This is a genomic window from Pseudomonas urethralis (assembly GCF_021602465.1).
Taxonomy (GTDB): Bacteria; Pseudomonadota; Gammaproteobacteria; order Pseudomonadales; family Pseudomonadaceae; genus Aquipseudomonas; species Aquipseudomonas vlassakiae.
This window is the reverse complement of the sequence record NZ_BQIJ01000003.1, coordinates 281,451-336,701: the sequence shown is the minus strand read 5'-3', so window position 1 is coordinate 336,701 and position 55,251 is coordinate 281,451. Positions and strand designations below refer to the sequence as shown.

At 63.2% G+C, this 55,251-nt stretch carries 55 protein-coding genes, 1 tRNA gene and 1 pseudogene (2 of these 57 running past the window's edge); 32 read left to right on the top strand and 25 right to left on the bottom strand.

What is annotated here, in order from left to right:
• From L6D64_RS07110 to cmoB, 5 genes are all read left to right on the top strand, one after another.
• Nucleotides 1-779, top strand: partial view of a glucose/quinate/shikimate family membrane-bound PQQ-dependent dehydrogenase gene (locus L6D64_RS07110; RefSeq protein ID WP_176506002.1) — the final stretch only. The gene continues 1,633 nt to the left of window position 1, outside the view; 779 of the gene's 2,412 nt are visible here — the last part of the coding sequence; its start codon lies beyond the left edge, outside the window; the stop codon is at nucleotides 777-779.
• 145 nt (nucleotides 780-924) lie between these two features.
• Nucleotides 925-3,345: an endopeptidase La gene (gene lon, locus L6D64_RS07105; protein ID WP_176506001.1), complete on the top strand. Its 2,421-nt coding sequence runs from the start codon at nucleotides 925-927 to the stop codon at nucleotides 3,343-3,345.
• Nucleotides 3,346-3,515: 170 nt separating this feature from the next.
• The gene (locus tag L6D64_RS07100) at nucleotides 3,516-3,908 is read left to right on the top strand and encodes a protease inhibitor I42 family protein (RefSeq protein ID WP_099815623.1); all 393 of its coding nucleotides are present in this window, start codon (nucleotides 3,516-3,518) and stop codon (nucleotides 3,906-3,908) included.
• Between the two features lie 89 nt (nucleotides 3,909-3,997).
• Complete coding sequence (cmoA, locus tag L6D64_RS07095) at nucleotides 3,998-4,741, top strand: carboxy-S-adenosyl-L-methionine synthase CmoA (protein WP_176506000.1); 744 nt, start codon at nucleotides 3,998-4,000, stop codon at nucleotides 4,739-4,741.
• Nucleotides 4,738-5,694, top strand: coding sequence for a tRNA 5-methoxyuridine(34)/uridine 5-oxyacetic acid(34) synthase CmoB (gene cmoB, locus L6D64_RS07090; RefSeq protein WP_176505999.1), 957 nt, complete (start codon nucleotides 4,738-4,740; stop codon nucleotides 5,692-5,694). The genes cmoA and cmoB overlap by 4 nt, the downstream gene beginning before the upstream one ends.
• A gap of 70 nt (nucleotides 5,695-5,764) precedes the next feature.
• On the opposite strand, the gene L6D64_RS07085 is transcribed toward cmoB, so the two are convergent.
• Entirely contained in the window at nucleotides 5,765-5,968 is a 204-nt protein-coding gene (locus L6D64_RS07085; protein ID WP_176506046.1) for a hypothetical protein, read from the bottom strand.
• Nucleotides 5,969-6,210: 242 nt separating this feature from the next.
• Here L6D64_RS07085 and L6D64_RS07080 point away from each other — a divergent pair, with 242 nt between their 5' ends.
• Entirely contained in the window at nucleotides 6,211-6,885 is a 675-nt protein-coding gene (locus L6D64_RS07080) for a heavy metal response regulator transcription factor (protein WP_176505998.1), read from the top strand.
• Nucleotides 6,882-8,264, top strand: coding sequence for a heavy metal sensor histidine kinase (locus L6D64_RS07075; RefSeq protein WP_176505997.1), 1,383 nt, complete (start codon nucleotides 6,882-6,884; stop codon nucleotides 8,262-8,264). The genes L6D64_RS07080 and L6D64_RS07075 overlap by 4 nt, the downstream gene beginning before the upstream one ends.
• Before the next feature lie 66 nt (nucleotides 8,265-8,330).
• Here L6D64_RS07075 and pdxJ read toward each other — a convergent pair whose 3' ends face one another.
• From pdxJ to rpoE, 10 genes are all read right to left on the bottom strand, one after another.
• A complete protein-coding gene (gene pdxJ / locus L6D64_RS07070; protein ID WP_189660492.1) occupies nucleotides 8,331-9,053 on the bottom strand; it encodes a pyridoxine 5'-phosphate synthase in 723 nt (240 codons plus the stop codon).
• Between the two features lie 61 nt (nucleotides 9,054-9,114).
• Nucleotides 9,115-9,798, bottom strand: a complete 684-nt coding sequence (gene recO / locus L6D64_RS07065) for a DNA repair protein RecO (protein WP_176505996.1) — start codon at nucleotides 9,796-9,798, stop codon at nucleotides 9,115-9,117.
• Nucleotides 9,799-9,891: 93 nt separating this feature from the next.
• Nucleotides 9,892-10,794 (bottom strand): GTPase Era, encoded by a 903-nt coding sequence (era, locus tag L6D64_RS07060; protein WP_012273926.1) that lies wholly within the window; start codon nucleotides 10,792-10,794, stop codon nucleotides 9,892-9,894.
• Complete coding sequence (gene rnc, locus L6D64_RS07055; RefSeq protein ID WP_027917873.1) at nucleotides 10,787-11,476, bottom strand: ribonuclease III; 690 nt, start codon at nucleotides 11,474-11,476, stop codon at nucleotides 10,787-10,789. The genes era and rnc overlap by 8 nt, the downstream gene beginning before the upstream one ends.
• 161 nt (nucleotides 11,477-11,637) lie before the next feature.
• Nucleotides 11,638-12,492, bottom strand: coding sequence for a signal peptidase I (gene lepB, locus L6D64_RS07050; protein WP_152954572.1), 855 nt, complete (start codon nucleotides 12,490-12,492; stop codon nucleotides 11,638-11,640).
• Between the two features lie 5 nt (nucleotides 12,493-12,497).
• Nucleotides 12,498-14,297: a translation elongation factor 4 gene (gene lepA, locus L6D64_RS07045; RefSeq protein WP_176505995.1), complete on the bottom strand. Its 1,800-nt coding sequence runs from the start codon at nucleotides 14,295-14,297 to the stop codon at nucleotides 12,498-12,500.
• 182 nt (nucleotides 14,298-14,479) lie between these two features.
• The gene (locus tag L6D64_RS07040; RefSeq protein WP_371870286.1) at nucleotides 14,480-15,883 is read right to left on the bottom strand and encodes a DegQ family serine endoprotease; all 1,404 of its coding nucleotides are present in this window, start codon (nucleotides 15,881-15,883) and stop codon (nucleotides 14,480-14,482) included.
• 220 nt (nucleotides 15,884-16,103) lie between these two features.
• A complete protein-coding gene (locus L6D64_RS07035; RefSeq protein ID WP_176505993.1) occupies nucleotides 16,104-17,069 on the bottom strand; it encodes a MucB/RseB C-terminal domain-containing protein in 966 nt (321 codons plus the stop codon).
• 12 nt (nucleotides 17,070-17,081) lie between these two features.
• Nucleotides 17,082-17,672: a sigma-E factor negative regulatory protein gene (locus tag L6D64_RS07030; RefSeq protein ID WP_176505992.1), complete on the bottom strand. Its 591-nt coding sequence runs from the start codon at nucleotides 17,670-17,672 to the stop codon at nucleotides 17,082-17,084.
• 31 nt (nucleotides 17,673-17,703) lie between these two features.
• On the bottom strand, nucleotides 17,704-18,285 hold the full coding sequence (gene rpoE, locus L6D64_RS07025; RefSeq protein WP_003252049.1) for an RNA polymerase sigma factor RpoE/AlgU: 582 nt from the start codon (nucleotides 18,283-18,285) through the stop codon (nucleotides 17,704-17,706).
• A 435-nt stretch (nucleotides 18,286-18,720) separates the two neighbouring features.
• Here rpoE and nadB point away from each other — a divergent pair, with 435 nt between their 5' ends.
• The gene (gene nadB / locus L6D64_RS07020) at nucleotides 18,721-20,325 is read left to right on the top strand and encodes an L-aspartate oxidase (RefSeq protein ID WP_176505991.1); all 1,605 of its coding nucleotides are present in this window, start codon (nucleotides 18,721-18,723) and stop codon (nucleotides 20,323-20,325) included.
• Here the strand turns inward: nadB and L6D64_RS07015 are convergent.
• Together L6D64_RS07015 and L6D64_RS07010 are read right to left on the bottom strand one after the other, a co-directional pair.
• Entirely contained in the window at nucleotides 20,312-20,773 is a 462-nt protein-coding gene (locus tag L6D64_RS07015; protein WP_176505990.1) for a protein YgfX, read from the bottom strand. The genes nadB and L6D64_RS07015 overlap by 14 nt on opposite strands.
• The gene (locus L6D64_RS07010) at nucleotides 20,757-21,011 is read right to left on the bottom strand and encodes an FAD assembly factor SdhE (protein WP_008094993.1); all 255 of its coding nucleotides are present in this window, start codon (nucleotides 21,009-21,011) and stop codon (nucleotides 20,757-20,759) included. The genes L6D64_RS07015 and L6D64_RS07010 overlap by 17 nt, the downstream gene beginning before the upstream one ends.
• Before the next feature lie 133 nt (nucleotides 21,012-21,144).
• Here L6D64_RS07010 and ygfZ point away from each other — a divergent pair, with 133 nt between their 5' ends.
• Complete coding sequence (gene ygfZ / locus L6D64_RS07005; RefSeq protein WP_176505989.1) at nucleotides 21,145-22,086, top strand: CAF17-like 4Fe-4S cluster assembly/insertion protein YgfZ; 942 nt, start codon at nucleotides 21,145-21,147, stop codon at nucleotides 22,084-22,086.
• Nucleotides 22,087-22,117: 31 nt separating this feature from the next.
• On the top strand, nucleotides 22,118-22,924 hold the full coding sequence (locus L6D64_RS07000) for an HDOD domain-containing protein (protein ID WP_054885011.1): 807 nt from the start codon (nucleotides 22,118-22,120) through the stop codon (nucleotides 22,922-22,924).
• Between the two features lie 65 nt (nucleotides 22,925-22,989).
• On the opposite strand, the gene L6D64_RS06995 is transcribed toward L6D64_RS07000, so the two are convergent.
• Nucleotides 22,990-24,369: a sensor histidine kinase gene (locus L6D64_RS06995; protein WP_176505988.1), complete on the bottom strand. Its 1,380-nt coding sequence runs from the start codon at nucleotides 24,367-24,369 to the stop codon at nucleotides 22,990-22,992.
• Nucleotides 24,362-25,033 carry a response regulator gene (locus tag L6D64_RS06990; RefSeq protein WP_054885013.1) on the bottom strand — a complete coding sequence of 224 codons (672 nt, stop codon included), beginning with the start codon at nucleotides 25,031-25,033 and terminating at the stop codon, nucleotides 24,362-24,364. The genes L6D64_RS06995 and L6D64_RS06990 overlap by 8 nt, the downstream gene beginning before the upstream one ends.
• 200 nt (nucleotides 25,034-25,233) lie before the next feature.
• Here L6D64_RS06990 and L6D64_RS06985 point away from each other — a divergent pair, with 200 nt between their 5' ends.
• From L6D64_RS06985 to L6D64_RS06965, 5 genes are all read left to right on the top strand, one after another.
• On the top strand, nucleotides 25,234-26,523 hold the full coding sequence (locus L6D64_RS06985) for an OprD family porin (RefSeq protein WP_176505987.1): 1,290 nt from the start codon (nucleotides 25,234-25,236) through the stop codon (nucleotides 26,521-26,523).
• A gap of 43 nt (nucleotides 26,524-26,566) precedes the next feature.
• Entirely contained in the window at nucleotides 26,567-27,547 is a 981-nt protein-coding gene (locus tag L6D64_RS06980) for a Bug family tripartite tricarboxylate transporter substrate binding protein (RefSeq protein WP_176505986.1), read from the top strand.
• An 89-nt stretch (nucleotides 27,548-27,636) separates the two neighbouring features.
• Nucleotides 27,637-28,095, top strand: coding sequence for a tripartite tricarboxylate transporter TctB family protein (locus L6D64_RS06975; RefSeq protein ID WP_176505985.1), 459 nt, complete (start codon nucleotides 27,637-27,639; stop codon nucleotides 28,093-28,095).
• A gap of 3 nt (nucleotides 28,096-28,098) precedes the next feature.
• Nucleotides 28,099-29,613 carry a tripartite tricarboxylate transporter permease gene (locus L6D64_RS06970; RefSeq protein WP_176505984.1) on the top strand — a complete coding sequence of 505 codons (1,515 nt, stop codon included), beginning with the start codon at nucleotides 28,099-28,101 and terminating at the stop codon, nucleotides 29,611-29,613.
• Nucleotides 29,606-30,646 carry an AbrB family transcriptional regulator gene (locus L6D64_RS06965; protein WP_176505983.1) on the top strand — a complete coding sequence of 347 codons (1,041 nt, stop codon included), beginning with the start codon at nucleotides 29,606-29,608 and terminating at the stop codon, nucleotides 30,644-30,646. Before L6D64_RS06970 ends, L6D64_RS06965 begins: the two co-directional genes overlap by 8 nt.
• 17 nt (nucleotides 30,647-30,663) lie before the next feature.
• On the opposite strand, the gene ung is transcribed toward L6D64_RS06965, so the two are convergent.
• Nucleotides 30,664-31,356: a uracil-DNA glycosylase gene (ung, locus tag L6D64_RS06960; RefSeq protein ID WP_176505982.1), complete on the bottom strand. Its 693-nt coding sequence runs from the start codon at nucleotides 31,354-31,356 to the stop codon at nucleotides 30,664-30,666.
• 126 nt (nucleotides 31,357-31,482) lie between these two features.
• Between ung and L6D64_RS06955 the strand changes: the two genes are divergently transcribed.
• Complete coding sequence (locus tag L6D64_RS06955) at nucleotides 31,483-32,592, top strand: enoyl-CoA hydratase/isomerase family protein (protein ID WP_176505981.1); 1,110 nt, start codon at nucleotides 31,483-31,485, stop codon at nucleotides 32,590-32,592.
• Nucleotides 32,593-32,597: 5 nt separating this feature from the next.
• Here the strand turns inward: L6D64_RS06955 and L6D64_RS06950 are convergent, their stop codons facing one another.
• Entirely contained in the window at nucleotides 32,598-33,038 is a 441-nt protein-coding gene (locus L6D64_RS06950) for a hypothetical protein (RefSeq protein ID WP_054885021.1), read from the bottom strand.
• 212 nt (nucleotides 33,039-33,250) lie between these two features.
• Here L6D64_RS06950 and L6D64_RS06945 point away from each other — a divergent pair, with 212 nt between their 5' ends.
• The 8 genes from L6D64_RS06945 (at nucleotide 33,251) to nadS (ending at nucleotide 39,769) form a co-directional block, all read left to right on the top strand.
• Nucleotides 33,251-34,741: a sensor domain-containing diguanylate cyclase gene (locus tag L6D64_RS06945; protein ID WP_176505980.1), complete on the top strand. Its 1,491-nt coding sequence runs from the start codon at nucleotides 33,251-33,253 to the stop codon at nucleotides 34,739-34,741.
• Complete coding sequence (locus L6D64_RS06940; protein ID WP_176505979.1) at nucleotides 34,734-34,967, top strand: cysteine-rich CWC family protein; 234 nt, start codon at nucleotides 34,734-34,736, stop codon at nucleotides 34,965-34,967. Before L6D64_RS06945 ends, L6D64_RS06940 begins: the two co-directional genes overlap by 8 nt.
• A gap of 45 nt (nucleotides 34,968-35,012) precedes the next feature.
• Complete coding sequence (locus tag L6D64_RS06935) at nucleotides 35,013-35,714, top strand: pseudouridine synthase (protein ID WP_176505978.1); 702 nt, start codon at nucleotides 35,013-35,015, stop codon at nucleotides 35,712-35,714.
• 324 nt (nucleotides 35,715-36,038) lie between these two features.
• On the top strand, nucleotides 36,039-36,929 hold the full coding sequence (locus tag L6D64_RS06930) for an alpha/beta fold hydrolase (protein WP_176505977.1): 891 nt from the start codon (nucleotides 36,039-36,041) through the stop codon (nucleotides 36,927-36,929).
• 111 nt (nucleotides 36,930-37,040) lie between these two features.
• Nucleotides 37,041-37,114: transfer RNA gene (locus L6D64_RS06925), tRNA-Gly, on the top strand.
• A 198-nt stretch (nucleotides 37,115-37,312) separates the two neighbouring features.
• Nucleotides 37,313-39,013, top strand: a complete 1,701-nt coding sequence (locus L6D64_RS06920; RefSeq protein ID WP_176505976.1) for a SulP family inorganic anion transporter — start codon at nucleotides 37,313-37,315, stop codon at nucleotides 39,011-39,013.
• A 151-nt stretch (nucleotides 39,014-39,164) separates the two neighbouring features.
• Nucleotides 39,165-39,485, top strand: a complete 321-nt coding sequence (locus L6D64_RS06915) for a type II toxin-antitoxin system RelE/ParE family toxin (protein WP_176505975.1) — start codon at nucleotides 39,165-39,167, stop codon at nucleotides 39,483-39,485.
• Nucleotides 39,482-39,769, top strand: coding sequence for a NadS family protein (gene nadS / locus L6D64_RS06910; RefSeq protein WP_176505974.1), 288 nt, complete (start codon nucleotides 39,482-39,484; stop codon nucleotides 39,767-39,769). The genes L6D64_RS06915 and nadS overlap by 4 nt, the downstream gene beginning before the upstream one ends.
• Before the next feature lie 53 nt (nucleotides 39,770-39,822).
• On the opposite strand, the pseudogene L6D64_RS06905 reads toward nadS, so the two are convergent.
• Nucleotides 39,823-40,268: pseudogene (locus tag L6D64_RS06905) on the bottom strand (glycerophosphodiester phosphodiesterase family protein); the annotation flags it as partial.
• Complete coding sequence (locus L6D64_RS06900; RefSeq protein ID WP_225923466.1) at nucleotides 40,259-40,507, bottom strand: hypothetical protein; 249 nt, start codon at nucleotides 40,505-40,507, stop codon at nucleotides 40,259-40,261. The pseudogene L6D64_RS06905 and the gene L6D64_RS06900, both read right to left, overlap by 10 nt.
• A 48-nt stretch (nucleotides 40,508-40,555) precedes the next feature.
• Between L6D64_RS06900 and L6D64_RS06895 the strand changes: the two genes are divergently transcribed.
• Complete coding sequence (locus L6D64_RS06895) at nucleotides 40,556-41,566, top strand: DUF4917 family protein (protein WP_176505973.1); 1,011 nt, start codon at nucleotides 40,556-40,558, stop codon at nucleotides 41,564-41,566.
• A 16-nt stretch (nucleotides 41,567-41,582) separates the two neighbouring features.
• Here the strand turns inward: L6D64_RS06895 and L6D64_RS06890 are convergent, their stop codons facing one another.
• Nucleotides 41,583-42,797: a class I SAM-dependent methyltransferase gene (locus L6D64_RS06890; RefSeq protein WP_176505972.1), complete on the bottom strand. Its 1,215-nt coding sequence runs from the start codon at nucleotides 42,795-42,797 to the stop codon at nucleotides 41,583-41,585.
• Nucleotides 42,798-42,870: 73 nt separating this feature from the next.
• A complete protein-coding gene (locus L6D64_RS06885) occupies nucleotides 42,871-43,488 on the bottom strand; it encodes a TPM domain-containing protein (RefSeq protein ID WP_176505971.1) in 618 nt (205 codons plus the stop codon).
• A gap of 186 nt (nucleotides 43,489-43,674) precedes the next feature.
• On the opposite strand from L6D64_RS06885, the gene bglX reads away from it, so the two are divergent.
• From bglX to L6D64_RS06865, 4 genes are all read left to right on the top strand, one after another.
• Nucleotides 43,675-45,966, top strand: coding sequence for a beta-glucosidase BglX (gene bglX, locus L6D64_RS06880; RefSeq protein ID WP_176506045.1), 2,292 nt, complete (start codon nucleotides 43,675-43,677; stop codon nucleotides 45,964-45,966).
• A gap of 103 nt (nucleotides 45,967-46,069) precedes the next feature.
• Entirely contained in the window at nucleotides 46,070-47,827 is a 1,758-nt protein-coding gene (locus tag L6D64_RS06875; RefSeq protein WP_176505970.1) for an ATP-binding protein, read from the top strand.
• Entirely contained in the window at nucleotides 47,821-49,149 is a 1,329-nt protein-coding gene (locus tag L6D64_RS06870; protein WP_176505969.1) for a sigma-54-dependent transcriptional regulator, read from the top strand. The genes L6D64_RS06875 and L6D64_RS06870 overlap by 7 nt, the downstream gene beginning before the upstream one ends.
• A gap of 220 nt (nucleotides 49,150-49,369) precedes the next feature.
• Nucleotides 49,370-50,689 carry an MFS transporter gene (locus L6D64_RS06865; RefSeq protein WP_176505968.1) on the top strand — a complete coding sequence of 440 codons (1,320 nt, stop codon included), beginning with the start codon at nucleotides 49,370-49,372 and terminating at the stop codon, nucleotides 50,687-50,689.
• Nucleotides 50,690-50,760: 71 nt separating this feature from the next.
• Here the strand turns inward: L6D64_RS06865 and L6D64_RS06860 are convergent, their stop codons facing one another.
• On the bottom strand, nucleotides 50,761-51,513 hold the full coding sequence (locus tag L6D64_RS06860; protein ID WP_176505967.1) for a COG4705 family protein: 753 nt from the start codon (nucleotides 51,511-51,513) through the stop codon (nucleotides 50,761-50,763).
• A gap of 354 nt (nucleotides 51,514-51,867) precedes the next feature.
• Between L6D64_RS06860 and L6D64_RS06855 the strand changes: the two genes are divergently transcribed.
• Both L6D64_RS06855 and L6D64_RS06850 read left to right on the top strand, forming a co-directional pair.
• Complete coding sequence (locus L6D64_RS06855) at nucleotides 51,868-52,155, top strand: hypothetical protein (protein ID WP_176505966.1); 288 nt, start codon at nucleotides 51,868-51,870, stop codon at nucleotides 52,153-52,155.
• A gap of 100 nt (nucleotides 52,156-52,255) precedes the next feature.
• Nucleotides 52,256-52,861 carry a flavin reductase family protein gene (locus L6D64_RS06850; RefSeq protein ID WP_176505965.1) on the top strand — a complete coding sequence of 202 codons (606 nt, stop codon included), beginning with the start codon at nucleotides 52,256-52,258 and terminating at the stop codon, nucleotides 52,859-52,861.
• On the opposite strand, the gene L6D64_RS06845 is transcribed toward L6D64_RS06850, so the two are convergent.
• Nucleotides 52,862-53,095, bottom strand: a complete 234-nt coding sequence (locus L6D64_RS06845) for a hypothetical protein (RefSeq protein ID WP_236192360.1) — start codon at nucleotides 53,093-53,095, stop codon at nucleotides 52,862-52,864.
• 45 nt (nucleotides 53,096-53,140) lie between these two features.
• Entirely contained in the window at nucleotides 53,141-53,434 is a 294-nt protein-coding gene (locus L6D64_RS06840) for a putative quinol monooxygenase (RefSeq protein WP_176505963.1), read from the bottom strand.
• Nucleotides 53,435-53,636: 202 nt separating this feature from the next.
• Here L6D64_RS06840 and L6D64_RS06835 point away from each other — a divergent pair, with 202 nt between their 5' ends.
• A complete protein-coding gene (locus L6D64_RS06835; protein ID WP_176505962.1) occupies nucleotides 53,637-54,557 on the top strand; it encodes an AraC family transcriptional regulator in 921 nt (306 codons plus the stop codon).
• A 1-nt stretch (nucleotide 54,558) separates the two neighbouring features.
• On the opposite strand, the gene L6D64_RS06830 is transcribed toward L6D64_RS06835, so the two are convergent.
• On the bottom strand, nucleotides 54,559-55,251 hold the 3' end of the coding sequence (locus L6D64_RS06830) for a 5-guanidino-2-oxopentanoate decarboxylase (RefSeq protein WP_176505961.1). Its footprint extends 945 nt past the window's final position; only the last 693 of its 1,638 coding nucleotides appear in the window; its start codon lies beyond the right edge, outside the window; its stop codon occupies nucleotides 54,559-54,561.

Sequence of the window (55,251 nt, the reverse complement as noted above, 5' to 3'; positions counted from 1 at the left end):
CCGCACCGACCCAGGCCCGCTCTGACCTCAACCTGCTTGGCCCTGAGCTGACCGAGCAGGCCATGTGGGGCGCCACCCCGTTCGACCAGATGCTGTGCCGCATCCAGTTCCGCGAGCTGCGCTACGAGGGCCAGTACACCCCGCCGTCCGAACAGGGCAGCCTGGTCTACCCAGGCAACGTCGGCGTGTTCAACTGGGGCAGCGTGTCGGTCGACCCGGTACGCCAGCTGCTGTTCACCTCGCCCAACTACATGGCCTTCGTGTCGAAGATGGTGCCGCGTGAGCAGGTGGCTGCCGGGAGCAAGCGCGAAAGCGAGACCAGCGGTGTGCAGCCGAATACCGGCGCGCCCTACGCAGTGACCATGCACCCGTTCATGTCGCCAATCGGCATCCCTTGCCAGGCGCCGGCCTGGGGCTACGTGGCGGCCATCGACCTGTTCACCAACAAGGTGGTATGGAAGCGCAAGAACGGCACTACCCGTGACAGCACCCCGGTGCCGATCGGCATGCCGGTTGGCGTACCCAGCATGGGCGGTTCGATCGTCACCGCAGGTGGCGTCGGCTTCCTCAGTGGCACCCTCGACCAGTACCTGCGCGCCTATGACGTGAACAACGGCAAGGAACTGTGGAAGGCGCGCCTGCCAGCGGGTGGCCAGGCCACACCAATGACCTATACCGGCAAGGACGGCAAGCAGTACGTACTGATTGTCGCCGGCGGCCATGGCTCGCTGGGCACCAAGATGGGCGATTACATCATCGCTTACAAATTGGCTGACTAAGCTTCAAGCGACAGCTGCAAGCAACAAGAGAAAGCGGGGCCTGCACGGCCCCGCTTTTTTTGCCGCCTGCCGCTTGAAGCTTCAAGCTTGAAACCCATTCCCCCCCGCCCCATCTAAGCACCATAGTCATTCACGCAGGTGCCCCATGAGCGACCAGCAGGATTTCCCGGAACAACCCGACGAACACAGCGCAATCGAACAGCCTGACACCAAGGCCGGTATCGGCCACGCCCTCGCCCTGCCCGGCCAGCAGTTGCCGGACAAGGTCTACGTGATCCCGATCCACAACCGCCCGTTCTTCCCCGCACAAGTGCTGCCGGTGATCGTCAATGAAGAACCCTGGGCCGAAACCCTCGACCTGGTGGCCAAGACCGAACACCATTCGCTGGCACTGTTCTTCATGGACACCCCGCCGGAAGACCACCGCCATTTCGACACCTCGGCCCTGCCGGAGTATGGCACCCTGGTCAAGGTGCATCACGCCAGCCGCGAAAACGGCAAGTTACAGTTCGTCGCCCAGGGGCTGACCCGGGTGCGCATCCGCACCTGGCTCAAGCATCATCGCCCGCCTTACCTGGTCGAGCTCGAATACCCGCGCCAGCCAGCCGAACCGACCGACGAGGTCAAGGCCTACGGCATGGCACTGATCAACGCGATCAAGGAGCTGCTGCCGCTCAACCCGCTGTACAGCGAAGAGCTCAAGAACTACCTCAATCGTTTCAGCCCCAACGACCCGTCGCCACTCACCGACTTTGCCGCTGCACTCACCTCCGCCACTGGCAACCAGCTGCAGGAAGTGCTCGACTGCGTGCCCATGCTCAAGCGCATGGAAAAAGTCTTGCCGATGTTGCGCAAGGAAGTGGAAGTCGCGCGCCTGCAAAACGAGATTTCTGCCGAGGTCAACCGGCAGATCGGCGAGCACCAGCGTGAGTTCTTCCTCAAGGAACAGCTCAAGGTCATCCAGCAGGAGCTGGGCCTGACCAAGGACGATCGCAGCGCCGACCTCGAGCAGTTCGAGCAGCGGCTTGCCGGCAAGACCCTGCCCGAGCAGGCGAAAAAGCGCATCGATGAAGAAATGGGCAAGCTGGCCATCCTCGAGACCGGTTCGCCCGAATACGCGGTCACCCGCAATTATCTGGAATGGGCCACCGCCCTGCCCTGGGGGCTGTACGGCAAGGACAAACTCGACCTCAGGCATGCGCGCAAAGTGCTCGACCAGCACCATGCTGGCCTGGACGATATCAAGGAGCGCATCCTCGAATTCCTCGCCGTTGGCGCCTGGAAGGGCGAGATCAGCGGCTCGATCGTGCTGCTGGTGGGCCCGCCCGGGGTGGGCAAGACCAGCATCGGCAAGTCCATCGCCGAATCCCTCGGCCGGCCGTTCTACCGCTTCAGCGTCGGCGGCATGCGCGACGAGGCCGAGATCAAGGGCCATCGCCGCACCTACATCGGCGCCCAGCCGGGCAAGCTGGTGCAGGCGCTGAAGGAAGTCGAGGTGATGAACCCGGTGATCATGCTCGACGAGATCGACAAGATGGGCCAGAGCTACCAAGGCGACCCAGCCTCGGCGTTGCTGGAAACCCTCGACCCGGAGCAGAACGTCGATTTCCTCGACCACTACCTCGACCTGCGCCTGGACCTGTCCAAGGTGCTGTTCGTGTGCACCGCCAACACCCTCGACTCGATCCCCGGGCCACTGCTCGACCGCATGGAAGTGATCCGCCTGTCCGGCTACATCACCGAAGAGAAGATGGCCATTGCCAAGCGCCACCTGTGGCCCAAGCAGCTGGAAAAGGCCGGCGTGGCCAAGACCAGCCTGAGCATCAGCGACAGCGCCCTGCGCACGGTGATCGAGGGCTATGCCCGGGAAGCTGGCGTGCGCCAGCTGGAGAAACAGCTGGGCAAGCTGGTGCGCAAGGCCGTGGTCAAGCTGCTGGACGACCCGGACGCCAAGCTCAAGATCGGCAACAAGGACCTCGAGGCCGCCCTGGGCATGCCGGTGTTCCGCAGCGAGCAGGTATTGGCAGGCAAAGGTGTGATCACCGGCCTTGCCTGGACCAGCATGGGCGGTGCGACCCTGCCGATCGAGGCGACGCGCATCCACACCCTGAACCGCGGCTTCAAGCTCACCGGCAAGCTGGGTGATGTGATGAAAGAATCCGCTGAAATCGCCTACAGCTATGTCAGTTCCAACCTTAAACAGTTTGGCGGTGACCCCGGCTTCTTCAACGAAGCGTTCATTCACCTGCATGTGCCCGAAGGTGCGACGCCCAAGGATGGCCCGAGCGCCGGCATCACCATGGCCAGCGCGCTGTTGTCGCTGGCCCGCGACCAGGCGCCGAAGAAAGGCGTGGCCATGACTGGCGAGCTCACCCTTACCGGCCAGGTGCTGCCGATCGGTGGCGTGCGCGAGAAGGTGATCGCGGCGCGGCGGCAGAAAATCTTCGAGCTGATCCTGCCGGAACCGAACCGCGGCGACTTCGAAGAACTGCCGGACTACCTGCGCGAAGGCCTGACCGTGCATTTCGCCAAGCGCTTCTCCGACGTGGCCAAAGTCCTGTTCTGACCTGCACCGGCCTGTTCGCGGGCAAGCCCGCTCCTACAGGTGCAGCACAGCTTTCAAGCCCTGTGCTGTACCTGCAGGAGCGGCTTTAGCCGCGAAGAGGCCGGCTCTGGCAACACAAAATCGCTCGATCATCAGGTATCCTCAGGCCATCGCCAGCCTCCGGAGCCACCATGACCGCCCCTCGTCTGCTCGTTCCCCTGAGCCTCGCCCTGCTCGCCGCCTGCGCCCAACAGCCGAAGCAAACCGTCGAACTGGACGCCGAAAGCGAATGCCCCAAGCGCCTGCAGGTCGGCCAGAACCTCACCCTGACGCTGCCCAGCAACCCCACCACCGGCTACCGCTGGCTGGTACAGAATCCGGCCTCCAACGTGCTGCACAGCCTGGGCCCCGAGGTCTACAGTGCCCCCGAGGACGCCGGTATCGTCGGCAGCTCGGGCATTTCGACCTGGCGTTACCAGGCCCGCGCCGCCGGTGAAGGCCACCTGGTGCTGGTCTACCAGCAGCCCTGGGCGCCGGAAGTGCGCCCGGTACAGACCTTCGATTGCGCCATCCGGGTCAACTAAACGCAAAGCGCTGGTCAGCCAACCATGCATCCACGTCGCGGTTTGGCTAGAATGCCGGCCCTGCATATCGCCAGCCGCCTGGATTCACCGTGAGCAAACAACCCGACCGCCTTTTCGCCCAACCCCTGGAGCAAGTCCCCGACTTCGTGTTCAACGAAGATGTGGTGCGTGTGTTCCCGGACATGATCAAGCGTTCGGTGCCCGGTTACCCGACCATCGTCGAAAACCTCGGCGTGCTGGCCGCGCGCTTCGCCCAGCCGAACACTGCACTGTACGATCTGGGCGCCTCGCTGGGTGCCGTCAGCCAGTCGCTGCGCCGCCATGTGCGCAGCGACGGTTGCCGGGTGATCGCGGTGGACAATTCCGCCGCCATGGTCGAACGTTGCCGCCAGTACCTCACCGCCCAGGACTCGATGTTCCAGGAACTGCTGCCGGTCGACGTGCTGGAAGCCGATATCCTCACCCTGCCCTTGGAACCGGCTTCGGTGGTGGCAATGAACTTCACCCTGCAGTTCATCGCCCCTGAACAACGCCTGGCGCTGCTCAGCCGGATCCGCCAGGCGCTGCTGCCCGGCGGTGCGCTGATCCTCTCGGAGAAACTGCGATTCGCCGATGACCAAGAGCACACCCTGCTCAACGAACTGCACCTGGACTTCAAGCGGGCCAATGGCTACAGCGAACTGGAAATCGCCCAGAAGCGCAGCGCCATCGAGAACGTGATGAAGCCCGACACCCTGCAAGCGCATCAGGAACGCCTGCACGCGGCCGGTTTCACCAAGGTGGTGCCGTGGTTCCAATGCCTCAATTTTGCCTCGCTGATAGCCCTGCCATGATCGATCTGTCCCCCCTCGTCCGCCGCCTGGCGGGCACGCCCCTGGCTTCCTGGTCCCAGGGCCTGCAAACACAATTGCAAGCCAAGCTGGAAAAAGGCCACGGCGACCTCGACCGCTGGCGCGGCGCGCTGGATGCGCTGCCGGCCCTGCAGCCCAGCGAAATCGACCTGGCTGATGGCCTGCGCCTGGATTGCGAGTGCGATGACGCCACCCGTGCGCAGATGCGCCAGGCGCTGATGGGCCTGTCGCCCTGGCGCAAGGGGCCGTTCGACCTGTTCGGCGTGCATGTCGACACCGAGTGGCGCTCGGACTGGAAGTGGTCGCGGGTCGGCCCGCACCTCGACCTCAAGGGCAAGCGCGTGCTCGACGTTGGCTGCGGCAACGGCTATTACCAGTGGCGCATGCTCGGTGCTGGTGCCGACATGGTCATCGGCGTCGACCCCAACTGGCTGTTCTTCTGCCAGTTCCAGGCCGTGCAGCGATACCTGCCCGACCTGCCCGCCTGGCACCTGCCGTTCGCCCTGGAAGAGCTGCCGGCCAACCTCGAAGGCTTCGACACCGTGTTCTCCATGGGCGTGTTCTACCACCGCCGCTCGCCCATCGAGCACCTGCTGGCGCTCAAGGACTGCCTGGTCAAAGGCGGCGAACTGGTGCTGGAAACCCTGGTGATCGAGGGCGACGAGAACCAGGTACTGGTGCCCGAAGACCGTTACGCGCAGATGCGCAACGTCTGGTACCTGCCATCGGTACCGGCCCTGGCGCGCTGGTTGCGCCGCGCCGGATTCAGCGAGGTGCGCTGCGTGGACGTGAGCGTTACCAGCATCGAGGAGCAGCGCAGCACCGAATGGATGCGCTACCAGTCGCTGGGCGATTTCCTCGAACCCAACGACCACAGCAAGACCATCGAAGGCCTGCCCGCCCCACGCCGCGCCACCCTGTTGGCGCGCAAATAAAAAAGACGTCCAGGTGGACGCCCGAATCACAGCCGTGCCGGGGAGCAGCGCCGGCGCAGCTGCCGTTGCCTCAGTCCTTGGCGACCTCGCGGGCCTTCTCCTGCGCCTTGCGCTCGCGCTCGGCGATGGTCTGTTGCGTGTCGCCGTGCAGGCGCTCCTGGTCCTGGCGGAACGCTTGCCAGAACTGCCTGGAACGTTCGCCGCCGCCTTCGGCGTAGGCGCTGGCAGCGCCCAGGGCGAGGGTCGCCAGCAACAGGTATCGGGTCAGGTTCATCATGCTTGCCTCGTTGATAAGCGATCAGACGGGGCCATCGTATCCTCGGGCAGCTAACGGCAAGGTGAGGCGCGCATTACAGTCTTGCAATGTGGCCTTGGCAGACAGGCAGATAACACCAGGATTACAAATCCGTTATCTACGCCGCTGGGCCATTTGCATGCCGTAACATCCAGCGGCTTGACCCTGAAGCCCCTACAGGCTTGAGAATCCTGCCCTTTCCAGCCATACCGAGCCCACCCATGCGCCTGCTGATCATCGAGGACGAACTGCGTACCGCCGACTACCTGCAACAAGGCCTGCGTGAAAACGGCTACGTGGTCGACTGCGCCCACACGGGCACCGACGGCCTGCACCTGGCGCGCCAGCAGCCTTACGAGCTGATCATCCTCGACGTCAACCTGCCCGAGCTCGATGGCTGGACGGTGCTGCAGCGTCTGCGCGCCGAATCGGCCACGCGGATCATGATGCTGACGGCCCATGGCCGCTTGTCCGACCGGGTCAAAGGCCTGGACCTGGGCGCAGATGACTACCTGCTCAAACCGTTCGAATTCCCCGAGTTGCTGGCCCGCATCCGCAGCTTGCTGCGGCGTAATGATCAACAACTGCAACCGAGCACACTGCGCGTCGCCGACCTTGAGCTCGACCCCGGCCGCCACCGTGCCTACCGCGCCGGCAAACGCATCGACCTGACCGCCAAGGAATTCGCCCTGCTCCACCTGCTGATGCGCCAGAGCGGCGAAGTGCTGTCGCGCACGCAGATCATCTCGCTGGTGTGGGACATGAATTTCGACTGCGATACCAATGTGGTCGAGGTTTCGATCCGCCGCCTGCGGGCGAAGATCGACGATCCGTTCGAAGACAAGCTGATCCACACCTTGCGCGGCGTCGGCTACGTACTGGAGGCCCGTGAGTGAAGTACGCCAGCCTGTCCCTGCGCCTGGGCCTGAGTGTGACCCTGATGGGCGCCGCGCTGGTACTGCTGCTCGCCTGCCTGGCGGTGTTCGCCCTCGACCACGAGCTGGACAGCCGCGCCCGCAGGGACCTCGCGCGCAAGATGTTGCAGGTGGAACATAACCTGCGGGTCGACCTGCGCAGCGAAGACCTTGGCAGCCGCGCCCACCCGTTGCTCGACCTGGTGATGGGCCACGACAACCTCAGCCTCAGCATACTGGCCCTTGAGGGGCGCCACCCGCACCTGCTCAGCCTCGGCCCGGCGCTTGAGTCCCGGGTGGGCGAATTGCATACCGACGCACGGCTGAACTACCACGAATGGCGTGACAGCAGCGGAAATCAGATCCTTACCGCCACCCGGGAGATGCGCCTGCGCGACGACACCCCGGTGCGGGTGATGATGTCGCTCAACCGCGCCGACGACCATGCCCTGCTGCAAGCCTACCTGCACTCGACGCTGCTGGCCCTGCCACTGCTGCTGCTGTTGATCGGCGCTGGCGCCTGGTGGCTCGTGCAACGCGGCTTGCAGCCGCTGCGCCACTTCCGTCGCATCGCCGGCAAGGTCTCCGCCCAAGACCTGCAACACCGCCTGCCCGCGACCGGCTTACCGCTGGAGCTGGCGGAGCTGGCGCGCAGCATCAACGTGATGCTCGATCGCCTGGACCAAGGTGTGCGCCAGCTTTCGCAGTTTTCCGATGACCTGGCCCACGAACTGCGCACTCCGCTGAGCAACCTGATGGGCAAGGCCCAGGTCACCCTGGCCCGTGAACGTGATGGCGAACACTACCGGGAAGTGCTGGAAGACAGTGTCGAAGAGCTGACCCGGCTCAACCGCATCATCAACGACATGCTGTTCCTCGCCCAGGTCAGCCAACCCCAGGCGCAGGTGGCGCTCAAGCCACTGGCGTTGGCGGACGAAGCGGCGCAGGTGAGCGAGCTGTTTGCCTTCAGTGCCGAACTCAAGAACATCGAGCTGCGCTTGCAGGGCTGGGGGACGGCGCTGGCGGACCGTCTGATGTTCCAGCGGGCGCTGTCGAACCTGTTGAGTAATGCCATTCGCCATGGGCCTGAAGGACAGGCGGTGAAGCTGGGTATCGAGCGGCAAGGCAGTGAGGTACGGGTGTGGGTGGAGAACCTGGGGCCGGGGATTGCCGAAGAACATTGGCCGCAGTTGTTCGAGCGCTTTTACCGGGTGGGCTCGGGGCGTTCACGCCTTGAAGGCGGGACGGGGTTGGGGCTGGCGATCGTCAAGTCGATCATGCAGTTGCATGGGGGGCGGGTCGAAGTGAACAGCAAGCTACCCGGGCCGACCCGGTTTAGCCTGGTGTTTCAAGCGCAATAGCGGGTTACCTGTGCCGGCTTCTTCGCGGGTTTACCCACGAAGAGGCCGTTACAGGCAGCCGATGAATCAGCGCGAAGCCGCGACGATCAGCGCCTTCATCTCCGCCACAGCGGCCTTGAAGCCAACGAACAGTGCATGCGCCACCAGCGCATGGCCGATGTTCAGCTCATTGATGCCCTTGATTGCTGCCACCGCCTCGACGTTATGGTAATGCAGGCCATGGCCGGCATTGACGATCAGCCCCTGGCCCACGCCAAACGCCACGCCATCGACGATGCGCTGCAGTTCCTCGGCCACTTCGGTCGGGGTCTGTGCATCGGCATAACGCCCGGTGTGCAACTCGATAGCCGGCGCACCGACACGGCGCGAAGCCTCGATCTGCCGCTCGTCGGCATCGATGAACAGCGACACTTCAGCACCGGTACGCGACAAGCGCTCAACCGCCGCCTTGATCCGCGCCTCCTGGCCGGCCACGTCCAGGCCACCTTCGGTGGTCAGCTCCTGACGGGTCTCTGGAACCAGGCAGATATGCGCCGGGCGGATCTTCTCGGCAAAGGCCATCATCTCTTCAGTGACGCCCATTTCGAAGTTCATGCGCGTTTGCAGCACGTCCTTGAGCAGCAGCACGTCGCGCTCCTGGATGTGTCGACGGTCTTCGCGCAGGTGCACGGTAATGCCATCGGCGCCCGCTTCCTCGGCATCCAGCGCAGCCTTGACCGGGTCCGGATAGCGGGTACCGCGGGCCTGGCGCAGGGTTGCCACGTGGTCGATGTTGACGCCGAGAAGCATGCGGTTGCTGTGAGTCACGAAAGGCTCTCCTGAGGATTGAGCCACACAGCATACGACGTGCTCAGCGCTTGCGAAACAGTTCCCGGCTGACCAACGGTTTTGCCCCCAGGTGTACTGCCAGGGCCTGACGCATCAGGCGCTTGGCCGCCAGCAGGGCGCCGGGGGCGTCCCAGTCGGCCTGGGCCAGGGCCAGCAGCTCGGTGCCGTTGAACAGGCCAGGCTGAACCAGGTACACCCGCTCCAGGCCGGCATCGACGCGCAGCCGGTACAGGCCGTCGGCTTCGATCAGGTCGTCGTTGACGTCGTGGTGGAGCGAAAAGGCGTAGCCCAAGTCCTCCAGCAGCCGCCACTCAAAGGAACGCAGCAAGGGTTCCAGTGACCTTCCTGCCGCCAGCGCCTGAAGGGTCAGCGCGTAATGCTCGAACAGTTCGGGTTGCGGTGCCTCGGCAGGCAGCAGGCGCATCAGCAGTTCATTCAGGTAGAGGCCGCTGAACAGCGCGTCGCCGTGCAGCCACGCCGCTATACCGACCGTGTCCAGGCGCCTGACGTTCTTCAGCTCACCTTTGCCGAACAGCTCCACCTCCAGCGGAACGAACGGCCGCACCAGGCTGCCACCTTTGCCGCGCGCCCGGCGCAGCACGGCGCGCACGCGGCCTTGCGGCGTGAAGAAGTCCACCAGTGCACTGGTTTCCTTGTAGGGGCGACTGTGCAGGACGTAGGCCGGCTGGCCGACAGGTTGATCCATGTGAGATCTCTACTGGTCACAAACCACTGTGGGAGCGGGTTCGACGCCTCCATAAACCCGCTCCCACAGAGCAACCTGAGCAGTCCGGTGGAATTACAGGTCGCCGTAGCCCAGCGAACGCAGGGCGCGTTCGTCATCGGACCAGCCGCCTTTGACCTTGACCCAGAGGTTGAGCATGACCTTGGAGTCGAACAGCACCTCCATGTCCTTGCGGGCCTCGGAGCCGATGCGCTTGATCCGCTCGCCCTTGTCACCAATGATGATCTTCTTCTGGCCATCACGTTCGACCAGGATCAGTGCATGGATGTGCAGCACGTGGCCCTGCTGCTTGAACTCTTCGATCTCCACGGTGATCTGGTACGGCAGTTCGGCGCCCAGCTGGCGCATGATCTTCTCGCGCACCAGTTCGGCGGCGAGGAAACGGCTGCTGCGGTCGGTGATCTGGTCTTCCGGGAAGAAATGATCGTTTTCCGGCAGGTGCTTGGCGATCTGGGCTTCCAGCGCGTCCAGGTTGTGGCCCTGCTGCGCGGAAATCGGCATCACTTCGGCGTTCGGCAGTTGTTCCTGCAGCCACTGCAGGTGCGGGATCAATTCGGCCTTCTCTTCCATGCGGTCGGTCTTGTTGACAGCGATGATCAGCGGGCCGGTCACGTACTGCACGCGCTCAAGCACCAGTTGGTCCTCGTCGGTCCACTTGGTGCGGTCGACCACGAAGATCACCACGTCGACGTCCTTGAGGGCCGCCGAGGCGTTGCGGTTCATGTAGCGGTTCAAGGCCTTGTCGTTGGCCTTGTGCATGCCCGGGGTATCGACATAGATCGCCTGCACGTCACCCTCGGTCTTGATACCGAGCATGTTGTGGCGTGTGGTCTGCGGCTTGCGCGAGGTGATCGCCAGCTTCTGGCCGAGGATGTGGTTCAGCAAGGTCGACTTGCCCACGTTCGGGCGGCCGACGATGGCCACGTAACCGCAGCGGGTCGGATTGTTATCAGTCATTGCCATTCTCCACGCCCAGGGCGATCAGTGCAGCAGCGGCGGCGACCTGCTCGGCGATACGCCGGCTGACGCCCTGGCCACGGCTCTTGTTGTTCAGCAGCACCACTTCGCATTCGACGAAGAAGGTGCGGCAGTGCGGTTCGCCCTGGATGTCGACCACCTCGTAACGCGGCAGCTCGCAGCTGCGCGATTGCAGGAACTCCTGCAGGCGGGTTTTCGGGTCCTTGTTGGTGTCGACCAGGGTCAGGCCTTCGAACTCGTCGGTCAGCCAGGCAAGAACACGCTCGCGCGCGGTCTGCATGTCCGCGTCCAGGTAGATGGCGCCGATCAGCGCCTCCAGGGCATCAGCCAGGATCGACTCGCGGCGGAAGCCACCGCTCTTGAGCTCACCCGAACCCAGGCGCAGGTAATCACCCAGGTCGAAGCCACGGGCCAGGCGGGCCAGGGTCTCGCCCTTGACCAGGCGGGCGCGAAGACGTGACAACTGGCCTTCACGGGCCTGTGGGAAGCGCTCGAACAGCGCCTCGCCGGCGACGAAGTTGAGAATGGCGTCACCGAGAAATTCCAGGCGCTCGTTGTTGCGCCCGGCATAGCTGCGGTGAGTCAGGGCCAGCAGCATCTGCTCCTGGTTCTTGAAGGTGTAGCCGAGCTTGCGCTCGAGACGGGCAAGGGAAGCACTCATGCAGCCACCCGTTGGTTGTTCAACGCGTTGTTCAAATCAACATCCTGAAAGACTGTTTGGCTGTGGTCCGTCGCGGCGAGCGGCGAATCTCTCGTTCCTTGAGAACACAGCCTATGTCAGAAATGCATTCGGCGCTGTCTGCAGGACAGCGCCGAAGGGTATCAATGGATCAGACCGACCCGCGACAGGTTGGGCAAGTGGCTGAGCTTGGGCTCTGGCCAGCTCATCCAGACCGCAAAGGCCTTGCCGACGATGTTCCGGTCCGGAACCATGCCGTGCAGCGCTTGAGGGATTTTCGGGTCATCCCAGTAGCGGCTGTCGTTGGAGTTGTCGCGGTTGTCGCCCATCATGAAGTAATGGCCGGCCGGCACGGTCCATTGCTGGTCCGGCGGCATGCGATAACGGGTCATTTCCTTGCGGATCAGGTGCTCGGCTTCGCCCAGCTTTTCCTTGTACAGCTCGGCGCTGCCAAGGGTACCCGGCTCGGCACCGACCAGCTGCTCGGCGATCGGCTGGCCGTTGACGAACAGCCGCTTGTCGCTGGTGTAGCTGATCTTGTCGCCCGGGAGGCCGACCACACGCTTGATGTAGTTGACGTTCGGGTCGCTCGGGTAGCGGAACACCATCACATCGCCGCGTTGCGGGTCACCCACCTCGATGACCTTCTTGTCGATCACCGGCAGGCGGATGCCATAGGAGAACTTGTTCACCAGGATGAAATCGCCCACTTCCAGGGTCGGCTTCATCGACCCTGAAGGGATCTGGAACGGCTCGACCAGGAACGAGCGCAGCACCAGCACGATGAACAGCACCGGGAAGAACGACTTGCCGTATTCGACCAGCAGCGGCTCTTTGCTCAGGCGCTCGACCACCGCCATTTCTGGTTGGGTGACGCTGCCCTGGTAGTTGGCGATCGCTGCCCGCCGGCGCGGAGCCAGGAACAGCAGATCGATCAAGCCCAGCAGACCGCAGACAAAGACGGCGATGACTAGCAACAGCGGGAAATTTAGCGACATAGGACCTAGCTATCCAACCTGAGCACGGCGAGGAAGGCTTCCTGTGGAATCTCCACGTTGCCCACCTGTTTCATGCGTTTCTTACCGGCCTTCTGCTTCTCCAGCAGTTTCTTCTTACGGCTGACGTCACCACCGTAGCACTTGGCCAGTACGTTCTTTCTGAGCGCCTTGACGGTCGTCCGCGCGATGATCTGGCCGCCAATGGCAGCCTGGATCGCCACGTCGAACATCTGCCGAGGGATCAGCTCCTTCATCTTCTCGGTCAACGCACGGCCCTTGTAGGCCGCGTTGTCGCGGTGCACGATCAATGCCAGGGCATCGACCTTGTCGCCGTTGATCAACACATCCAGCTTGACCAGGTTGGCCGACTGGTAGCGATCGAAATGATAGTCCAGCGAAGCATAGCCGCGGCTGGTCGACTTCAGGCGGTCGAAGAAGTCCAGTACCACTTCGTTCATCGGCATGTCGTACCGCACTTGCACCTGGCTGCCGAGGAACTGCATGTCGCGCTGCACGCCACGCTTCTCGATGCACAGGGTGATGACGTTGCCCAGGTGCTCCTGCGGCACAAGGATGGTCGCGGTGACGATCGGCTCGCGGAAATCGGCGACGGACGAGACATCCGGCAGCTTCGACGGGTTGTCGACGACGATGGTTTCGCCGGTCTTGAGTTCGAGCTCGTAGATCACGCTTGGCGCGGTGGTGATCAGGTCCAGGTCGTATTCGCGCTCCAGGCGCTCCTGAATGATCTCCATGTGCAGCATGCCGAGGAAGCCGCAACGGAAGCCGAAGCCCAGGGCGTCGGAGCTTTCCGGCATGTACTGCAGCGACGAGTCGTTGAGGGTCAGCTTCTGCAGGGCATCGCGGAAGTCCTCGAAATCGTCGGAGCTGACCGGGAACAGGCCGGCATACACCTGCGGCTGGATCTTCTTGAAGCCTGGCAGCACTTCGACCTCTGGGGTCGCGGACAGGGTCAGGGTGTCACCGACCGGCGCGCCGTGAATGTCCTTGATGCTGGCAATGATGAAGCCTACTTCACCGGCCTTCAGGTCGGCGGTCTGGGTGTGCTTCGGGGTGAACACACCGACGCTGTCGACCAGGTGCACCTTGCCGGTGGACTTGACCAGGATCTTGTCACCCTTCTTGACGCGGCCGTGGCGCACACGCACCAGCGAGACCACGCCCAGGTAGTTGTCGAACCAGGAGTCGATGATCAGCGCCTGGAGTGGCGCTTCAATATCACCTTCCGGCGCAGGGATGGTCTGTACCAGACGCTCCAGCACCTCGTCCACGCCCATGCCGCTCTTGGCGCTGCAGGCTACGGCGTCGGTGGCGTCGATGCCGATGATCTTCTCGATCTCGTCCTTGACGCGGTCCGGATCGGCCTGGGGCAGGTCCATCTTGTTCAGCACCGGCATGACTTCCAGGCCTTGCTCGATGGCGGTGTAGCAGTTGGCCACCGACTGGGCTTCGACGCCCTGGCCGGCGTCGACCACCAGCAGCGCACCTTCACAGGCTGCCAGCGAACGCGAGACTTCATAGGTGAAGTCGACGTGGCCTGGGGTATCGATGAAGTTCAGCTGGTAGACCTTGCCGTCCTGCGCCTTGTAGTTGAGCGTGACGCTGTGGGCCTTGATGGTGATACCGCGCTCGCGCTCCAGGTCCATGGAATCCAGTACCTGGGCCTCCATTTCGCGCGCCGACAGGCCACCGCACATTTGAATGAAACGGTCGGCCAGCGTCGACTTGCCATGGTCGATGTGGGCGATGATGGAGAAATTGCGGATATGACTCAAATCACTCACGGGTCAACACTCGGAAAAGGCTGCGAGCCGGACGCCCGCCGAAAAATAGCCGGGAATTGTACCTTAAGCTGCTGGGATATGGGAGATTCCTCTATCGGACTGTACACAGCATTCGTGCCTGCAATTGTGAACTTTCATGAAAAAGGGCAGCCGAAGCTGCCCTTTCCTACGCCCGAGCCCGCTTATTCAGCGAGTTTGAAGGTGATAAAGCTGGCACGGCCCTGACGCAGCACGCGCATCGACACCGAACGGTTCTTCGGCAGGTCCTTGGCAATTTCAGTGAACTGCTTGGCCGACACCACCGCCTGGTTGTTCAGGTGGCTGATGACATCGCCCGGACGCAGACCGATCATCGCCGCCGGGCCGTCCTGAACTTCCTTGATCACCACGCCCCCCTTGAGCTCAAGGGTCTTCTTCTGTTCGGCGGTGAGGTCCGACACGGACACGCCCAGGCGGTTGCTGTTGCGCTCGGCGCCGCCTTCAGGGCGGGTACCGGCGCCGATGTCGGCATCGTCATCCGGCATCGGGCCGACGGCGACGTCCAAGGTCTGGCGCTTGCCGTTGCGGATGATTTCGAGCTTGGCTTTCTCGCCATCCTTCAGGCTGCCGACCAGGTGTGGCAAATCGGCCGACATGACGATCGGCTGGCCGTTCATGCTGAGGATCACGTCACCCACCTGCAGGCCGCCCTTGGCTGCCGGGCCGTTTTCCAGCACCTGCGCCACCAGGGCCCCGGCCGGCTTGTCGAGGCCGAACGATTCAGCCAGGTCCTTGTTGACCTCCTGGATCACCACGCCCAGCCAGCCACGGCTGACCTTGCCGTCTTTCTTCAGCTGATTGGAGACATCGAGGGCCACGTCGATCGGGATGGCAAAGGACAAGCCCATGAAGCCACCGGAACGGGTGAAGATCTGCGAGTTGATACCGACCACCTCGCCCTTCATGTTGAACAGCGGGCCACCGGAGTTACCCGGGTTGATCGCCACGTCGGTCTGGATGAACGGCACATAGGTGTCGTTGGGCAGGGTCCGGCCCTTGGCGCTGACGATGCCTTTGGTCACCGAGTGGTCGAAGCCGAACGGCGAACCGATGGCCAGCACCCACTCACCGACCTTGAGCTTCTCGGAGTCACCCAGCTTGACGGTCGGCAGGTTCTTGCCCTCGACCTTGAGCAGGGCCACGTCGGTGCGCGGATCGGTGCCGATCAGCTTGGCTTGCAGCTCGCTGCGGTCAGACAGGCGGACGATGATCTCGTCGGCATCGGCGACCACATGGTTGTTGGTCAGTACATAACCATCGCTGGAGATGATGAAGCCCGAGCCCAGCGACATGGCCTCGCGCTGGCGGTCACCGCGCGGCGAACGTGGCTGCTGTGGCATGTTGCGTTCGAAGAATTCGCGGAACATCGGCGGCAGGCCTTCGAGGTCCGGCATCTGCCCGGAGGCGACACGGTCCGGCAGTTTCTGCTTGGTGCTGATGTTGACCACGGCCGGCGAGGCCTGCTCGACCAGGGTGGTGAAGTCCGGCAGGGCTTCATCGGCCTGGGCAGTGAGCACCTGGCCGAGCATCAGCACGGCGGCGAACATCGTTAGGTAGGATTTCAAACGTGGTATTGACATACGGCTCCCGTCACAACGAGCGGTAGTTGGAAATAGCCCTGCACAAAGCAGCAAAGGCCAGACTCCTAGAAGCCTGACCTATAAAAAATTTGCCGAAGGATTGCAAATGACAATGCTTTAATTTCATTTCAGCCGCGTGTCCGTTCGCCTTTGCATTGCCTTTGATCCGGCCCGCAAAAGCGCGCCGTCACTGGCGCGCCTGGGCATCCTGAGGCCGCATCGACAGCGCGATACGTTCTGCCGTACCCAGCGGTATTTCGCCCACCACGGTGACCTGAACCTTGCCCTTGGGCGTGTTCAGTCGCCGGGAAACGGCCGAAGTCGGGCCAAGCTGGGTGCGTACATCGGCACCGGCGTCATCCTTCACGGGTTCGAGGAACACCGAGAAACGGGCCAGGCCATCGTCATACATCAGGCTGCTGATCGAACTGTTGCGCTCCGGGTCGCGGCGTACCGTGCTGTTGATCAGTTCGAAGCCCGGCGGCAGCCAGTCGGAGCGCCAACCGCCGACCGCCTCGCGGGTGCTACCGGCCACATGCTCGACAGGCTTGCACGCAGCGCTGGCTTGCAGCTCCTGGTCGGTAGGCAAGTCGTCGGTGTCCAGGCGGGTCATCTGGAAGCGCTCGAGCAGCTGGCCTTTGTCATTGAGCATCAATGAGCGCAGTGGCAAGCCGGTACGGCGGTCCAGATGGAGTTCGAATGCGTAGCGGTGCTGGTCACGCGGTGTCAGCGTGACAATCACCGCGTCACGGTCAGCGACCCGAGACTTGCCCGCCACACTGAGGTCATACCAGCTCATCAGTTTCAAAGGATCGAGCGAGCGCTGCGCAGAATCGGGAGGGTTGCCCACCCCGCTTGCCAAGGCCCCACTGACGCACTGCACCTTACCGTCCACGCGCACGATTTCCTGGGCGGAGCCATCGAGCTGCAGAAGCCGCTCACTGACCTTGCCGTCCTGAACGCGATGCCAGATATCGTGGGAAGAGAAGCTGCCGTTACGTTCGTAGACGAAGGAGCCTTGGTAGCTCTGTTTTTGCTCGGCCTGTGCCAGCTTGTTCAACCATTCGCTCGCCTCGGGCGAGGAGTTGGCTGCCAACGCTGGCACCGTCATGCAGCTGCCTAACAGCAGCGACAGGAGAGGTAGCGCGCGCATGATCCTCCTTACTTAGCGGTTTTCCAGGCTGGCGGCGCGGGCGTACGGCAATGCGGTTTCAGTGCCCTTGAGCGCGGATTCCTGCGCATGCTGGCGCAGATAGCCTGGCAGACGCTGATCCCAGCCGGCCTGGTTCTGCAGCACGCCGTTGGCCATCGGCCCGGTCGGTTGCTCACTGCTTTCACTATAGCCTGCCAAAACAGCCGGGCCCTGACTTTGTGGCATGCTCAGGCCTTGCTGCGCAGGCTGCTGGGCAGCCAGCTCGGCGCCGGTGATCTCGTCCTGGTTGTACATGCGCACACCCGCCAGCACCGCTACGGTGACCGAGGCAGCGACGGCCAGGCGGCCAAGGCTGCGCCACGGGCCCTGCTTGACCTTGGCCGGAACGGCTTCATCAGCCAGCGCGGCGGAGACCGCCGAGGCGATATCCAGCTTTGGCAGCAACAGCTCCTTGTGCATCGCTGCGCGGGCTACCTGGTAACGCGACCAGGTGGCACGGGTTTCGGAATCGTCGACGGCATTCAACACCCGACGTAATTCCAGTTCGTCCGCTTCGTTATCCATAACCGCGGACAGCGATTCCTGCAAAGCTTCACGACTCATGGCGGTTCCTCTCTTGGCTGTCGCCGCTGTCTCAGGTTTCCTGCAACAACGGCTGCAGGGCTTTGTCTATGGCCTCCCGAGCGCGGAAGATTCGAGAGCGCACGGTACCCACCGGACATTGCATGACGCTGGCAATGTCTTCGTAACTCAACCCGTCGAACTCACGCAGGGTCAATGCCGTGCGCAAATCTTCGGGCAGTTGCTGGATGGTGCGATGGACAGTGCCTTCGATTTCATCCCGCAACAACGAGCGCTCTGGGGACTCGAGATCCTTGAGACCATGATCGCCGTCGTAAAACTCCGCATCCTCGGAGCTCACATCGCTGTCTGGTGGCCGTCTTCCACGGGACACCAGGTAGTTCTTCGCCGTGTTGATGGCGATGCGGTACAGCCAGGTATAAAACGCACTGTCACCGCGGAAATTGCCAAGCGCACGGTAGGCCTTGATAAAGGCTTCCTGCGCCACATCCTGGGCCTCGTGGGTGTCGTGAACGAACCGCACGATCAACCCTAGAATCTTGTGCTGATACTTCAGCACCAACAGATCGAACGCTCGCCTGTCTCCGCGCTGCACGCGCTCGACAAGCTGCTGATCCTCTTCCTGGGTTAGCATGAACACTCCTCAGTGAACTCGAAGGAGCGTTGCCACAGCCTTTGTTCAGGCTTGCAACCATAGACTCGGGCTTTGCGCAAAAGTTCTCCCCTCCAAGCAAGTTTCCTGCGGCCCTTGGTCGGCTCGCACGGAAGACGCGGCACGGTCACGGCCCGCTGCGTCGATAATCAGGATTCGAATACGCAGGTGTCAGCCCGTATAGAGCTGCCGCCCCGCGTCGCCGCGGCAAATTATGGCGTGCGGGCAGCCTTCATAGGATTTCCGGCCGTATCGGAAAGTTCCCACAAAGATTGACACAACGCCCGTAGTGGCATGGAAATTGGCTACCGCAGGCTGCTATAAAGGCACCCCGGCCAGTATTCACGATAGTTTCACATTGCCATCTGCACGTGACTATTGTGCCGCGCCCTTTCCAAAGATTACTAGTGTCCCGACATGAGCCAACAATTCCAACATGATGTCCTGGTGATCGGCAGCGGCGCAGCCGGTCTCAGCCTGGCACTGAACCTCCCCGGCCATCTGCGCATTGCCGTGCTGAGCAAGGGCGACCTGGCCAACGGTTCGACCTTCTGGGCCCAGGGCGGGGTCGCCGCCGTACTCGACGACACCGACACCGTGCAGTCGCATGTCGAAGATACGCTCAATGCCGGCGGCGGCCTGTGCCACGAAGAGGCTGTGCGCTTTACCGTCGAGCACAGCCGCGAAGCCATCGAATGGCTGATCGAGCAAGGTGTGCCGTTTACCCGGGACGAACACTACAGCGTCGATGATGGCGGTTTCGAATTCCATTTGACCCGTGAAGGCGGCCACAGCCACCGACGCATCATTCATGCTGCCGATGCCACCGGCGCGGCAATTTTCACCACGCTGCTGGAGCAAGCCCGCAAGCGCCCCAACATCGAGCTGCTGGAGCAGCGCGTGGCGGTCGACCTGATCACCGAGCGCCGCCTGGGCCTGGCGGGTGACCGATGCCTGGGGGCTTACGTCCTGAACCGCAACAGTGGAGAAGTCGACACCTTCGGCGCGCGCTTCACCGTGCTTGCCACGGGAGGCGCGGCCAAGGTCTACCTCTATACCAGCAACCCTGATGGCGCCTGCGGCGATGGCATTGCCATGGCCTGGCGCGCCGGCTGTCGGGTGGCGAACCTGGAGTTCAACCAGTTTCACCCGACCTGCCTGTACCACCCCCAGGCCAAGAGCTTCCTGATCACCGAAGCCCTGCGTGGCGAAGGTGCGCTGTTGCGCCTGCCCAATGGCGAGCGTTTCATGCCGCGCTTCGACCCGCGTGAAGAACTGGCACCGCGCGATATCGTCGCCCGCGCCATCGACCACGAAATGAAGCGGCTGGGCGTCGACTGTGTCTACCTGGACATCACCCACAAGCCGGCCGATTTCATCAAGGGCCACTTCCCCACCGTTTATGAGCGCTGCCTGGGCTTCGGTATCGACATCACCCGTCAGCCGATCCCGGTGGTGCCGGCGGCCCATTACACCTGTGGCGGGGTCATGGTCGATGAGCGTGGCCACACCGATGTCCCTGGCCTGTACGCCATCGGCGAAACCAGCTTCACCGGCCTGCATGGCGCCAACCGCATGGCCAGCAACTCGCTGCTGGAGTGCTTTGTCTATGGCCGTGCCGCAGCGGCGGACATCGAGGCGCATCTGGATCAGATCGCCATGCCCAGGGCCCTGCCCTGCTGGGATGCCAGCCAGGTCACCGACTCCGACGAGGACGTGATCATCGCGCACAACTGGGACGAGCTGCGGCGCTTCATGTGGGACTACGTGGGTATCGTGCGCACCAGCAAACGCCTGCAGCGCGCCGAGCACCGGGTTCGCCTGCTGCTCGACGAGATCGACGAGTTCTACAGCAACTACAAGGTCAGCCGCGACCTGATCGAACTGCGCAACCTGGCCCAGGTAGCCGAGCTGATGATTCGCTCGGCAATGCAGCGCAAGGAAAGCCGCGGGCTGCACTACACCCTGGATTACCCGGGGATGCTGCCCGAGGCCAAGGACACCATCCTCAGCCCGGCCTGAACAAGGCGTCGAACCTGCGCCGGCTGAACTTCAGCCTCACCCGCAAATGTCGGTGCGGGTCAGCATCCAAGGCATCCCATGGCACGCACTGGCTCTCGCCAAGCCAGTGCCCTGCCCTGACGAACCGCAACACCACCAGCCCCGGCAGCGCCACGCTGTCCCGACACAAGGCCACCGGCTGCCAGCCCAGCGCCCGGCTGAACACCTGCCAGCCCGACGCATCGCGGCGCAAACCGGTAACGGCACGGGGATGAGTCAGCAGGATACGTCGGGGAATCACCCAGCAAGCGTGGGCGATACAAGCAGCAAGCATGCACAAGCCAAGCCACCACGGCAGCGCACTCAGCCACAAGACCAGCAGCGCCAGCACCTGGCAACCCAGGTAGGCCGCCAGCAACAGGCGCGAGCCTCGCCAGCGACACTGGAAACACTCACTTGGGCTGGACACGATCCAGAATGATACGGACCATGCGCTGCAGCTCCGGGTCTTCCGACTCGGTGCGCTCCATGAACCAGCCGAACATGTCCTGATCTTCACAGCTCAACAGGCGGACATAAAGTTCGCGGTCGGCTTCGCTCAGGGTCGGGTAGACCTCCTGGGTGAATGGCACCAGCAGTACGTCCAGTTCCAGCATGCCGCGGCGGCTGTGCCAGAAAAGCCGGTTGAGTTCAGTTTGTTCGACCATGGGGCCCTCCTCGAATGGTCGCGCAGTATACCGCGCACTGATCGAAGCGGCACAGGGCGTTGGTCTAGTCACCTACCTATTTTGTTACTGGCGTTCTATGATGGCCGCCAGTCTTTAGCCACCGCGATGACCCATGGCCGATTCCGCTTTCTTCAGCCCCCTGTCCCACGAGGGCATCCTCGCCGTCCGCGGCTCCGACGCCGGCAAGTTCCTGCAGGGCCAGCTGACCTGCAACATCAACTACCTCAGCCTCGAGCACGCCAGCCTTGGCGCGCGCTGCATGGTCAAGGGGCGCATGCAGTCCAGCTTCCGCATCCTGCCCGAGGGCAACGGTTACCTGCTGGCCATGGCCAGCGAGTTGCTCGAGCCACAACTGGCCGACCTGAAGAAGTACGCCGTCTTTTCCAAGGCCACGCTCACCGATGAGAGCGCAGCCTGGGCACGCTTCGGCCTGCAAGGTGGCAACGCTGCGCTGCAGGCACTGGGGCTGGACCTTCCGCCAGCGGCGGGTAGCACCGTTCGCCATGATGGCCTGATCGCTATTGCCGTCTCGGCCGACCGTGCCGAACTTTGGGTACCGGTAGCCCAGGCCGACAGCGTTCGCCAACAGCTGGCAGCCGCATTGCCGCAAGGCAGCCTCAACGACTGGCTGCTCGGGCAAGTGCGCGCCGGTATCGGCCAGGTCATGGGCCCGACCCGTGAGCTGTTCATCCCGCAAATGATCAACCTGCAGGCCGTTGATGGCGTGAGCTTCAAGAAGGGCTGCTACACCGGCCAGGAAATCGTCGCGCGCATGCAGTACCTGGGCAAGCTCAAGCGCCGCCAGTACCGGCTGGCACTCGAGCAGCAGGATGTTCCGGCCCCGGGTACGGAAATCTTCTCGCCGACCCATGGCTCGTCAGTTGGCGAGGTCGTGCTGGCCGCCAGCACCGGCCAGGCTTGCGAGCTGCTTGCCGTGCTCAGCGCCGAGTCGGTGGAGGACGACAACCTGCACCTGGGCAGCCTCGAAGGCCCTCGTCTGCAGGTGTTGAGCCTGCCGTACGAGCTGGACCGCGACCAGGAAATCCAGCGCTGAACAGTGCACCACCCTTGCCGTTGAGACGTTCATGAACAAGCTGGCCGAGATGGTTCAAGCGCAGTTGCTGGCTGCCATCGACAACGATGACCTGGTCCTGCCAACCCTGCCCGAGGTAGCCCTGAGCATTCGCGAGGCCGCCGAAGACAGCGAGATCAGCGTTGCCGCCCTGAGCAAGGTGATCGGCCGTGATGCCGCCCTGTCGGCGCGCCTGATCAAGGTGGTCAACAGCCCGCTGTTGCGTGCAGCGGTCGAAGTGACCGACTTGCACACGGCCATCACCCGCATGGGCATCAACTACAGCTGCAACCTGGCCATCGGCCTGGTGATCGAACAGATCTTCCATGCACGCTCGCCGGCGGTTGAACAGAAACTGCGCGACATCTGGTCGAACAGCCTTGAAGTTGCCGGCATCAGCTACGAAATTTGCCGACGTTTCACCCAACTGAAGCCCGACCAGGCGACACTCGGTGGGCTGGTCAACCAGATCGGTGCACTACCGGTGCTGATCTACGCCGAAGAACACAACGAGTTGCTTTCCGACCCGGTCTGCCTGCATTACGTGATCGAGCAGATCCAGCCAGTACTGGGCGACAAGATCCTCTCTTCGTGGGAGTTTCCCGAACAGCTGGTCAACCTGCCGAGCCAGGTCCAGGACCTGGACCGGCGCACCGACAAGGTGGACTACATCGACGTGGTGCAGATCGCCAAGTGCCTGAGCCAGCGCGCGCGCAGCCGGCCGTTGGCGGCGTTGCCTGCTTATCGCCATCTCGGGCTGCCGTTTGGCACCGAACTGGAGGTTGCCGAGTTGCTGGAAGCGCGGAGCATGTTGCGCTGACTTGTGCTGCCAGTACCGGCCTCTTCGCGGCGGTTCGACGCGAAGAGGCCAGCACAGGCTACAGATCAGTCAGCGATGAAACTCACCCGCACCTTCAACCCGCCCTTCTCGCCATCATGCAGGCTGATCTGAGCCAGGTGCGCCCTGCAGATCTCACCGACAATGGCCAACCCCAGTCCACTGCCCTGCACGCCCCTTCGATAGAAGCGCTCGAACACCCGCTCCCGCTCTGCTTCGGGAATCCCCGGCCCATCATCCTCAACCTCCAGCACTGCCGGCGCCAGCACCCGCAGGATCACATTGCCGCCCGCCGGGGTATGCGCCAGCGCATTGTCGACCAGGTTGCTGAGCAGCTCGTTGAGCAGCGTCGGCTCGCCCTTCAACCACACCGGCGCCTCGGCCTCCAGGGCCAAGGCGACGCCCCGGTTGTAGGCCAATGGCGCCATGGCCATGCCCAGTTCACGGGCCAGCTGGCTCAAGTCCAGGCGCTGGGCACCGCCTTCGGCAATCGCCCGGGCACCGTTCTCGACCCGCGCCAGTGACAGCAACTGATTGGCCAGATGAGTCAGGCGGTCAGTGCCTTGCGCAGCCGACTCCAGGGTCTGGCGCCATTCTTCGGGCTGTTGCGAACGCAACCCCAGCTCGACCCGCGCCTTCAGTGCCGCCAGCGGTGTACGCAGTTCGTGGGCAGCCTCGGCAATGAATTGTGCCTGGCGTTCGAACTGCCCGCGCAACCGCTCGGTGAAGTGGTTCAAGGCACGCACCAGCGGGCCCAGCTCACGCTGCACCTGGACCACCGGCAACGCCCGCAGGTCATCCGGTTGACGCTCCTCTACCGCTGTACGCAGGCGCTCCAGCGGGCGAAGTGCCGCGCTGACCGCGAACCCCACCATGACCAGCGCGCCCAGCGCCAGCATACCCAGACGCAGCAGGGTATCGGCCATCAAGCCACGGGCCATGCGCACCCGCGCCTCTTCGGTCTCGGCCACGCGGATTTCCGCCATGCCGTTCATGTTCGGCTCGCTCACCGCCTTCAGCAGGCTGACCACTCGCACATCCTGGCCAAGGTAGGTGGCGTCGTAGAAGCGCGCCAGCGCCGGATAGTCGTCAGTGCGTGGCGTGCCGGGCGGCGGTGGCGGCAAGTGCTCGTAACCGGAAATCAGCTTCTGATTGATGTCCAGAACCTGGTAGTAGATACGCCCGGCGCTGTCGTAGGCGAAGGTGTCCAGCGCCACGTAGGGCACATCGGCGCTCAGGCTGCCGTCACGCTGGGACAGCCCGGCAGCGATGGTCCGCGCCGAAGCCAGCAAGGTGCGGTCATACGCGGTATCGGCTGCTTCGCGACCGTTCCAGTAGGCGCTAAGGCCGCTGGCCAGCATCAGCACCACCAGCAGCAGTGCCAGGTTGCCCAGCAGCCGCCCGCGCAAGCTGCCGTTGTCACGCATCGCGGTGCTCGAGCAGGTAACCCAGGCCACGGAAAGTGACGATGGCGACCGAGTGGCCATCGAGTTTCTTGCGCAGGCGATGGATGTAGATTTCGATGGCATCAGGGCTTGCTTCTTCATCCAGGCCGAATACCTGGGCGGCCAGCTGTTCCTTGCTCATCACCCGGCCCGGGCGAGCGATCAAAGCCTCCAGCACGCTCTGTTCGCGCGAGGTCAGGGTCAGGTTGTCCTCACCGAGGCTGAAGCGCCGGGTGTCCAGGTCATAGACCAGTGGCCCGCAGCGCTGCTGGCGCTCGCCCCCGAGCACACTGCGCCTGAGCAGCGCCTTCACCCGTGCTTCGAGTTCGGTCAGTTCAAAAGGCTTGGCCAGGTAATCATCGGCACCAAGGTTCAGGCCATGCACACGGTCCTTCACGTCGCTGCGCGCGGTGAGCATCAGCACCGGCAAGGTCTTGCCACGACCGCGCAGGCGCGCCAGCACCTCGAAACCGTCCATCCGCGGCAGGCCCACGTCGAGCACGGCAACGGCATATTCCTCGCTGGCCAAGGCCAGGTCGGCAGCCACGCCATCGTGCAATACATCCACGGTCAGGCCTTGGCTCTTCAGGGCCTGGGCCACGCTTTCGGCCAGTTGCAGATGGTCTTCGACCAACAGCACACGCATCGGATTCTCCCTGCTCGGGTGGGGCGGTGGCGCGGAGTGTACCGCTGTCGGCAAGCCTGTGAAGCCCCTCGGAACAAACCTTTCACGCTGAAAGGTTAGCGAAAGGTTCATTACCTAGCATCGCACCACGGTCGCCCCACGCGCCGAAAAAAGCACCAGCAAGGTGCAACGAATAAGAACAAAAAAACGGAGTCATCCCGATGCTGTCATCGCAGCCTCAGGCGTTCGCGCCTAGCCGTTCCCTGTCCGCACGTCCTTCTGCCATCGCCAGTGCCCTTGCACTTGCCGGTGTCGCCCCGTTGAGCCAGGCCGCCTTCTTCGAAGACAGCACGGCGACCTTCGAAACCCGCAACATGTACTTCAACCGCGACTTCCGCGATGGCACCAGCGCGCAACAATCCAAGCGCGACGAGTGGGCCCAGGGCTTCATGCTCAACTTCGAGTCCGGCTACACCGATGGCACCGTAGGCTTCGGCCTGGATGCGCTGGGCATGATGGGCATCAAGCTCGACTCCAGCCCCGACCGCACCGACACCGGCCTGCTGCCGACCCACGATGACGGCAAGGCCGCCGACGAGTACTCCAAGCTTGGCCTGACCGGCAAGGTGAAAGTGTCGAAGACCGAACTGAAGATCGGTACCCTGATCCCTGAACTGCCGACCCTGCAGCCCAATGATGGTCGCATCCTGCCGCAAACCTTCGAGGGTGGCCTGCTGACCTCCCAGGAGATCAAGGGCCTGACCTTCACCGGCGGGCGCCTGGACAAGGCCAAGGACCGCAACGACACCAACTGGGAAGACCTGGCCCTCAACAACAAGAATGGCCGTTTCGGCGGCACCTTCAGTGCCGACAACCTCGACCTGGCCGGCCTGGACTACAAATTCACCGACCGCATCACCGGCAGCTACCACTTCGCCCAGCTCGACGACATCTACCGCCAGCACTTCATCGGCATGCTGGCCACCCAGCCCTGGGGCCCGGGCACCTTCGGCGCCGACGTGCGCCTGGCGATCAGCGACGATGCTGGCGCGGCGAAGGCTGGGCGGATCGACAACACCACGTTCAACACCCTGCTCAGCTACAGCCTGGGCGGGCACAAGGTCAGCGCCGCCTGGCAGCAGCTGTCGGGTGACAGCGCCTTCCCCTACATCGATGGCGCCGACCCGTATCTGGTCAACTTCGTCCAGATCAACGACTTCGCCGGCGCCGACGAACGCTCGTGGCAAGCGCGCTACGACTACAACTTCGCCGCCCTCGGCGTCCCCGGCCTGACCTTCATGACCCGCTACATCAACGGCGACAACGTCAGCCGTGCCGCCGGTGGCGAGGGCAAGGAGTGGGAGCGCAACACCGAACTGAAGTACGTGGTACAAAGCGGCCCGTTGAAGAACGTCGCCGTGCGCCTGCGCAACGCCACCTTCCGCTCCAACTTCGCTCGCGATGCGGACGAAGTGCGGCTGCTGGTGAGCTACAGCGTAGCGCTCTGGTAACCCCTGCGGTAACCCAAAACAAAAACGCTCACGGAGACATTCGATGACCTTTTCACTGCGCCGCCTCGTCCTCGCCACCGGCTGCCTGCTGTTGGCCGGCAATGCCCTCGCCGCCGAACCGAAACGCCCTGAATGCATCGCCCCGGCCTCGCCCGGCGGTGGCTTCGACCTGACCTGCAAACTGGTGCAGAGCGCCCTGGTGGAGGAGAAGATCCTCAGCAAGCCGATGCGCGTGACCTACATGCCAGGCGGTGTCGGTGCAGTCGCCTACAACGCCGTGGTCGCCCAGCGCCCGGCCGACGCTGGCACCCTGGTGGCCTGGTCGAGTGGTTCGCTGCTGAACCTGGCCCAGGGCAAGTTCGGCCGTTTCGACGAGAACGCGGTGAAATGGCTGGCCGCGGTCGGCACCAGCTACGGCGCGATCGCAGTGAAGAGTGATTCGCCGTACAAGACCCTCGATGACCTGGTCGCTGCACTGAAGGCGGACCCGAGCAAGGTGGTGATCGGCTCCGGCGGCACCGTCGGCAGCCAGGACTGGATGCAGACCGCGCTCATCGCCAAGGCCGCTGGCATCAACCCGCGCGACCTGCGCTACGTGGCCCTGGAAGGCGGCGGCGAAATCGCCACCGCGCTGCTGGGTGGGCATATCCAGGTTGGCTCTACCGACATCTCCGACTCCATGCCGCACATCCAGAGCGGCAACATGCGCATCCTCGCGGTGTTCTCGGAACATCGCCTGGACGAGCCGGAGATGAAAGATATCCCTACTGCCAAGGAACAGGGCTACGACATCGTCTGGCCGGTGGTGCGCGGCTTCTATCTGGGGCCGAAGGTGAGCGACGAAGACTACGCCTGGTGGAAAGACTCGTTCGACAAGATGCTGGCATCGGAAGACTTCGCCAAGCTGCGTGACCAGCGCGAACTGTTCCCGTTCGCCATGACCGGCGCGGAGCTGGACGGTTATGTGAAGAAGCAGGTGACTGAGTACAAGGCCCTGGCCAAGGAATTCGGCCTGATCCAGTAAAGCCCCCGGTCTTTCACCGAACCCAGTGGGAGCGGGCATGCCCGCTCCCACTGGGTCCGCGTCGTGCCGTAAACAACGAGGATTTGCCAATGATCCTGCAACGCATCTTCGCCCTGGCCCTGCTGGCGGTGTGCGCCGCCCTGGCCGTGATGGCCTGGCCTTACCAGGCCGCGTTTTCCTACGAACCGGTGGGGCCACGCGCCTACCCGTTGCTGATGCTCGGCCTGATGAGCCTGGGCTTGCTGTACCTGGCCATCCGCCCCACGCCTATCGTGCGCAAGGAGGACGAGCCGGCGCTCGACCGCGAAACCCTGATCAAGATCACCGCCTGCGTCGGCCTGCTGATCATCTTCGCCGCCACCTTTGAGGTCCTGGGCTTCATCCTCAGCGCCATCCTGGTCGGCATCCCCATGGCGCGCCTGTATGGCGGCCGCTGGTTGAACAGCACCCTCGTGGTGGTGGGCATGAGCGTGTTCCTCTACTGGCTGTTCGATCGCGTCATGGACGTACCCCTGCCCCTCGGCCTGCTGAGCGTACTGGAGAACTGACACATGGATACCTTGAGCTACCTGGGCCAGGGGTTCGGCGTCGCCCTGTCCCCTTACAACCTGGTCACCGCCCTGTCGGGCACGCTGATTGGCACCGTGGTCGGCCTGCTGCCGGGCCTGGGCCCGATCAACGGCGTGGCCCTGCTGATCCCGATCGCCTTTGCCCTGGGCCTGCCACCGGAGTCGGCGCTGATCCTGCTGGCCGCGGTGTACCTGGGTTGCGAATACGGCGGCCGGATCAGCTCGATCCTGCTGAACATCCCGGGCGAAGCCTCGACCGTGATGACCACCCTCGATGGCTACCCGATGGCGCGCCAGGGCCTGGCTGGCGTGGCCTTGTCGCTGTCGGCATGGAGTTCGTTCATCGGTGCGCTGATCGCCACCTGCGGCATGGTGCTGTTCGCCCCGCTGCTGGCGAAATGGGCGATTGCCTTCGGCCCTGCGGAATACTTCGTGCTGATGGTCTTCGCCATCGTCGCCCTCGGCGGCATGGCCGGTGACAAGCCACTGAAGACCTTCATCGCCGCCTTGATCGGCCTGTTCCTGTCTGCGGTCGGCATCGATGCCAACAGCGGCGTGTACCGCTTCACGGGTGACAGCGTACACCTGGCCGACGGTATCCAGTTCGTGGTGCTGGTGCTGGGCCTGTTCTCCATCAGCGAGATCCTCCTGCTGCTGGAGAAGACCCACCATGGCCACCAGGCGGTGAAAGCCACCGGGCGCATGCTGTTCAACTTCAAGGAAGCGGCCTCGGTGTTCGTGGTCAACATCCGTTGCGGTCTGTTGGGCTTCATCATGGGTGTGCTGCCGGGTGCCGGCGCGACCCTGGCCAGCGCCGTGGCCTACATGACCGAGAAACGCATCGCCGGAGAAAAGGGCACGTTCGGCAAAGGCGACGCCCGCGGCCTGGCTGCCCCGGAAACCGCCATCGGTGCATCCTGCTGCGGCGCCCTGGTGCCAATGCTGACCCTCGGCGTTCCCGGTTCGGGCACGACGGCGGTGATGATCGGCGCGCTGACCCTGTACAACATCACCCCGGGCCCGCTGCTGTTCGAACAGCAGCCAGACATCGTCTGGGGCCTGATCGCCTCGCTGTTCATCGCCAACATCATGCTGGTGATCCTGAACATCCCGATGATCCGCATCTTCACCCGCATCCTCGCCGTGCCGAACTGGGCGCTGGTGCCGGTGATCGCGATCATCACCGCGATCGGCGTGTACGCCGTGCATGCCACCACCTTCGACCTGTTCCTGATGGTCGGCATCGGCATCATGGGCTATATCCTGCGCAAGCTGGACTTCCCGCTGTCGCCGATCCTGCTCGGCTTCATCCTCGGCGGGCTGATGGAGCAGAACCTGCGCCGGGCACTGTCGATTTCCAACGGTGAACTGGGCATCCTCTGGTCGAGCCCGATCAGCATGTCGGTGTGGGTGCTGGTCTTCTGCATGCTGACGCTGCCGCTGCTGCGCATCTGGCGCAAGCGCAGCCTGCAGCGCCAGGCCATGGCGGATGCCTGATCGCTCACTGCCGCTGTTTGTCGCAACCGGGCTGGTCGGCCTTGCTGGCGGTTTTGCCGCCAGCAAGGTCGGCTGGCCTTTGCCGTGGATGGTCGGTGCGTTGCTGGCGATCATCCTGGTGCGCTGCCTGACGCCCTGGCAGCTGTCGGAAATCCCCAATGGCCGCAAGTGCGGGCAATGCATCATCGGTATCGGGATCGGTCTGCACTTCACCCCGGCGGTGATCGAGCAGGTCGCCAGCCACTTCGCGCTGATCTTCTTCGGCGCACTGTTTACCACGCTTTCCAGCGTGATCAGCGTTTGGCTGCTGCGGCGCACCGGTGAAGACCGCGCCACGGCGTTCTTTGCCAGCATGCCCGGTGGCTCGGGGGAGATGGTCAATCTTGGCGCTCGCAATGGCGCGGTACTCAGCCAGGTCGCGGCGGCGCAGAGCCTGCGCGTGCTGGCCGTGGTGCTGTGCGTGCCGGCGCTGTTCAAGTGCCTGCTGGGTGACGGTGTGCCGCTGCATCACGCTGGCAGTGTCAGTTGGGGCTGGCTGGCGCTGATCGTGCCACTGGGCGTGGCGATGGGCTTCGCCTGGCAGCGCCTGCGCCAGCCCAACCCGTGGCTGTTCGGGCCGTTGCTGGTCGCCGCGTCGGTAAGCCTGGCAGGCGACCTGCAAATCGGCTTACCCAACGGTGCCAGCCAGGTCGGCCAGTGGCTGATCGGCAGCGGCCTGGCCTGCCATTTCAACCGTGCGTTCTTCCGCCGCGCCCCCTCCTTCCTCGCCCGAACACTGCTGGCCACCGCGCTGTGCATGGCGATTGCCGGCAGCGCAGCGTGGGGATTGAGCGTAATGACCGAACTGGACCTGCGTTCGCTGACCTTGGGAATGATGCCGGGCGGCATCGCCGAGATGAGCCTGACGGCCGAAACCCTGCAGCTGTCGGTGCCGCTGGTGACGGCGCTGCAGGTGGTGCGGTTGATTCTGGTGCTGTTCCTGGCGGAGCCGTTGTTCCGCTACTGGGTCAAAACCCAGGGCCAGGGGCTGTAAGGCAGCCCCGCCCTTCTTCAGAGGGGTGGCAACGCCCAGTTGATGGGCGCCATGCCACGCTGTTCGAGGAAGCTGTTGGTACGGCTGAAGTGCCCGCAGCCAAGGAACCCGCGATAGGCCGACAGCGGCGATGGGTGCACCGACTTGAGTACCAGGTGCCGGGTGCCATCAATCAGCTTCTGCTTGCTCTGAGCGTGTGCCCCCCACAGCAGGAACACCACGTTCGGGCACTGCTCGCTGACCACCTGGATGATCCGGTCGGTAAACGACTCCCACCCCTTCTTCCCATGCGAGGCAGCATTGGCGCGCTCTACGGTCATGGTCGTGTTGAGCAGCAGCACGCCCTGCTCGGCCCAGCTCTGCAGGTAGCCATGGCTGGCAATCGGGATGTTCAGGTCACGTTGCAGCTCTTTATAGATGTTGACCAGCGACGGTGGCGCCGGCACGCCCGGCTGCACCGAGAAGCACAGACCATGGGCCTGGCCCGGGCCGTGATACGGGTCCTGGCCGAGGATCACCACCTTGACCTGATCCAGCGGCGTTGAGTTGAGCGCATTGAAGATCAGCGGCCCCGGCGGATAGATTTCCTTGCCGGCAGCGTACTCCTGGCGCAGGAACTCGCGCAGCTGTTGCATGTAGGGCTGGTCGAACTCGGCGCGCAGTGCAGCCTTCCAGCTGGGTTCGAGTTTGATGCGATCGTCTTCAGTCATGGGGCCATCCGTAAACAATGGCGCGACACTAGGTAAGCCATTTGCCCTTGTCAATCGATCCGACCGCCGACCGGCATGATCGGCCACGCAGGCCATACTTGGGGGATGACTTGTGCGAGGTAGTCCATGGCCATTCATTGCGAGGTACTCACCGGCGCCGATGGCGCCCGAATCGGCATCGCCACACTCGATGCCCCCAAGGCGCTCAATGCCCTCAACCTGCCGATGATCGAAGTGCTTGGCGAACAGCTGCACAGTTGGGCCAGCGACCCTGGGGTCGTCTGCGTGCTGTTGCGTGGCAAGGGTGCCAAGGCTTTTTGCGCCGGCGGCGATGTGCGGGCGCTGGCCCAGGCCTGCCTGGCCCGCCCCGGCAGCGTTCCTGCGCTGGCTGCGACCTTCTTTGCCGCTGAATACCACCTGGATTACCGCCTGCATACCTACCCGAAACCGCTGCTGTGCTGGGGCCACGGGCATGTGCTGGGCGGCGGCATGGGGCTGCTGCAGGGCGCCAGTGTACGCATCGTCACGCCGAGCAGCCGCCTGGCCATGCCGGAAATCAGCATCGGCCTTTACCCGGATGTGGGAGCCAGCTGGTTTCTCGCCCGCCTGCCCGGCAAGCTCGGCTTGTTCCTCGGGCTGACCGGCGCACCGATCAACGCCCGAGATGCGCTCGACCTGGGCCTGGCTGATCGGTTCTTCGGCGAGGAACAGCAAGAGGCCCTGCTCGAGGAGCTGCTGCAATTGAACTGGCAGGAGCAGACCGACCTGCAGCTGAACAGCCTGCTCAAGGCCGAACAGCATCGTGCCTGGGCCGAACTGCCAGCGGCACAATGGCTGCCGAGGCGCCAGGTGATCGACGAGCTGCTCGATGTGGCCGACCCGGCTGCCGCCTGGCGCGCCTTGGAAAGCCTCAAGCATCACCCTGATCCATTGCTGGCCGAGGCCGGTCAACGGCTGCATGAAGGCTGCCCGCTGACGGCGCACCTGGTCTGGGAACAGATCCGACGTGCCCGGTACCTGTCACTGGCCCAAGTGTTCCAGATGGAATACAGCATGAGCCTCAACTGCTGCCGACACCCGGAATTCAGTGAAGGCGTGCGCGCGCGCCTGCTGGACAAGGACAACCAGCCACGCTGGCACTGGCCCGATGTGGCGCAGGTGCCAGCGGCGGTGGTCGAGGCGCATTTCGCCAAGGTGTGGGAAGGTCGGCATCCGTTGGCCGACCTGGGGGCATGAGGCGGTCAGCGGCGCCAGTCATGGTCCCTTCCGCGCCCACGATCGGACTGACGGTCGTCGTCTCCGCGGTTGTTCGAATGCCAGCGATCATGTTGGTAGCGCTGGCTGCCATCGCGATAGTCATGACGGTCACGATCCCGGCCATAGTCGTAGCGCTGGCGATTGCCGTAGTCGTAGCGTGGATTGCCATGCCACTGGTTCATCCCCGGCGTCGGGCCCGGCCGGTAATAGGGAGCCGGTGCGGGCCGATAGTAACGGGGGGCCGGCTGGTAGTAATAGCGCGGCTGCGGCGTCACATAGTAACGGTCGTAGCGGTAATACCCCGGCGCGACATAACGATCGGTCGAATAGTATTCGGAACGGGAATAGCCACCGCCCTCATAGTAGGGCGCACAGGCGGACGTCATCAGACCCAGCAGGGCGATCAACAGAATTCGATAGGACATGGCGGCCTCCTGGACCGCTGGGGTGCTCGAACAGCGGCGCTGGCGAGCGTCGACGCAAATGCGTTCATCGACAATGAATCAGACAACGGCGCCAGGGTGCAGTGCCATTTCAGCAACAAATTGATACAGGTCGAAATAACCCTTAAAAACATGCAGTCATTTACCTGTCATCCCAATAGAATGAGCGCCCCGGCACACAACATGGGAAGATCATGCCCGCACGCTCCGCCCTGTTTTCACAGCGCTCGCTGATCCTCGCCTTGCTGTCGTTGCTGACCTGCGGCTTTCTCGCCACATCGCTGATCAGCTATTTCGCCTCGCGCAGCACAATCCGCGACGGCATCATCAATACCGAGCTGCCGCTCACCTCCGATACCGTCTATTCGGAAATCCAGAAAGACTTGATCCGCCCGGTGCTGATCGCCTCGATGATGGCGCAGGATACCTTCCTTCGCGACTGGGTACTGGCCGGTGAGCAGGACACCCAGCGCATCACTCGCTTTCTTGGCGAGGTCATGGGTAAGCAGGCCACCTTCACCTCATTTTTCGTCTCCGACCGCACCCTCACCTATTACCAGGCCAAGGGCATACTCAAGCAGGTGGTACCGGACACCTGGCGCGACGCGTGGTACTTCCGCTTGCGCGAGCTGAACGCGCCGTACGAGATCAACGTCGACCTGGACATGGCCAACCAGGACAACCTGACGGTGTTCATCAACTATCGGGTGCTGGACTACCAGCAGCGCTTCATTGGCGCCACCGGGGTGGGCCTGAGTGTCAACGCGGTGGTCAAGCTGATCGACAAGTACCAGCGCCGCTACCAGCGCTCGGTGTTTTTCACCGACGCCACGGGCAAGGTCATCCTGACCGGCTCGGAGGGTGGCCTCCATGGCCTTAAGATCGGGCAGCCCTTGACCGACAATGCCGACCTGAACGAATTGCTGGCGCAGCGTGCGACCCCCACCGAAGGCAGCCACGAGTACAAGGACAGCGAAGGCCACAGCCACTTCCTCAATGTGCGGCAATTGCCTGAACTGGGCTGGTACCTGCTGGTCGACAAGCGTGAGACCGGAGCCCTGGACCCCATTCGCCACTCGCTGTACCTGAACCTGGTGATCTGCGCGATGATCACCCTGGTCGTTCTGTTGCTGCTCAATGGCATGCTCAGGCGCCACCAGGCCAGTACCGAGGCGCTGGCGACCCTCGACAGCCTGACCGGGCTGCCCAACCGGCGCAGCTTCGACCTGCTGGCCGCCCAGGCCTTGCAGGAGGCCCAGCGCGATTGCGCGCCGCTGGCCGCCTTGCTGATCGATCTCGATCACTTCAAGGTGCTCAACGATACCCATGGCCACCTGGCCGGCGACGAAGTGCTGCGCCAGTTCGCCAACGTGCTGCAGGGCAGCCTGCGGCAGTCGGATATACTCTGCCGCTGGGGCGGTGAGGAATTCATCGTGCTGCTGCGGGAGGCCGAGGGCCGGCAGGCCACCGACGTGGCAGAGAAGATCCGCCGTGGTACCGAGCAATTGACTTTCAGTTACGAAGGCCAACCTTTGCGCCTGACCACCAGTATCGGCCTGAGCGCCTTGCAGCCGGGTGATACCCTGCACGCCCTGCTGACCCGCGCCGACCGTGCGCTTTATCGTGCCAAGCAGGCCGGCCGCAACCGCGTCTGCAGTGAAACACCCGGAACCGGACATGAATGACAACCAGCACTGCCCCGCCTGCGGTGCCCTCAACCAGTGCAGCCTGGCCGACCCACGCAGCGCCACCCAGGCCTGTTGGTGCTACGGCGTGACCATCGACCCCGCCGTACTGCAGGGCCTGCCTGCCGAACTGCGCGACAAGGGCTGCCTGTGCCCACGCTGCGCCGCCGTGGAAGACCAGCTTGTGGGAGCGGGCGCGCCCGCGAACAAGCCGACACCGCTCTGACGTTAAAAACGCTAAACTGCGCCCCCATTCACGTTGCTCGCCGCCATGCGCCTCGACCGCTTCCTCGCCAACCTGCCCTGCTACAACCGTCAGCAAGTGCGCCTGCTGCTGGTGCAGCGCCGCGTGCGCCTGGATCATGAAGTGGTCAGCGACCCCAAGGCAGAGGTCCGTGCATTCAGCCGCGTGGAAGTGGACGGGCAACTGCTGCAGGCCGGCCGCCCCGCACGTTACCTGATGCTGCACAAGCCCACGGGCTGCGTCAGCGCCACGCAAGACCCGCAGCACCGCACCGTGCTCGACCTGCTGCCTGGCGAATTGCGCGAGGACCTGCACATTGCCGGGCGCCTGGACTTCAACACCACCGGCCTGATGATCCTGACCAACGACGGCCAGTGGTCGCGGCGCCTGACCCAACCGGCCACCAAGCTGCCCAAGCACTACCTGGTGGAAACCGAAGACGAGATCGGCGCGCACTACGTTGCCAAGTTCAGCGAAGGGTTCTATTTCGCCTTCGAAGACCTGACCACCCTGCCCGCCCGACTCGACATCCTCGGCCCGCGTCAGGCACGGCTGGCCATCGTCGAAGGACGCTACCACCAGATCAAGCGCATGTTCGGCCATTTCGACAACAAAGTGGTTGGCCTGCATCGCGAAAACATGGGTACGATCCAGCTCGATCCAGGCCTGCAACCTGGCCAGTTCAGGGCTCTGACTGCGGACGAAATCGCTTCGGTCCGGATGCCGTAATACCGCCATACGACCGCTGAGCGGCCCGAGTCACAAATTTGCGCAAACGGCACTTGCGGGATCGCTGTGCCACTGCTTGACTCCTAACTTGTCAGTCCGCGAGTGACCAGCCAGTCACGCCTGCCGTTCATGACACTTTTTGCCGGCCACCCGAAGCCCAGATGCCTTGGGGCACGGCAAATTGCCCGCCACAACAATATCGTCGACACATGTGCCAAGGATCGACACAGGGCCCCCCGATTTATTCAGGCGAATGCCTACCTGTCATAAAGAACGTGCACCCTAGGTGACGCGATTACCCTTTTTGCGCCAGGAGTCGATGACATGAGGCCAGAAATCGCTGTACTTGATATCCAAGGTCAGTATCGGGTTTACACGGAGTTTTATCGCGCGGATGCGGCCGAAAAGACGATCATCCTGATCAACGGGTCGCTGGCCACCACCGCCTCGTTCGCCCAGACGGTGCGCAACCTGCACCCGCATTTCAATGTTGTGCTGTACGACCAGCCATATGCCGGCAAGTCCAAGCCACACAACCGCCAGGAACGGCTGATCAGCAAGGAGGACGAAGCGCAGATCCTTCTCGAACTGATCGATCGCTTCCAGTGCGATCACGTCATGTCCTTCTCCTGGGGCGGGGCCTGCACGCTGCTGGCGCTGGCGCACCAGCCGCGGCGGGTGAAGAAGGCGGTGGTCAGCTCGTTCTCGCCGATCATCAACGAGCCGATGCGCGACTACCTTGAGCGTGGTTGCCAGTACCTGGCCGCCTGTGATCGCTACCAGGTCGGCAACCTGGTCAACGACACCATCGGCAAGTACCTGCCATCACTGTTCAAGCGCTTCAATTACCGGCATGTCAGCGGCCTGGACAGCCATGAGTACGCGCAGATGCACTTCCACATCAACGAAGTGCTGCAGCGTGACTTGCAACGGGCGTTGGACGGCGCGCGCAACATCGACATCCCGGTGCTCTTCATCAACGGCGAGCGCGACGAATACACCACGGTCGAAGATGCACGGGAATTCGGCAAGCATATAGGCAACAGCCAGTTCAGCGTGATCCGCGACGCTGGCCACTTCCTCGACATGGAACACAAGGCAGCCTGTGATGACACCCGTAACGCCATGCTCGGGTTCCTCAAGCCGACCGTGCGCGAGGCCCGTCAACGCAGTCAGCCTTATATCCAGCAGGGGCAGCATGCATTGGCCATCTGAGCGCATCGGCGCCGCGTACCCGACACCCGCAGGTCACGGGGCGCCGACAAGCTTTTTTATAACTTGGGCTTCTAATTCGGGGAGGGTTCTGGTAAAAAGTCCAGCGCAGACGCGGGTATAGTTTAGTGGCAAAACGAAAGCTTCCCAAGCTTTAGTTGAGGGTTCGATTCCCTCTACCCGCTCCACACATTGCATTCCCCGCATGGCGTTCAGCAACGTCATCGCTGTCAAAAGGAGCCCAAGGCTCCTTTTTTCGTTTCTGCCCTTTCATTGATATGGCCCATGGCCGCGTTCGATACCTTCCGCTTCAATTCGCTTGCAAGCGAAACGGCTTGAGGCGCATATGCTTCATGGAACCGTGAAACATTTCGAAAGGACGACGCATGTTTCTCTCCCGCTGGCTACCCGGCCTTGCCAACCTCCTGCACTACCGTCGTGAATGGTTCCAGCCCGACCTGCAGGCCGGGCTATCGGTGGCCGCGATCCAGATCCCCATCGCCATCGCCTATGCTCAGATCGTCGGCCTGCCGCCGCAATACGGCCTGTATGCCTGCGTGCTGCCAATGATGGTCTATGCCCTTATCGGCAGCTCGCGGCAGTTGATGGTCGGCCCGGACGCCGCCACCTGCGCCATGATCGCGGGCGCCGTGGCACCACTGGCCATGGGCGACCCGCATCGCATCGCCGAACTGTCGGTAATCGTCACCGTGCTGGTTGGGGTGATGCTGATCGTCGCCGGCCTGGCGCGCGCCGGGTTCATCGCCAGCTTCTTCTCGCGGCCGATTCTGATCGGTTACCTCAACGGCATCGGCCTGAGCCTGATTGCCGGGCAACTGTCCAAGGTCGTAGGGTTCAAGATCGAGGGTGACGGCTTCATCCTCAGCGTGGTGAATTTCTTCCAGCGCCTGAACGAGATCCATTGGATGACCCTGGCCATCGGCCTGGCCGGGCTGGCACTGCTGGTCTGGCTGCCGCGCCGCTACCCGCGCCTGCCGGCGGCCCTGGTGACCGTGGCAGTCTTTACCTTGCTGGTCGGCCTGCTCGGCCTGGACCGTTTCGGCGTCGCCATTCTCGGGCCCGTGCCGTCTGGCATCCCCACGCTCGCCTGGCCGCACAGCAACCTCGGTGAAACCAAGAGCCTGCTGCGCGATGCCCTGGGTATCGCCACCGTGAGCTTCTGCAGCGCGATGCTCACCGCGCGCAGCTTCGCCGCACGGCACGGCTATGCGATCAATGCCAACCATGAGTTCGTCGCCCTCGGCGTGAGCAACCTGGCCGCCGGTATCTCGCAGGGTTTCGCCATCAGCGGCGCCGACTCGCGCACGGCGGTCAATGACATGGTCGGCGGCAAGAGCCAGCTGGTCGGCATCATCGCCGCACTGGTTATCGCCCTGATCCTGCTGTTCTTCACCGCACCCATGGCGTGGATCCCGCAGGCGGTACTGGGCGCCGTGCTGCTGATGGCCGGCTGGGGCCTGATCGACATCAAGTCGCTGGGCAGCATCAGGCGCCTGAGCCGCTTCGAATTCTGGCTGTGCCTGCTGACCACGGCTGGTGTGCTCGGTCTGGGCGTGCTGCCGGGCATCGTGTTTGCCGTGACCCTGGCGATCCTGCGCCTGCTCTACACCATCTACCAGCCCACCGACGCCGTGCTCGGCTGGCTACCGGGCACCGAAGGCCAGGTCGACATCCGCAAGCACAAGGACGCCCGTATCGTGCCGGGCCTGGTGGTATACCGCTTCGACGACGCGATCCTGTTTTTCAACGCCGACTATTTCAAGATGCGCCTGCTCGAAGCGGTACAAAGCCAGGCCCAGCCCCAGGCAGTGCTGTTCGATGCGGAAGCGGTGAGCAGCATCGACGTCAGCGGCATCGCCGCCCTGCGCGAAGTGCGCGACACCCTGACGGCGCAAGGCATCCACTTCGCCATCGCCCGCGCACGCGGCACCTTCCTGCGCATGCTGGTGCGTTCGGGACTCGCGCGGGAAATGGAAGACAAGCTGCTGTTCGGCTCGGTACGGGCGGGGATACGGGCATATCGGGTTTGGCGTAACAGGAGTCGCAAGGAGCCAGTGGTTAAATAAGGAATCGGACTACAGCGGAGTCGGAAGAGGACGATCTGCCAGCCAGTGCACCATCCGCTAGCCTCGTCATCCCAAGCAGAATAAACGTTGGGACTTCTTCCTCCCGTAGCGTCGGGCGACCAGCGACTACGCCATTGGCGCACACCCTGCTATGCTCTTCATTGAAACCCCCATTTTCACCAAGCGAGTGAAAGAACTCCTTGAGGACGACACCTACCGGCTCCTGCAGGTCAAGCTGATGAGTGCACCGGATGCAGGTGACTTGATCGAAGGTACCGGTGGCCTACGCAAGCTTCGCGTTGCTGCCAGTGGACATGGGAAGCGCGGTGGAGCCAGAGTCATCTATTACCACTTCACCTCAAGCTCACAGATTGCCATGCTCTACATCTTTCCGAAAAATGAGCAATCTGACTTGTCTGCCGAACAACGCAAGGTCCTGAAGAACATCATCGAGCACTGGAGGCGTACATGAGCAAATTTTTTGAAGAGCTGATGGAAAGCGTCCAGCAGATGGATGAAATCGTTCAAGGTAAGCGTGTGCCCTCACGAGTTGTCGAGATTGATGCACTGCAGGTCAGGAACATTCGCAAATCCACCGGTTTGTCCCAGGTGCGTTTCGCCGAGATGATCGATGTTCAAGTCGCCACACTAAGGAACTGGGAGCAAGGGCGCAGGGAGCCTACCGGGCCGGCCAAAGCGTTGCTACGTGCCATACGCAACGACCCTGACCATGTCCTGAGGGCACTTGCCCATTAATTCAGTATCCCAGATGCTTCAACAAAGCCCCTTCGTTCTCTGTGGGGCGCTGATTAAGTGCGCAACAGCTCTCCCGCCCGGTTGGTGAAGATCCCGTCGACACCAGACTGCATGGCCTTGTCAAATCGACTCTGTCATCGAGTGTGTAGACATGCTCCAACAGTCCGCGCTGGTGATTGGCCTGGTTCATCCAAGGCTGGATCAGGTCGCCGTAGCTCTGCTCACCCAGATGAGTGTGCGTGGCTGAAGGGCCGGTGCCTATGGCGCCCTCCTGCTTTGCATCATCAAGCCAGCGCAGGAACTCCGCCTTGTCCTTGGGTTGCTGGCGCGCATGGAAAGCTGCCTTGTCCCGCTCCCCCGACTGGGCGAAATCCTGCCCGGATGCCGATGCGATGCCAGTGTTGCCTACCCAGAGCAGAAGGACCTTCGGCACCTGCGGCATCGCCTCGTGCAGCAACTTGAGGCTGTTGCGGTCGAAGGTCTGCAACACTACCCGCCCCGGCCGGTCGGTGTCGTGGATTCCGGGGCGTCGTAGGAAGCGCCGCGGTGGGCGATCACGGCCGGATACGGAATGCCTTGGGCGGTGGCCAGGGTCTTGCCGTCGGTGGCCGAGGCCAGTGAAGCCGAGAACAGCGTGCTCAGGGCCAGGGTGCGGAGCAGCGGGTTGCGCATGGAGAAGTCCTCTTTCATCCAGCAGTACAGGCACAATGCGAACACCAACCCTCGCACACCTTGCATGACATGCTAAAGTCCCCGCCGTTTCCCGCCCCACCGAACGGACCGCCCATGCCAACTCTCGACGCCCGCCTCGCCTCTTGGCCAGACCTCAACCAGCGCCACCCGTGCACAGCTCTGCTGCTGGGCAATGGCGCCAGTCGTGCGCTGTGGAAACCGTTCGGCTACTTCTCGCTGTATGAGGAAGCCCAGCGCGCAGGGCGCAAGAAAGGCCTGGCGATCAGCGACCAGGCCCTGTTCAAGTCGCTGGGCACCGAGCTGTTCGAGCCGGTGCTGACCACCCTCAACCACACCGTGCGCGCCAACGCCGCCCTGGCCATCAACTCCACCGCGCCGCTGAACCGCTATTATTCGATCAAGGAAGGCCTGATCCACGCCATTCGCACCCTGCATCTGCCCTGGCCGCTGATGCCCGCTAGCACCTTGGCGTCGATCAACCAGGCCTTGCGCGAGTACCGCAGCGTCTACACCAGCAACTACGACCTGATCCTGCCATGGGCCCTGCAGCACAACCCACAGGGCTTTGCCGCGCTGTTCGACGATCAGGGGTTCTTCGACGTACGCCGCACCCGCAGCCAAGGCACCCGTGTGCTGCACCTGCACGGCGGCCTGCACCTGCTCAAGCTGCCCGACGGCAGCACCCGCCAGCGCAGCGCCGACAGCGCCGAGCTGCTCGACGGTTTTGCGGTGAACATTCCGGGTGAAGTACCGTTGTTCGTCAACGAAGACCGCAGCGACGAGAAACTGCGCGCCATTCGCAACTCGGATTACCTGGCCTGGGGCTTGGCTCAACTGGCACAGGAAAGCCAGGGTTTATGCCTGTTCGGGCAGCACCTGGACAGTACTGACCAGCACCTGGTCGAAGCCATTCGCCAGGCGCGGCCGGCCCACCTGTCGATTGCCATACGGCCGTTGAGCGAGGCGTCGGTGATCAACCAGAAGCAGCACTTCGTCGAACGGTTCGGGGATATGACCGGGACGGCGCTGCACTTCTTCGATGCCAGCACGCATCCGTTGGGGTTCGAAGAACTCGCTATCGAAGTACCGGCAGCTCGGCGCTGAATATCCCAAGCTGCAATCAGATCAGCTGATCCGCCCGCAACAACGTCTCCAGGCAATGCTCCTGCACCCCGTAAAACGCCTTGAGCTGTTCGATCTTCTCCAGCAGGGCTGCGTTATCCCCCGCCTGCCGGCGCTTCACCGCAAGAATCATCTTGTTCTTGTTGGTGTGTTCCAGAGAGATGAACTCGAACACCTTGGTCTCGTAACCACAGGCTTCCAGATACAGCGCACGCAAGCTGTCGGTGAGCATCTCGGCCTGCTGCCCCAGGTGCAGGCCGTATTGCAGCATTGGCTGCAGCAAGCCCGGGCTGTGCAGTTGTGGGCGGATCTGTTTGTGGCAGCATGGCGAACACATGATGATCGCGGCGTTGCAGCGGATGCCCGTGTGGATGGCGTAGTCGGTGGCGATATCGCAGGCGTGCAGGGCGATCATCACTTCGATGGCCTCGGGCACCACAGTGCGCACGTCGCCACACTGGAATTCCAGGCCCGGGTGCTCCAGGCGCTGCGCAGCGGCATTGCACAGGTCGACCATGTCCTGGCGCAATTCCACCCCGGTCACCTGTGCCTGGCGGGCCAGGGTATTGCGCAGGTAGTCATGCATGGCGAAGGTCAGGTAGCCCTTGCCCGACCCGAAATCAGCTACCCGCAGCGCCTGATCAGTCGCTAGCGGGGCGTTGGCCAGGGCATGGTCGAAGACTTCGATGAACTTGTTGATCTGTTTCCACTTGCGCGACATCGACGGGATCAGTGCACCTTGGGCATCGGTCACGCCCAGGTCACGCAGGAACGGCCGCGTCAGCTCCAGGTAGCGTTTTTTCTCGCGGTCATGGCCGCTATTGGCAACCGCTTCACGGGGGGCCTGCGCGCCGTGGCGCTGAAGCATCGGCTTGCCCTTCTTGCTGAAGGTCAGCTGCACTTCGCCGTCGGCATCGAACAGGTGGGCGTTGCGGAAGCTCGCCGGCAGCAACTCGGCGACCAGCGCCTGGGCCTGGTCCAGCCGCAGGTTGCGGGTGATGTCGCGGGTCTGGTGCCGGTAGACCAAGGACAGCTGGGCCTGGCCCTTCACCTGCAGCGGCTTGGCGATGATGCGCTGCAAGGTCTGATCGGCTCCGACATGGCGCGCCAGCACCAGCTTGACCAGGGTGCTGCCGTGCAGCGCGGCACTCAGCAGGTCGAGGAACTGGGCGCGCGCATCCGGCGCAGGGGAAGCGGAAATACTGGCGGACATGGAAAACGGGTGCCTCGGATAGCAGGGGGCGCGTTGCGCGTTGCCGCGCATTCTACACCCTGCAACCGCCGCTTCAGTCGAGAATCACCAGACGGTTGGGCAGTTCGTTGCGTGCATGGGTGCGAGGCACCTGTTGGCACAGCAGTTCGCCGCAGGCATCGATGCATTCGATAAAACCCTGCAAGGTACGCCCTTGGCGCACCTGTTCGGCCAGACGCGCAACCATCGCCGCCCGGGCCTGCGCATCGAGATGGCGATCAATCCCCTGGTCGACGAGGATTTCCACATGCCGCTCGGCCTCGGCGACAAAGATCAGTACCCCCGTGGCACCCTCCGTGCGCTCCAGGTTCTGCTCGCGAAATTGCTGGCGTGCCAGGCTCGAGGCGCGCCAGCGGCGCAAGGTGGCCGGAATCAGCCACACAGCCACACGAGGGCGACGCAGCAACAGGCAAAGGCCGATGAACACCAGCACATTGGCTACCAGCAGCCCACGCACGCCCGGCCAGCCCAGCAGCCAGTGCAGCAGGCCAGGCACGGCCAGCGCCAGCACCGCAGCCCAGAACAGCGGCAGGTAGGCGTAATCATCGGCCCGTCGCGCCAAGACGGTTACCAGTTGCGCGTCGGTGCGCCGCTCGACGCGGGCAATGGCTTCGGCCACCTGGCGGCGTTCGTATTCGTTGAGGGGCGTCATGCCTTCGGTCTCTCAAGCGTTCTTATAGTTGTTTTCCCGGCATTCGGGGCTTCCTCCGCAGCCGACATATTCAGGCATAATCCGCTGCTGGATGAATTACCGGCGAATCGTACAACAAATAGCCGCCTGAAAACTTCGGCCATGCACGTATCCGTTGGATACGGCAAAGCCTCGACAATGGAATTGATAATGAAACTGTCTTTGCTGGGCCTGGCCATGGGCCTTGCCAGCCAGGCGGCCCTTGCCGCCCCATCCGCCCCGCCCCTGCAGGACAAGCAGGCGTTCATCGATCATCTGATCAGCCAGATGACCGAAGCCGAAAAGATCGGCCAACTGCGCCTGATCAGCATCGGCCCGGACATGCCCCGCGACAAGATCCGCGAAGAAATCGCCGCCGGGCGCATCGGCGGGACCTTCAACTCGCGTACCGCCCCCGAGAACCGGCCGATGCAGGACGCCGCCATGCGCAGCCGCCTGAAGATCCCGATGTTCTTCGCCTACGACACCATCCATGGCGAGCGCACCATCTTCCCGATCGGCCTGGGCCTGGCCGCCAGCTGGGACATGGACGCCATCGCCAAGGTTGGCCGCACCTCGGCCATCGAAGCGTCGGCCGATGCCCTGGACATGACCTTCGCGCCAATGGTCGACATCGCCCGAGACCCGCGCTGGGGCCGTACCAGTGAAGGCTTCGGCGAAGATACCTACCTGACCTCGAAGATCGGCCAGGTAATGGTCCGCTCGTTCCAGGGCAGCAGCCCGGCCAACGCCGACAGCATCATGGCCATCGTCAAGCATTTCGCCCTGTATGGCGCGGTGGAAGGCGGGCGCGACTACAACACGGTGGATATGAGCCTGCCGAAGATGTACAACGACTACTTGCCGCCCTACCGCGCCGCGCTCGACGCTGGTGCTGGCGGGGTGATGGTAGCGCTCAACTCGATCAACGGCGTGCCAGCCACTTCCAATACCTGGCTGATGAACGACCTGCTGCGCAAGCAGTGGGGCTTCAAGGGCGTGACCATCAGCGACCACGGCGCCATCCAGGAGCTGATCCGCCACGGTGTCGCCCGCGACGGCCGCGAAGCTGCCAAGCTGGCGATCAAGGCCGGCATCGACATGAGCATGAACGACACCCTGTATGGCGAGGAACTGCCTGGGCTGCTGAAGTCCGGCGAAGTGACCCAGCAGGAGTTGAACCAGGCCGTGCGCGAGGTGCTCGGCGCCAAGTACGACATGGGCCTGTTCAAGGACCCGTACGTGCGCATCGGCAAGGCCGAAAGCGACCTGAAGGACTACTACGCCGAAGACCGTCTGCACCGCGACGCCGCCCGCGACGTGGCACGCCGCAGCCTGGTGCTGCTGGAAAACCGCAACCAGACGCTGCCGCTGAAAAAGGCCGGCACCATCGCATTGGTCGGCCCGCTGGCCGATGCGCCGATCGACATGATGGGCAGCTGGGCTGCCGACGGCAAGCCGATGCATTCGGTCACCGTGCGCGAAGGCCTGCGCCGCGCTGTCGAGGGCAAGGCGAAGCTTGTGTATGCCAAAGGCTCCAACGTCACTGGCGACAAGGCCATCCTCGACTACCTGAACTTCCTCAACTTCGATGCCCCGGAAATCGTCGATGACCCACGCCCTGCGGCCGTGCTGATCGATGAAGCGGTCGAGGCTGCCAGGCAGTCCGATGTGGTCGTGGCCGTGGTCGGTGAGTCCCGTGGCATGTCCCACGAGTCGTCGAGCCGAACCACCCTGGAAATCCCCGCCAGCCAGCGCGAGCTGATCAAGGCCCTGAAAGCCACCGGCAAGCCGCTGGTACTGGTGCTGATGAACGGCCGCCCGCTGTCGATCAGCTGGGAGCGTGAACAGGCCGACGCCATCCTCGAAACCTGGTTCTCCGGCACCGAAGGCGGCAACGCCATCGCTGACGTGCTGTTCGGCGATTACAACCCGTCGGGCAAGCTGGCAATCACCTTCCCGCGCTCGGTCGGGCAAATCCCGATGTACTACAACCACACCCGCATCGGCCGCCCATACACCCCCGGCAAGCCAGGCAACTACACCTCGCAGTATTTCGAAGAACCCAACGGCCCGCTGTACCCGTTCGGCTACGGCCTGAGCTACAGCAGCTTCGAGCTGTCGGGCCTGGCCCTGTCGAGCAAGGACCTCAAGCGTGGCGACACCCTGGAGGCCAAGGTGACGGTGAAGAACACCGGCAAGCTTGAAGGCGAGACGGTGGTGCAGCTGTACCTGCAGGACGTCTCGGCGTCGATGAGCCGCCCGGTCAAGGAGCTGAAGAACTTCCAGAAACTGGTGCTCAAGCCTGGCGAATCGCGGACCTTGTCCTTCCGCATCAGTGAGGAAGAGCTGAAGTTCTACAATGGCCAACTGCAGCGGGTGGCCGAGCCTGGCGAGTTCAATGTGCAGGTCGGGCTGGATTCCGAGGCCGTGCAGCAGCAGAGCTTCGAACTGCTGTAACTGAAAGCTTGCCTGTACCGGCCTCTGTGGCAGCGGGTTCATCGAGCCGTCGAACCGCCGCGAAGAGGCCGGTACTGATATCCCCATCACCCGGATCCGCCCCATGCCCTTTTCCTTTCGCGCCCTGCGTCTGGGGCTGATCACCCTGCTCATCGTACTCGGCACTGTGTTAAGCGCCGGCTGGGCCATGCACCAGGCCAAGCGCCAGGCCATGGAAGACGACGCCCGCCGCGCCAGCCAGCAACTGGTGCTGTACGCCAATGCCCTGCACACCCTGATCGACCGCTACCGCGCCCTGCCCGCCGTGCTGGCACTGGACCCGGAACTGATCGAGGCCTTGCGCGGCCCGGTCAGTGAGCAAACGCAACACGCGCTCAACCTCAAGCTCGAACGCATCAACGGCGCCGCCAACTCTTCGACCCTGGAGCTGCTCGACCGTACCGGGCTGGCCGTCGCCGCGAGCAACTGGCGCCTGCCGACCACCTACGTTGGCTCCAATTATGGCTTTCGCCCCTACTTCAAGCAGACCCGCAGCCAGGGCAGTGGCCGCTTCTATGCGGTTGGCGTGACCAGCGGTGTGCCGGGCTACTTCCTGGCCAGTGCGGTCAGCGATGAACAGGGGCGCTTCCTCGGCGCCATGGTGGTCAAGCTGGAGTTCCCTGAGCTCGAACGCGAATGGCGCCAGGGCAGTGACATCCTGCTGGTCAGTGACGCCCGCGGCATCACCTTCATCGCCAACCAGGAAGGCTGGCGCTACCGCGAACTCAAGCCACTCACAGGCGCCGACCGCGCCGAGCTGGCCGAAACCCGCCAGTACGACAAGCAGCCGCTGGTGCCGCTTCAGCATCAGGTGCTGACTCGCTTTGCCAGCAACAGTCATCTGAGCCGCGTGCAGGGCCCTGATGGCAGCGCCGAGTTCCTTTGGGAGAGCCTGCCGCTGGAAGGCGAAGACTGGACCTTGCACCTGCTGCGCAGACCCCAGGTCGAAGCTGCCGGCCGCAACGCTGCACTGGGTGCTGCAGCGGTGTGGCTGAGCCTGGTGTTCGCCGCGCTGTTCGTCAGCCAGCGTCTGCGCCTGGCGCGCCTGCGCCAGCGCAGCCGCGAAGAGCTCAAGCGCCAGGTCGAGGAACGTACGCGTGAGCTGCGCACCGCCCAGGAAGGCCTGGTGCAATCGGCCAAACTGGCTGCCCTGGGGCAGATGTCGGCGGCCATGGCTCATGAGATCAACCAGCCGCTGACCACCCAACGCATGCAACTGGAAACCCTGCGTCTGTTGCTTGACCACGGCCGTTACGACGACGCGCGCAAGGCCCTCGAACCGCTGGAGCAGATGCTCACGCGCATGGCTGCCCTGACCAGCCATCTGAAGACCTTCGCCCGCAACAGCCCGGTCGGCCTGCGTGAACGCCTCGACCTGGCCACCGTGGTCGACCAGGCCCTGCACTTGCTGGACACCCGCATACGCAGTGAGGAAGTCGAGGTGGCCCTGTACCTGGCACGCCCGGCCTGGGTCCGGGGCGATGCCATCCGCCTTGAACAGGTATTGATCAACCTGCTGCGCAACGCCCTCGATGCCATGGCCGACAAACGCTACAGGCGCCTGGAGGTCCGCATCGAACCGGATCATGGGCAGTGGCGCCTCAGCGTGCTGGACTCCGGCGGCGGCATTGCCGAAGCTGACCTGGCCAAGGTCTTCGACCCGTTCTTCACCACCAAGCCGGTAGGCGAAGGCCTGGGCCTGGGCCTGGCGATTTCCTATGGCATCATCGTCGAAGCTGGCGGCCAGTTACACGCCGAGAACCTGCCGGGCGGCGCCCGGTTGAGCATGACCCTGCCCCGTGACCTGGAGCCTGTATGTTGAATTCAGTGATCGTCGTCGATGATGAAGCCAGTATCCGCACGGCGGTCGAGCAGTGGCTAAGCCTATCGGGCTTCAGCGTGCAGCTGTTCGCCCGTGCCGAAGACTGCCTGGCCCAGCTGCCCGCGCATTTTGGCGGGGTGATCATCAGCGACGTGCGCATGCCGGGCATGGGTGGCCTGCAGCTGCTCGAACGCCTGCAGGGGGATGACCCGGACCTGCCGGTGATCCTGCTGACCGGCCATGGAGATGTGCCGATGGCGGTCGAAGCGATGCGCAACGGCGCCTATGACTTCCTGGAAAAGCCGTTTACACCGCAACATTTGCTGGGCAGCCTGCGCCGCGCACTGGAGAAACGCCAGCTGGTCCTGGAGAACCGACGGCTGCACGAGCAGGCCGACCTCAAGTCACGCCTGGAAACGACCCTGCTGGGCATGTCCCAGGGCTTGCAGCAGTTGCGCCGACAGGTGCTGGACCTGGCCGGCCTGCCGGTCAATGTGCTGATCCGCGGCGAGACTGGTAGCGGCAAGGAGCGCGTAGCGCGTTGCCTGCACGACTTCGGCCCGCGTGCCGAAAAACCGTTTGTCGCGCTGAACTGCGCGGCCATCCCTGAAGCGCTGTTCGAAGCCGAACTGTTCGGCCACGAAAGCGGCGCCTTCACCGGCGCCCAGGGCAAACGCATCGGCAAGCTGGAATACGCCAACGGCGGTACGGTATTCCTCGACGAGATCGAGAGCATGCCGCTGGCCCAGCAGGCCAAGCTGTTGCGGGTGATCCAGGAACAGAAGCTGGAGCGGCTGGGGGCTAACCAGAGCATCAGCGTCGACTTGCGGATCATTGCCGCTACCAAGCCCGATTTGCTTGAAGAAGCCCGTGCCGGGCGTTTCCGCGAGGATCTGGCCTATCGCCTGAACGTGGCGGAACTGCGCCTGGCGCCGCTGCGTGAACGGCGTGAGGACATCCCGCTGCTGTTCGAACATTTCGCCCGCGCAGCAGCCGAAAAGCTGGGGCGCTCGGCGCCACCCCTGAGCGGTGCGCAACTGGCGCAGCTGCTGTCGCATGACTGGCCGGGCAATGTGCGTGAGCTGGCCAATGCCGCAGAGCGACATGCCCTGGGGTTAGGCTCGCCGAACATCGAGGTGACACCTGCTGGCCAATCGCTGGGCGATCAGATGGAAGCGTTCGAAGCACAGTGCCTGCGTGCAGCATTGCGTCAGCACGGGGGCGAGATCAAGGCAGTGATGGAAGCGCTGCAACTGCCTCGGCGCACGCTGAACGAGAAGATGCAGCGGCACGGGTTGGTGCGCGAGGACTTTCTTCAATAAGCGGTTTATTGCCTATCAGCCACAGCAGATAAGCGGAAATCCGCTTATCCAACCCTGGATGGACAAAGGGGCCGTTCCGCAGCCATTAGCCATCATCCAGCGCCCGCGGGCCCTTCGCCCCCATTTGGATCGCTACGCACCCATTTGGCACACCTTCTGCAATTGCCCAGGCCAGCTGCGCTTCGGCGCGCTCCACAAAAACAACGAGAAGGTATCCCTGATGGATAACGCCACCTCCCTGCCAGCCGGAGCGGCCGTCACGCCCGCCGCTGAAAAAACCACCGCCAGCCGCCTGAAGTCGATCTTCAGTGGTTCCATCGGCAATATGGTCGAATGGTACGACTGGTACGTCTACGCCGCGTTCTCGCTGTACTTCGCCAAAGCCTTCTTCCCCGCCGGCGACTCCACCGCCCAGTTGCTCAACACCGCTGCGATTTTCGCCGTGGGCTTCCTGATGCGCCCGATCGGTGGCTGGCTGATGGGCCTGTACGCCGACCGCAAGGGGCGCAAGGCTGCACTGATGGCCTCGGTGCTGCTGATGTGTGCCGGCTCCCTGGTGATCGCCCTGACCCCCGGCTATGAAACCATCGGCGTCGCCGCGCCGATCCTGCTGGTCATCGCACGCCTGATGCAAGGCCTGTCGGTGGGCGGCGAATACGGGACCTCGGCCACCTACCTCAGCGAGATGGCCAGCAAGGAGCGCCGTGGCTTCTTCTCCAGCTTCCAGTACGTGACGCTGATTTCCGGCCAGCTCATCGCCTTGGCGGTACTGATCATCCTGCAACAGACCCTGACCACCGAGCAGCTGTATGCCTGGGGCTGGCGCGTACCCTTCGTGATCGGTGCCCTGTGCGCAGTGGTTGCCCTGTACCTGCGCCGCGGCATGGAAGAAACCGCTTCTTTCACCAAGAAGGAAAAGGCCAAGGAAAGCCTGATGCGCACCCTCATGCGCCACCCCAAGGAGCTGCTGACCGTGGTCGGCCTGACCATGGGCGGCACGCTGGCCTTCTACACCTACACCACCTACATGCAGAAGTACCTGGTCAACACCGTGGGCATGAGCATCAGCGATTCGACCACCATCTCGGCGGCCACGCTGTTCCTGTTCATGTGCCTGCAGCCGGTGATCGGTGGCCTGTCCGACAAGATCGGCCGTCGCCCGATCCTGATCGCTTTCGGCGTGCTCGGCACCCTGTTCACCGTGCCGATCCTCAGCACCTTGCACACCATCCAGACCTGGTGGGGCGCGTTCTTCCTGATCATGGCAGCGCTGATCATCGTCAGCGGCTACACCTCGATCAACGCAGTGGTGAAGGCCGAGCTGTTCCCTACCGAAATCCGCGCCCTCGGTGTTGGCCTGCCGTACGCGCTGACCGTGTCGATCTTCGGCGGCACTGCCGAGTACGTGGCGCTGTGGTTCAAGAGCGCCGGTATGGAAAGCGGTTTCTACTGGTACGTCACGGCGTGCATCGCTTGCTCGCTGCTGGTGTATGCGACCATGAAGGACACCAAGCAGCATTCGCGGATTACTGCTGACTGAATGTGATTCCGTAACGAAAAAGGGCGCCCTCTAGAGGGCGCCCTTTTGGTTTGTCATGAAGACACCCGTGATCAGGACATTTCCAGCACCTGACGCGGTTCACGCTTCTGGTACCAGGTCGCCATCAGCACCAGCACCAGCAGCACACCGCCCAACACTGCGGAAGAACCGATGGTGCCGAAATCCAGCCCGCCCTTCTCGTGCGGCTTGGTCAGGACGTCGCCGAGGGTTGCGCCGAATGGGCGGGTCAGCACGAAAGCCACCCAGAACAGCACCACACCCGGGATGCGTGTCCAGTAACGGGCCAGTACCACCAGGGCGATGGCGCTGCCGACCAGCAGTGCGCCACCGGCAAAGCCCAGACCCGAGTCGTCCGCCAGGTAGTCACCCAGCGCGGTACCCAGGGTGTTGGAGAACAGGATGGCGATCCAGTAATAGATTTCACCGGTGCGGTTCTTGATGCGGGTGACGTCAAGCGGGTTGCCGCTCAGGCGCCAGACCAGGAAGGTCAGCAACAGGATGCCGATCAGGATTGCCGAGCCTGCGGCATAGCCCAGACCCAGGGTGCGGTCCATGAAATCGGACATGGTGGTGCCGGCCGTGCTGGTGGAGAGGATCACCAACCAGTACAGCATCGGGTGATAGCGGCGCGAAAACAGCTGGCCGAACAAGGTCATCAGGAACACGCTGATCAGCACCATCGAGCTGACGGCATAACCAACGTTGAGGGTCATCGACAGCAGATCACCGGCAGTTTCGCCAAGGGTGGTGGCGCAGATCTTCATGACCCAGAAGGCCAGGGTGATTTGCGGAAGTTTGTTCATTGTTCACCGCTCCGGAATGAGGTGCGGCGATGGTGCTGAGCAGAGCCTGAAAAATCGGTTGGCGATATATGAAAAAAGCGTCATACGCTGTTACAAATTAAGATTTTTCGTTCTTAACCGCCGATTAATCCCACTCCATCAATCTGCAATGGCTGGCGAAGCATTGCGCTCGCCTCGGGTTTGAAGCACCTCACGCAGAGGCATCGGCACCCGCTGATTTGCATAGCGTGCGACCACATATATCTGATAATTCGATTTTTAAGCGCGATTTTTTGCGCTTTTTAATCAAATTAATCGGCGTAGCATTAAACCCATAGAAACAAACAACCTCTCGCACCCAAAGGAGCAACGACCATGAAAAGCAAACTGATCCTCACCCTGGCCCTCTCGGTATTCGCTGCTGGCGCCTTCGCCGAAGATGGCTTCGACCGCACCAACGCCCACACCTTCGCCGCCGCCCAGACTCAATCGACCAGCTACGCAGAAGACGGCTTCGACCACACTGGCGCACAACGTTTCGCCGAAGATGGTTTCGATCACACCGGTGCTCAGCGCTTCGCCGAAGACGGCTTCGATCACACCAACGCCCAACGCTTCGCCGAAGACGGCTTCGACCGCACCAACGCCCACCGCATCAGCTGACCCTGTTGTGCGCTACCAGCCCGGCCTCGGCCGGGCTTGATCATTTCCAGACGGCCAATGGCTTGGCACACTAGGCGCCTCGTTCCAAGGATGCTGGCAGATGTACTACTACGAACCCGCCAAAGGCCACGGCCTGCCCCACGACCCATTCAATGCCATCGTCGGCCCGCGCCCGATCGGCTGGATCTCCTCACAGAGCCGGGACGGCCAGCTGAACCTCGCGCCGTACAGCTTCTTCAATGCCTTCAACTACATTCCACCGATCATCGGGTTCTGCAGCGTCGGGCGCAAAGACAGCCTGAACAACATCGAGCAGACCGGTGAGTTCGTCTGGAACCTGGCTACCCGGCCACTGGCCGAGCAGATGAACCAAAGTTGCGCGGCCGTCGCCGTCGATATCAACGAGTTCGAACTGAGCGGCCTGACTGCGGTGGCATCGAACATCGTCAAGGTGCCGCGCGTGGGCGAAACGCCAGTGGCCTTCGAATGCAAGGTGAGCCAGATCGTCCAGCTCAAGCGCGCCGACCAGGCACTGGTGCCGAGCTGGTTGATCCTGGGTGAAGTGGTGGCGGTGCACATTGCCGAACACCTGCTGAAGAACGGTATCTACGACACCGCTGCCGCCGAACCGATCCTGCGTGGCGGTGGCCCGGCGGATTACTTCGAGTTGGGCAACCTGTTCAAGATGGCACGCCCACAGGCCTGATCACCAGATCAGTTCGCCTTCCTCGCCCACGCCCTGCAGGCGTGCGAGCTCGGCGCAGGCGGCTTCGTCAGCCGCCACGGCGCTTTTGAACACTTGCTCGCCGAGTACCTTGTGAAAGCGCGGCGCGCCGCCCATGCCCAGGGCCTTGACCGCGATAGCGGCGTAATAGCCCCCGCCTTCCACCGGGACCATCGCCGAAACCGCTTCGAAATGCGGGAATTCTCTACGTGCCATGTTGCCTTCCGCCTGTTGATCGAGGGGCGGCATTCTAACCGTGTTTCAATCGAAGGTATGCAAGTCGAGGCTGCTGACGACCTGCGCCTGGACCAGTTCGCCGAACACATTGAGGGTGGGCGAGGCAAAGTAGCCACTCATCGCCTGCTGATCCTGCCAGCTACCGCTGAGCAGCCACAGGTCGGCGTCGGCCTGGGAGCGCTGCACGCTGAAGCTCAGGCAACCCGGGGTGCGTAATGACGGCTCCAGCAGGTCGCGCAGGCGGGCGCCGAGTTCTGCGGAGCGACCGCTGCTGGCACGGATGAAAGCCAGATGGGTGACCGGTTGTCGTAGGGTCATTGCACGATCTCCTTGAAGCAAGCGGGCGGAAATACCAGGCTGCCAAGATTAGGGGCTGGCGCACGCGACGCGTTAGGCCATTACTGCTCCGCGATTGCCTGATCCTGCAGCGCGGCAGGATCAGGCAATCGACGTGCAGCTTTCGACTAGCGCCTGTCATTGCCCAAACCTATGCTGCGTCGGTCAGCAGAGGAAAGCCATCATGACCACAGCCCCGTCCATCGACCCGACACTGGAATTACAACGCCAGGAACTGGCCGACCTGATCCGCAGGCACGCCGGTGAACCCTTCGGCCCCGCCTCGGCCATCGACGACCTGTATCTGGTGCGCTACACCGAAAACGTCCGATCGGTGCCGACCCTAGCACAACCGGCGTTGTGCATCCTGGCGCAAGGCAGCAAGAGCCTGTTCCTCGGCGACGAGCAATACGCCTACGACCCGTTGCATTACATGGTGGTGTCGGTGACCCTGCCGCTGAGCGGCGTGAGGCTGGACGCCAGCCCGGAGCACCCCAGCCTTGGCTTGCGCATGGACCTCGACCCGGCCGAAATCAGCCAGCTGATCGCAGAGAGCGGGCCGATGCTGGTGCCCAACCTGCCCTCCGGTCGCGGCCTGTATGTGGAACGCACCGATCCGCAGTTGCTCGATGCGCTGCTGCGGCTGGTCCGCTTGCTGGATTCCCCGCGCGACATCGGCATGCTGGCGCCGCTGATTCGTCGCGAGATTCTTTACCGCCTGCTACGTGGGCCGCAGGGTTATCGCCTGTACGAAATCGCCTTGGCCAACAGCCAGACCCACCGGGTGAGCCAGGCCATCACCTGGCTCAACCAGAACTTCCAGCAGCCGCTGCGCATCGAGGACCTGGCCCGCGAGGTCAACCTCAGCACCTCGACCCTGCATCACCGCTTCAAGGCCGTGACCTCAATGAGCCCGCTGCAATACCAGAAGCAACTGCGCCTGCAGGAAGCGCGGCGGCTGATGCTCAATGATGGGCTGGAAGCAGCGGTGGCGGCCTACCGGGTGGGCTACGAAAGCCCTTCACAGTTCAGCCGGGAATACAGCCGGCTGTATGGTGCACCGCCGATTCGTGACGTCGCCCGGTTGCGGGCCAGCGCCGGCTGATCTAGCCCGCTACTGCCACCTGCCACTGGTTCTGGTCGACCTGGATCAAGGTCGGCCCCTTGCGCGCCACCGCCTTGCCAAGCGCAGCCTGCAGCTGCACGACATCGGCCACGTGCGCGGCCTCGGCACCCAGCGCCCGTGCCACGCCAATGAAGTCTGGGGTATAAATATCCACCCCGACCGGCTCGATCGCCCGATTGACCATGTACTTCTTGATTTCCTCGTAACCCTGGTTGTTCCACAGCAGCACGATCAGCGGCACCTGCGCCTCCACCGCGCTGGCAAGCTCTGGCAAGGTGAACTGCAGCCCGCCATCGCCAATCAGGCAGACCGTCGGCGCACGCTCGGCCGCTTGCTCGGCGCTGCCCAGCCAGGCGCCCATCGCCGCTGGCAGGGCGTAACCCAAGGTGCCGTAGCCGGTCGAAGCATTGAACCAGCGGCGCGGCTGATCCATGTCCAGGGTCAGGTTGCCGGTGTACACCGGCTGCGTCGAATCACCGACCAGAATGGCGTTGGGCAGGCTTTGCAGAATGCTGTTCAGCAGGCGCGTCTGGCTCAGCGTCGGCTGGTCCCAACCCGTTGCCAACGTTTCACGCAGGCGCTGCGCACGGCCAACGCCCCATCCCTCGGCAAGCACCGGCGCGGGTAGCTGGCGCAACGCCTCGAGCAGGGACTGGGCAGCCAGTTCGGCATC

What these genes read in the sequence shown, in the direction of transcription:
- lon (WP_176506001.1), top strand. Translation starts at nt 925, where the DNA reads ATGAGCGACCAGCAGGATTTCCCGGAACAACCCGACGAACACAGCGCA.
- L6D64_RS07100 (WP_099815623.1), top strand. Translation starts at nt 3,516, where the DNA reads ATGACCGCCCCTCGTCTGCTCGTTCCCCTGAGCCTCGCCCTGCTCGCC.
- cmoB (WP_176505999.1), top strand. Translation starts at nt 4,738, where the DNA reads ATGATCGATCTGTCCCCCCTCGTCCGCCGCCTGGCGGGCACGCCCCTG.
- L6D64_RS07085 (WP_176506046.1), bottom strand. Translation starts at nt 5,968, where the DNA reads ATGAACCTGACCCGATACCTGTTGCTGGCGACCCTCGCCCTGGGCGCT.
- L6D64_RS07080 (WP_176505998.1), top strand. Translation starts at nt 6,211, where the DNA reads ATGCGCCTGCTGATCATCGAGGACGAACTGCGTACCGCCGACTACCTG.
- pdxJ (WP_189660492.1), bottom strand. Translation starts at nt 9,053, where the DNA reads ATGCTTCTCGGCGTCAACATCGACCACGTGGCAACCCTGCGCCAGGCC.
- recO (WP_176505996.1), bottom strand. Translation starts at nt 9,798, where the DNA reads ATGGATCAACCTGTCGGCCAGCCGGCCTACGTCCTGCACAGTCGCCCC.
- era (WP_012273926.1), bottom strand. Translation starts at nt 10,794, where the DNA reads ATGACTGATAACAATCCGACCCGCTGCGGTTACGTGGCCATCGTCGGC.
- rnc (WP_027917873.1), bottom strand. Translation starts at nt 11,476, where the DNA reads ATGAGTGCTTCCCTTGCCCGTCTCGAGCGCAAGCTCGGCTACACCTTC.
- lepB (WP_152954572.1), bottom strand. Translation starts at nt 12,492, where the DNA reads ATGTCGCTAAATTTCCCGCTGTTGCTAGTCATCGCCGTCTTTGTCTGC.
- L6D64_RS07040 (WP_371870286.1), bottom strand. Translation starts at nt 15,883, where the DNA reads ATGTTCGCCGCCGTGCTGATGCTCGGCCAGGTGCTCACTGCCCAGGCC.
- L6D64_RS07035 (WP_176505993.1), bottom strand. Translation starts at nt 17,069, where the DNA reads ATGCGCGCGCTACCTCTCCTGTCGCTGCTGTTAGGCAGCTGCATGACG.
- L6D64_RS07030 (WP_176505992.1), bottom strand. Translation starts at nt 17,672, where the DNA reads ATGAGTCGTGAAGCTTTGCAGGAATCGCTGTCCGCGGTTATGGATAAC.
- rpoE (WP_003252049.1), bottom strand. Translation starts at nt 18,285, where the DNA reads ATGCTAACCCAGGAAGAGGATCAGCAGCTTGTCGAGCGCGTGCAGCGC.
- nadB (WP_176505991.1), top strand. Translation starts at nt 18,721, where the DNA reads ATGAGCCAACAATTCCAACATGATGTCCTGGTGATCGGCAGCGGCGCA.
- L6D64_RS07010 (WP_008094993.1), bottom strand. Translation starts at nt 21,011, where the DNA reads ATGGTCGAACAAACTGAACTCAACCGGCTTTTCTGGCACAGCCGCCGC.
- ygfZ (WP_176505989.1), top strand. Translation starts at nt 21,145, where the DNA reads ATGGCCGATTCCGCTTTCTTCAGCCCCCTGTCCCACGAGGGCATCCTC.
- L6D64_RS07000 (WP_054885011.1), top strand. Translation starts at nt 22,118, where the DNA reads ATGAACAAGCTGGCCGAGATGGTTCAAGCGCAGTTGCTGGCTGCCATC.
- L6D64_RS06995 (WP_176505988.1), bottom strand. Translation starts at nt 24,369, where the DNA reads ATGCGTGACAACGGCAGCTTGCGCGGGCGGCTGCTGGGCAACCTGGCA.
- L6D64_RS06990 (WP_054885013.1), bottom strand. Translation starts at nt 25,033, where the DNA reads ATGCGTGTGCTGTTGGTCGAAGACCATCTGCAACTGGCCGAAAGCGTG.
- L6D64_RS06985 (WP_176505987.1), top strand. Translation starts at nt 25,234, where the DNA reads ATGCTGTCATCGCAGCCTCAGGCGTTCGCGCCTAGCCGTTCCCTGTCC.
- L6D64_RS06980 (WP_176505986.1), top strand. Translation starts at nt 26,567, where the DNA reads ATGACCTTTTCACTGCGCCGCCTCGTCCTCGCCACCGGCTGCCTGCTG.
- L6D64_RS06975 (WP_176505985.1), top strand. Translation starts at nt 27,637, where the DNA reads ATGATCCTGCAACGCATCTTCGCCCTGGCCCTGCTGGCGGTGTGCGCC.
- L6D64_RS06970 (WP_176505984.1), top strand. Translation starts at nt 28,099, where the DNA reads ATGGATACCTTGAGCTACCTGGGCCAGGGGTTCGGCGTCGCCCTGTCC.
- L6D64_RS06965 (WP_176505983.1), top strand. Translation starts at nt 29,606, where the DNA reads ATGCCTGATCGCTCACTGCCGCTGTTTGTCGCAACCGGGCTGGTCGGC.
- ung (WP_176505982.1), bottom strand. Translation starts at nt 31,356, where the DNA reads ATGACTGAAGACGATCGCATCAAACTCGAACCCAGCTGGAAGGCTGCA.
- L6D64_RS06955 (WP_176505981.1), top strand. Translation starts at nt 31,483, where the DNA reads ATGGCCATTCATTGCGAGGTACTCACCGGCGCCGATGGCGCCCGAATC.
- L6D64_RS06950 (WP_054885021.1), bottom strand. Translation starts at nt 33,038, where the DNA reads ATGTCCTATCGAATTCTGTTGATCGCCCTGCTGGGTCTGATGACGTCC.
- L6D64_RS06945 (WP_176505980.1), top strand. Translation starts at nt 33,251, where the DNA reads ATGCCCGCACGCTCCGCCCTGTTTTCACAGCGCTCGCTGATCCTCGCC.
- L6D64_RS06940 (WP_176505979.1), top strand. Translation starts at nt 34,734, where the DNA reads ATGAATGACAACCAGCACTGCCCCGCCTGCGGTGCCCTCAACCAGTGC.
- L6D64_RS06935 (WP_176505978.1), top strand. Translation starts at nt 35,013, where the DNA reads ATGCGCCTCGACCGCTTCCTCGCCAACCTGCCCTGCTACAACCGTCAG.
- L6D64_RS06930 (WP_176505977.1), top strand. Translation starts at nt 36,039, where the DNA reads ATGAGGCCAGAAATCGCTGTACTTGATATCCAAGGTCAGTATCGGGTT.
- L6D64_RS06920 (WP_176505976.1), top strand. Translation starts at nt 37,313, where the DNA reads ATGTTTCTCTCCCGCTGGCTACCCGGCCTTGCCAACCTCCTGCACTAC.
- L6D64_RS06915 (WP_176505975.1), top strand. Translation starts at nt 39,165, where the DNA reads ATGCTCTTCATTGAAACCCCCATTTTCACCAAGCGAGTGAAAGAACTC.
- nadS (WP_176505974.1), top strand. Translation starts at nt 39,482, where the DNA reads ATGAGCAAATTTTTTGAAGAGCTGATGGAAAGCGTCCAGCAGATGGAT.
- L6D64_RS06900 (WP_225923466.1), bottom strand. Translation starts at nt 40,507, where the DNA reads ATGCAAGGTGTGCGAGGGTTGGTGTTCGCATTGTGCCTGTACTGCTGG.
- L6D64_RS06895 (WP_176505973.1), top strand. Translation starts at nt 40,556, where the DNA reads ATGCCAACTCTCGACGCCCGCCTCGCCTCTTGGCCAGACCTCAACCAG.
- L6D64_RS06890 (WP_176505972.1), bottom strand. Translation starts at nt 42,797, where the DNA reads ATGTCCGCCAGTATTTCCGCTTCCCCTGCGCCGGATGCGCGCGCCCAG.
- L6D64_RS06885 (WP_176505971.1), bottom strand. Translation starts at nt 43,488, where the DNA reads ATGACGCCCCTCAACGAATACGAACGCCGCCAGGTGGCCGAAGCCATT.
- L6D64_RS06875 (WP_176505970.1), top strand. Translation starts at nt 46,070, where the DNA reads ATGCCCTTTTCCTTTCGCGCCCTGCGTCTGGGGCTGATCACCCTGCTC.
- L6D64_RS06870 (WP_176505969.1), top strand. Translation starts at nt 47,821, where the DNA reads ATGTTGAATTCAGTGATCGTCGTCGATGATGAAGCCAGTATCCGCACG.
- L6D64_RS06865 (WP_176505968.1), top strand. Translation starts at nt 49,370, where the DNA reads ATGGATAACGCCACCTCCCTGCCAGCCGGAGCGGCCGTCACGCCCGCC.
- L6D64_RS06860 (WP_176505967.1), bottom strand. Translation starts at nt 51,513, where the DNA reads ATGAACAAACTTCCGCAAATCACCCTGGCCTTCTGGGTCATGAAGATC.
- L6D64_RS06855 (WP_176505966.1), top strand. Translation starts at nt 51,868, where the DNA reads ATGAAAAGCAAACTGATCCTCACCCTGGCCCTCTCGGTATTCGCTGCT.
- L6D64_RS06850 (WP_176505965.1), top strand. Translation starts at nt 52,256, where the DNA reads ATGTACTACTACGAACCCGCCAAAGGCCACGGCCTGCCCCACGACCCA.
- L6D64_RS06845 (WP_236192360.1), bottom strand. Translation starts at nt 53,095, where the DNA reads ATGGCACGTAGAGAATTCCCGCATTTCGAAGCGGTTTCGGCGATGGTC.
- L6D64_RS06840 (WP_176505963.1), bottom strand. Translation starts at nt 53,434, where the DNA reads ATGACCCTACGACAACCGGTCACCCATCTGGCTTTCATCCGTGCCAGC.
- L6D64_RS06835 (WP_176505962.1), top strand. Translation starts at nt 53,637, where the DNA reads ATGACCACAGCCCCGTCCATCGACCCGACACTGGAATTACAACGCCAG.